The organism is Herbaspirillum sp. NPDC101397 (genome assembly GCF_044767325.1).
Taxonomy (GTDB): Bacteria; Pseudomonadota; Gammaproteobacteria; order Burkholderiales; family Burkholderiaceae_D; genus Herbaspirillum.
On sequence record NZ_JBIWNS010000002.1, the window covers coordinates 226903 to 284573 of the forward strand.

The 57671-nt window shown below is 59.4% G+C and carries 48 protein-coding genes, 2 tRNA genes and 1 riboswitch (2 of these 51 only partly in view); of the genes, 17 read left to right on the forward strand and 33 right to left on the reverse strand.

Annotated features, from left to right (window positions below; all coding sequences use genetic code 11):
• From pheT to ACIROW_RS05870, 10 genes are all read right to left on the reverse strand, one after another.
• Nucleotides 1-840, reverse strand: partial view of a phenylalanine--tRNA ligase subunit beta gene (gene pheT / locus ACIROW_RS05825; RefSeq protein WP_402272950.1) — the beginning only. Its footprint begins 1587 nt before the window's first position; only the first 840 of its 2427 coding nucleotides appear in the window; the start codon lies at nucleotides 838-840; its stop codon lies beyond the left edge, outside the window.
• A 113-nt stretch (nucleotides 841-953) separates the two neighbouring features.
• Nucleotides 954-1970 (reverse strand): phenylalanine--tRNA ligase subunit alpha, encoded by a 1017-nt coding sequence (gene pheS, locus ACIROW_RS05830; RefSeq protein ID WP_402272952.1) that lies wholly within the window; start codon nucleotides 1968-1970, stop codon nucleotides 954-956.
• Between the two features lie 262 nt (nucleotides 1971-2232).
• Nucleotides 2233-2592 carry a 50S ribosomal protein L20 gene (rplT, locus tag ACIROW_RS05835; RefSeq protein WP_007882754.1) on the reverse strand — a complete coding sequence of 120 codons (360 nt, stop codon included), beginning with the start codon at nucleotides 2590-2592 and terminating at the stop codon, nucleotides 2233-2235.
• A 25-nt stretch (nucleotides 2593-2617) separates the two neighbouring features.
• Nucleotides 2618-2815, reverse strand: a complete 198-nt coding sequence (rpmI, locus tag ACIROW_RS05840; protein ID WP_083830894.1) for a 50S ribosomal protein L35 — start codon at nucleotides 2813-2815, stop codon at nucleotides 2618-2620.
• A gap of 267 nt (nucleotides 2816-3082) precedes the next feature.
• Nucleotides 3083-3604, reverse strand: a complete 522-nt coding sequence (infC, locus tag ACIROW_RS05845) for a translation initiation factor IF-3 (protein ID WP_083457935.1) — start codon at nucleotides 3602-3604, stop codon at nucleotides 3083-3085.
• 65 nt (nucleotides 3605-3669) lie between these two features.
• Entirely contained in the window at nucleotides 3670-5577 is a 1908-nt protein-coding gene (thrS, locus tag ACIROW_RS05850; RefSeq protein ID WP_402272956.1) for a threonine--tRNA ligase, read from the reverse strand.
• 1005 nt (nucleotides 5578-6582) lie between these two features.
• On the reverse strand, nucleotides 6583-9588 hold the full coding sequence (locus ACIROW_RS05855; RefSeq protein ID WP_402272958.1) for an FAD-binding and (Fe-S)-binding domain-containing protein: 3006 nt from the start codon (nucleotides 9586-9588) through the stop codon (nucleotides 6583-6585).
• A gap of 45 nt (nucleotides 9589-9633) precedes the next feature.
• The gene (locus ACIROW_RS05860; RefSeq protein WP_402272961.1) at nucleotides 9634-10398 is read right to left on the reverse strand and encodes a 2-keto-4-pentenoate hydratase; all 765 of its coding nucleotides are present in this window, start codon (nucleotides 10396-10398) and stop codon (nucleotides 9634-9636) included.
• 68 nt (nucleotides 10399-10466) lie between these two features.
• Nucleotides 10467-11750, reverse strand: coding sequence for an MFS transporter (locus ACIROW_RS05865; protein ID WP_402272965.1), 1284 nt, complete (start codon nucleotides 11748-11750; stop codon nucleotides 10467-10469).
• Nucleotides 11751-11939: 189 nt separating this feature from the next.
• On the reverse strand, nucleotides 11940-13157 hold the full coding sequence (locus ACIROW_RS05870; protein ID WP_402272968.1) for a pyridoxal-phosphate-dependent aminotransferase family protein: 1218 nt from the start codon (nucleotides 13155-13157) through the stop codon (nucleotides 11940-11942).
• Between the two features lie 305 nt (nucleotides 13158-13462).
• Here ACIROW_RS05870 and ACIROW_RS05875 point away from each other — a divergent pair, with 305 nt between their 5' ends.
• The gene (locus ACIROW_RS05875) at nucleotides 13463-14221 is read left to right on the forward strand and encodes a GntR family transcriptional regulator (protein WP_402272970.1); all 759 of its coding nucleotides are present in this window, start codon (nucleotides 13463-13465) and stop codon (nucleotides 14219-14221) included.
• A gap of 231 nt (nucleotides 14222-14452) precedes the next feature.
• Here the strand turns inward: ACIROW_RS05875 and ACIROW_RS05880 are convergent.
• The 4 genes from ACIROW_RS05880 to ACIROW_RS05895 form a co-directional block, all read right to left on the reverse strand.
• Nucleotides 14453-14529: transfer RNA gene (locus ACIROW_RS05880), tRNA-Val, on the reverse strand.
• A gap of 114 nt (nucleotides 14530-14643) precedes the next feature.
• Entirely contained in the window at nucleotides 14644-16902 is a 2259-nt protein-coding gene (locus ACIROW_RS05885) for a RelA/SpoT family protein (RefSeq protein ID WP_402272973.1), read from the reverse strand.
• Nucleotides 16903-16960: 58 nt separating this feature from the next.
• Entirely contained in the window at nucleotides 16961-17311 is a 351-nt protein-coding gene (locus ACIROW_RS05890; RefSeq protein ID WP_402272976.1) for a RidA family protein, read from the reverse strand.
• Nucleotides 17312-17352: 41 nt separating this feature from the next.
• Nucleotides 17353-18219 (reverse strand): alpha/beta fold hydrolase, encoded by an 867-nt coding sequence (locus ACIROW_RS05895; RefSeq protein ID WP_402272978.1) that lies wholly within the window; start codon nucleotides 18217-18219, stop codon nucleotides 17353-17355.
• 235 nt (nucleotides 18220-18454) lie between these two features.
• Here ACIROW_RS05895 and ACIROW_RS05900 point away from each other — a divergent pair.
• Nucleotides 18455-18547: transfer RNA gene (locus ACIROW_RS05900), tRNA-Leu, on the forward strand.
• A 123-nt stretch (nucleotides 18548-18670) separates the two neighbouring features.
• Here the strand turns inward: ACIROW_RS05900 and ACIROW_RS05905 are convergent.
• The 4 genes from ACIROW_RS05905 to ACIROW_RS05920 all read right to left on the reverse strand — a co-directional run bounded on the left by ACIROW_RS05905 (nucleotide 18671) and on the right by ACIROW_RS05920 (nucleotide 24559).
• Nucleotides 18671-19606 (reverse strand): alpha/beta fold hydrolase, encoded by a 936-nt coding sequence (locus ACIROW_RS05905; protein WP_402272980.1) that lies wholly within the window; start codon nucleotides 19604-19606, stop codon nucleotides 18671-18673.
• Nucleotides 19607-19755: 149 nt separating this feature from the next.
• Nucleotides 19756-21318, reverse strand: a complete 1563-nt coding sequence (locus ACIROW_RS05910) for an MFS transporter (protein WP_402272983.1) — start codon at nucleotides 21316-21318, stop codon at nucleotides 19756-19758.
• Between the two features lie 313 nt (nucleotides 21319-21631).
• On the reverse strand, nucleotides 21632-23764 hold the full coding sequence (locus tag ACIROW_RS05915; RefSeq protein WP_402272985.1) for an ATP-binding protein: 2133 nt from the start codon (nucleotides 23762-23764) through the stop codon (nucleotides 21632-21634).
• 207 nt (nucleotides 23765-23971) lie between these two features.
• Nucleotides 23972-24559: a flavin reductase family protein gene (locus ACIROW_RS05920; RefSeq protein ID WP_402272987.1), complete on the reverse strand. Its 588-nt coding sequence runs from the start codon at nucleotides 24557-24559 to the stop codon at nucleotides 23972-23974.
• A 184-nt stretch (nucleotides 24560-24743) separates the two neighbouring features.
• Here ACIROW_RS05920 and ACIROW_RS05925 point away from each other — a divergent pair, with 184 nt between their 5' ends.
• Nucleotides 24744-26261: a PLP-dependent aminotransferase family protein gene (locus ACIROW_RS05925; protein ID WP_402272989.1), complete on the forward strand. Its 1518-nt coding sequence runs from the start codon at nucleotides 24744-24746 to the stop codon at nucleotides 26259-26261.
• On the opposite strand, the gene ACIROW_RS05930 is transcribed toward ACIROW_RS05925, so the two are convergent.
• The gene (locus ACIROW_RS05930; RefSeq protein WP_402272991.1) at nucleotides 26231-28981 is read right to left on the reverse strand and encodes an EAL domain-containing protein; all 2751 of its coding nucleotides are present in this window, start codon (nucleotides 28979-28981) and stop codon (nucleotides 26231-26233) included. The two genes, ACIROW_RS05925 and ACIROW_RS05930, sit on opposite strands and share 31 nt — an antisense overlap.
• Before the next feature lie 450 nt (nucleotides 28982-29431).
• On the opposite strand from ACIROW_RS05930, the gene ACIROW_RS05935 reads away from it, so the two are divergent.
• The gene (locus tag ACIROW_RS05935) at nucleotides 29432-29668 is read left to right on the forward strand and encodes a hypothetical protein (protein WP_402272994.1); all 237 of its coding nucleotides are present in this window, start codon (nucleotides 29432-29434) and stop codon (nucleotides 29666-29668) included.
• A 92-nt stretch (nucleotides 29669-29760) separates the two neighbouring features.
• Here the strand turns inward: ACIROW_RS05935 and ACIROW_RS05940 are convergent, their stop codons facing one another.
• Together ACIROW_RS05940 and ACIROW_RS05945 are read right to left on the reverse strand one after the other, a co-directional pair.
• Nucleotides 29761-31149 (reverse strand): MFS transporter, encoded by a 1389-nt coding sequence (locus ACIROW_RS05940; RefSeq protein ID WP_402272996.1) that lies wholly within the window; start codon nucleotides 31147-31149, stop codon nucleotides 29761-29763.
• 53 nt (nucleotides 31150-31202) lie between these two features.
• Complete coding sequence (locus ACIROW_RS05945; protein WP_402272999.1) at nucleotides 31203-32597, reverse strand: dihydroorotase family protein; 1395 nt, start codon at nucleotides 32595-32597, stop codon at nucleotides 31203-31205.
• Nucleotides 32598-32719: 122 nt separating this feature from the next.
• Between ACIROW_RS05945 and ACIROW_RS05950 the strand changes: the two genes are divergently transcribed.
• Genes ACIROW_RS05950 through ACIROW_RS05960 form a run of 3 tightly spaced genes read left to right on the forward strand, consistent with a single transcriptional unit; the run spans nucleotide 32720 to nucleotide 34816 of the window.
• Nucleotides 32720-33481 carry a GntR family transcriptional regulator gene (locus tag ACIROW_RS05950; protein ID WP_402273002.1) on the forward strand — a complete coding sequence of 254 codons (762 nt, stop codon included), beginning with the start codon at nucleotides 32720-32722 and terminating at the stop codon, nucleotides 33479-33481.
• 13 nt (nucleotides 33482-33494) lie between these two features.
• Nucleotides 33495-33818 (forward strand): hypothetical protein, encoded by a 324-nt coding sequence (locus tag ACIROW_RS05955; protein ID WP_402273005.1) that lies wholly within the window; start codon nucleotides 33495-33497, stop codon nucleotides 33816-33818.
• Complete coding sequence (locus ACIROW_RS05960; RefSeq protein ID WP_402273007.1) at nucleotides 33815-34816, forward strand: CobW family GTP-binding protein; 1002 nt, start codon at nucleotides 33815-33817, stop codon at nucleotides 34814-34816. Before ACIROW_RS05955 ends, ACIROW_RS05960 begins: the two co-directional genes overlap by 4 nt.
• Before the next feature lie 61 nt (nucleotides 34817-34877).
• Here the strand turns inward: ACIROW_RS05960 and ACIROW_RS05965 are convergent, their stop codons facing one another.
• The gene (locus tag ACIROW_RS05965; RefSeq protein WP_402273828.1) at nucleotides 34878-36794 is read right to left on the reverse strand and encodes a sigma-54-dependent Fis family transcriptional regulator; all 1917 of its coding nucleotides are present in this window, start codon (nucleotides 36792-36794) and stop codon (nucleotides 34878-34880) included.
• A gap of 297 nt (nucleotides 36795-37091) precedes the next feature.
• On the opposite strand from ACIROW_RS05965, the gene adh reads away from it, so the two are divergent.
• Together adh and ACIROW_RS05975 are read left to right on the forward strand one after the other, a co-directional pair.
• On the forward strand, nucleotides 37092-38612 hold the full coding sequence (adh, locus tag ACIROW_RS05970) for an aldehyde dehydrogenase (protein WP_402273010.1): 1521 nt from the start codon (nucleotides 37092-37094) through the stop codon (nucleotides 38610-38612).
• Nucleotides 38613-38718: 106 nt separating this feature from the next.
• Nucleotides 38719-39093: a DUF779 domain-containing protein gene (locus ACIROW_RS05975; RefSeq protein WP_402273013.1), complete on the forward strand. Its 375-nt coding sequence runs from the start codon at nucleotides 38719-38721 to the stop codon at nucleotides 39091-39093.
• Between the two features lie 2 nt (nucleotides 39094-39095).
• Here ACIROW_RS05975 and yddG read toward each other — a convergent pair whose 3' ends face one another.
• A complete protein-coding gene (gene yddG, locus ACIROW_RS05980) occupies nucleotides 39096-40019 on the reverse strand; it encodes an aromatic amino acid DMT transporter YddG (protein ID WP_402273016.1) in 924 nt (307 codons plus the stop codon).
• 321 nt (nucleotides 40020-40340) lie between these two features.
• On the opposite strand from yddG, the gene ACIROW_RS05985 reads away from it, so the two are divergent.
• Nucleotides 40341-42137, forward strand: a complete 1797-nt coding sequence (locus ACIROW_RS05985) for a methyl-accepting chemotaxis protein (RefSeq protein WP_402273830.1) — start codon at nucleotides 40341-40343, stop codon at nucleotides 42135-42137.
• Here ACIROW_RS05985 and ACIROW_RS05990 read toward each other — a convergent pair.
• On the reverse strand, nucleotides 42134-43027 hold the full coding sequence (locus ACIROW_RS05990) for a LysR family transcriptional regulator (RefSeq protein ID WP_402273019.1): 894 nt from the start codon (nucleotides 43025-43027) through the stop codon (nucleotides 42134-42136). The two genes, ACIROW_RS05985 and ACIROW_RS05990, sit on opposite strands and share 4 nt — an antisense overlap.
• 95 nt (nucleotides 43028-43122) lie before the next feature.
• Between ACIROW_RS05990 and ACIROW_RS05995 the strand changes: the two genes are divergently transcribed.
• The 6 genes from ACIROW_RS05995 (at nucleotide 43123) to ACIROW_RS06020 (ending at nucleotide 49742) form a co-directional block, all read left to right on the forward strand.
• A complete protein-coding gene (locus ACIROW_RS05995) occupies nucleotides 43123-43905 on the forward strand; it encodes an NAD(P)H-dependent oxidoreductase (protein WP_402273022.1) in 783 nt (260 codons plus the stop codon).
• Between the two features lie 183 nt (nucleotides 43906-44088).
• On the forward strand, nucleotides 44089-46248 hold the full coding sequence (locus tag ACIROW_RS06000; protein WP_402273024.1) for a VTT domain-containing protein: 2160 nt from the start codon (nucleotides 44089-44091) through the stop codon (nucleotides 46246-46248).
• Nucleotides 46245-46991, forward strand: a complete 747-nt coding sequence (locus ACIROW_RS06005) for an endonuclease/exonuclease/phosphatase family protein (protein ID WP_402273027.1) — start codon at nucleotides 46245-46247, stop codon at nucleotides 46989-46991. The genes ACIROW_RS06000 and ACIROW_RS06005 overlap by 4 nt, the downstream gene beginning before the upstream one ends.
• Nucleotides 46992-47021: 30 nt before the next feature.
• Nucleotides 47022-48581 (forward strand): FAD-dependent monooxygenase, encoded by a 1560-nt coding sequence (locus ACIROW_RS06010; RefSeq protein WP_402273029.1) that lies wholly within the window; start codon nucleotides 47022-47024, stop codon nucleotides 48579-48581.
• A gap of 150 nt (nucleotides 48582-48731) precedes the next feature.
• A complete protein-coding gene (locus ACIROW_RS06015; RefSeq protein ID WP_402273032.1) occupies nucleotides 48732-49052 on the forward strand; it encodes a hypothetical protein in 321 nt (106 codons plus the stop codon).
• Nucleotides 49053-49556: 504 nt separating this feature from the next.
• Entirely contained in the window at nucleotides 49557-49742 is a 186-nt protein-coding gene (locus tag ACIROW_RS06020; protein WP_402273035.1) for a hypothetical protein, read from the forward strand.
• Nucleotides 49743-49810: 68 nt separating this feature from the next.
• Here ACIROW_RS06020 and ACIROW_RS06025 read toward each other — a convergent pair whose 3' ends face one another.
• From ACIROW_RS06025 to ACIROW_RS06035, 3 genes are all read right to left on the reverse strand, one after another.
• Nucleotides 49811-50212, reverse strand: coding sequence for a response regulator (locus tag ACIROW_RS06025; RefSeq protein ID WP_016833583.1), 402 nt, complete (start codon nucleotides 50210-50212; stop codon nucleotides 49811-49813).
• Nucleotides 50213-50568: 356 nt separating this feature from the next.
• Nucleotides 50569-50790, reverse strand: a complete 222-nt coding sequence (locus ACIROW_RS06030; RefSeq protein ID WP_029363300.1) for a hypothetical protein — start codon at nucleotides 50788-50790, stop codon at nucleotides 50569-50571.
• Between the two features lie 287 nt (nucleotides 50791-51077).
• Nucleotides 51078-52121: an NAD(P)H-dependent flavin oxidoreductase gene (locus ACIROW_RS06035; protein WP_402273038.1), complete on the reverse strand. Its 1044-nt coding sequence runs from the start codon at nucleotides 52119-52121 to the stop codon at nucleotides 51078-51080.
• 297 nt (nucleotides 52122-52418) lie between these two features.
• On the opposite strand from ACIROW_RS06035, the gene ACIROW_RS06040 reads away from it, so the two are divergent.
• Nucleotides 52419-53033 (forward strand): DUF2242 domain-containing protein, encoded by a 615-nt coding sequence (locus ACIROW_RS06040; RefSeq protein ID WP_402273040.1) that lies wholly within the window; start codon nucleotides 52419-52421, stop codon nucleotides 53031-53033.
• Nucleotides 53034-53183: 150 nt separating this feature from the next.
• On the opposite strand, the gene ACIROW_RS06045 is transcribed toward ACIROW_RS06040, so the two are convergent.
• The 6 genes from ACIROW_RS06045 to ACIROW_RS06070 all read right to left on the reverse strand — a co-directional run.
• A complete protein-coding gene (locus ACIROW_RS06045) occupies nucleotides 53184-53534 on the reverse strand; it encodes a hypothetical protein (RefSeq protein ID WP_402273042.1) in 351 nt (116 codons plus the stop codon).
• A 217-nt stretch (nucleotides 53535-53751) separates the two neighbouring features.
• On the reverse strand, nucleotides 53752-54261 hold the full coding sequence (locus ACIROW_RS06050; protein WP_402273044.1) for a 6,7-dimethyl-8-ribityllumazine synthase: 510 nt from the start codon (nucleotides 54259-54261) through the stop codon (nucleotides 53752-53754).
• Nucleotides 54262-54345: 84 nt separating this feature from the next.
• Nucleotides 54346-54519, reverse strand: a riboswitch (FMN riboswitch).
• A 92-nt stretch (nucleotides 54520-54611) separates the two neighbouring features.
• On the reverse strand, nucleotides 54612-55496 hold the full coding sequence (gene htpX / locus ACIROW_RS06055) for a protease HtpX (protein ID WP_402273046.1): 885 nt from the start codon (nucleotides 55494-55496) through the stop codon (nucleotides 54612-54614).
• Nucleotides 55497-55607: 111 nt separating this feature from the next.
• Nucleotides 55608-56051 (reverse strand): hypothetical protein, encoded by a 444-nt coding sequence (locus ACIROW_RS06060; RefSeq protein WP_402273049.1) that lies wholly within the window; start codon nucleotides 56049-56051, stop codon nucleotides 55608-55610.
• 121 nt (nucleotides 56052-56172) lie between these two features.
• Entirely contained in the window at nucleotides 56173-57132 is a 960-nt protein-coding gene (locus ACIROW_RS06065) for a diguanylate cyclase domain-containing protein (RefSeq protein WP_402273052.1), read from the reverse strand.
• Between the two features lie 10 nt (nucleotides 57133-57142).
• A protein-coding gene (locus ACIROW_RS06070) for a chemotaxis protein CheX (protein ID WP_402273054.1) crosses the window boundary here: on the reverse strand, nucleotides 57143-57671 show its 3' portion. The gene runs 104 nt beyond the window's last position; 529 of the gene's 633 nt are visible here — the last part of the coding sequence; the start codon falls outside the window, past its right edge; the stop codon is at nucleotides 57143-57145.

A 57671-nucleotide genomic window follows, 5' to 3' on the forward strand; every position in this document is an offset into this window, starting at 1 on the left:
GCTGCCGTGGATCTTGTCCAGGTCGAACACGTGCGACGGACGACCGAGTTCCAGCATGACGTAGTTGGAGATGTCGACCAGCGCCGAGATCGGGCGCTGACCGCTGCGCTCGAGGCGCTGCTTCATCCATTGCGGGGTTGCCGCCTTGGCGTTCAGGCCGCGGATCACGCGACCGGCAAAGCGGCCACACAGATCCGGCGCGGAAATCTTGACCGGCAGTTTTTCATCGAGGTTGACGGCAACCGTCTGGAACGTCGGCTGCTTCAGCGGGGTATCGGTCAGGGCCGACACTTCGCGCGCCACACCAAGCACGGACAGGCAATCGGCCTTGTTCGGGGTCAGCTTGATGGTGAACTTGAGGTCGTTGAGCAGGAAGTAATCGCGGAAATTCTGGCCGACCGGTGCATCATCCGGCAACTCGAGCAGGCCGCCGTGATCTTCCGACAGCTTCAGTTCGCGCGCGGAGCACAGCATGCCTTGCGACTCGACGCCGCGCAGCTGGCCGACCTTGATCTCGAACGGCTTGCCGTCGGCGCCCGGGGGCAACACGGCGCCTGCCATCGCGCAAGGCACCTTCATGCCGACGCGAACATTCGGCGCGCCGCAGACGATGTTGAGGATGGTGCCGGTCTTGACATCCACCTGGCAGACGTTGAGGCGATCGGCGTTCGGATGCTTGGCGACTTCCAGCACTTCGCCGACCACCACGTTGGAGAACGGCGGTGCGACCGCTTCGACTTCTTCCACTTCCAGGCCCGACATCGTCAGCATGTGCGACAACTCATCCGAAGTCATCTTCGGATTGACCATGGTGCGCAACCAGTTTTCAGAGAATTGCATGATGAATACTTTCAGCTATCGTCCGCTTGCGTGCGCGCGGACATTCAGACAGTTCGCGGGGCGGCGCCATGGATCTCGGCGCCGGTCCTGCCTCGGCATTGTTCAGTTGAGCGTCAGTTGAATTGCTTCAGGAAACGCAGATCGCCTTCATAGAACAGGCGCAAGTCGTTGATGCCATAGCGCAGCATGGTCAGGCGCTCAAGGCCGGAGCCGAACGCGAAGCCGATGTATTGCTCGGGATCGAGACCCATGTTGCGCACCACGCTCGGATGCACCTGACCGGCGCCGGAGACTTCCAGCCAGCGGCCCTTCAGGGGACCGCTGCCGAAGGCGATGTCGATTTCCGCCGACGGCTCGGTGAATGGGAAATACGAAGGACGGAAGCGCACCTGCAGGTCGTCGGTCTCGAAGAAGGCCTTGACGAAGTTGAGGTACACACCCTTGAGGTCGGCGAAACTGATGTCTTCGGCAATCCACAGGCCTTCGACCTGGTGGAACATCGGCGAGTGGGTTGCATCGCTGTCGACGCGATAAGTGCGGCCCGGGGCGATGACCTTGATCGGCGGCTTGTTCATGCGCGCATAGCGAACCTGCATCGGGCTGGTATGCGTACGCAGCAGCAGCGGTTTGCCTTGCGTGTCGTTGCCTTCGATGTAGAAGGTGTCCTGCATCGAACGCGCCGGATGATTTTCCGGGCTGTTCAGTGCGGAGAAATTGGTCCAGTCGGTTTCGATTTCCGGACCATCGGCGACATCGAAGCCGATCGAGCGGAAGATTTCTTCAACGCGTTCCCACGAGCGCATCACCGGATGGATGCCACCCTTGGCGCGGCCGCGGCCCGGCAAGGTGACGTCGATCGCTTCGGCGTTCAGGCGCTCCTGCATCTGGGCGTTGGCAAGAGCGTCGCGGCGCGCGGTCAGCGCGTTCTCGATCTGCTCCTTGGCGGCGTTGATGACGGCGCCCTGCACTTTGCGCTCTTCCGGCGCCAGCTTGCCCAAGCCCTTCATCTGCTCGGTGATCTGGCCGGTCTTGCCAAGATATTTGGCTTTGGCGTTTTCCAGGGCGGCGGCGTCAGGTGCGCCGGCGAAATCGGCCTGGGCCTGTGCAACGAGTTGTTCTAGGGAATTCATGCGGTAAGTCTCGCTCCATTCAGATGGAAGTCTGAGTAATCCAAAAGCCGTTCGGCTTTGACGACGAAGTCGAAAAAATGAAATCGAAAGTGAAATCGAAATGAAAACAGCTGCTTCAAAAACCGCTGCAAATTTCAGTGTGAAATCGCCATGTAAAAGCGACTGTCTGAAACGACTGCGGGGCACAGGTATTTCACCTCTGCCCCGCAGGATTTTTGCAGTGCCGTCCGGCACCGGACGACGACTGCAGCAACACGGCTAATTACTTAGCGATGTTGGCCTTCACCTGATTGACAATCGCAGCGAACGCTGGCTTGTCAGTCACGGCCATGTCGGCCAGAACCTTACGGTCCAGTTCGATCGAAGCACGCTTCAGGCCGTTCATGAACACGCTGTATGTCACGCCATGCTCACGAGCAGCAGCGTTGATACGAGCGATCCACAGTGCACGGAAAACGCGCTTCTTGTTGCGGCGGTCACGGTATGCGTATTGACCAGCGCGCATGACTGCTTGCTTGGCGATACGATAGACGGTGCTGCGGCGACCACGGTAACCCTTGGCTTGCGCCAGGACTTTTTTATGACGGGCACGTGCTGTTACCCCACGTTTAACTCTAGGCATAGTAGCTCCTTAGTAATGAGTGAGGTTAGGCGTTCGGCATCATGCGCATGACTGATACGACGTCTGCAGCATTGACATTGGTAATACCGCGCAACTGGCGTTTAACTTTTGTGGTTTTCTTGGTCAAGATGTGGCGCTTGAAAGCGTGACCACATTTGATCGTTCCACCTGGACGTACACGGAAGCGCTTTTTGGCGCTGCTTTTCGTCTTCATTTTTGGCATGACACTATCTGTCCTTTTTTGGACAGCTCCATTTTTTGATGATTGCAGGTGGCAGCAATGCGCTGCTCTTTGATGCCTGCTCTCACTTATTGGCAGCAGTTTTCACTGCTGCTTTTGCGAGAAACAAAAGAACTGCTTCCCGACAAAATCTTCGGCTTCGCTACAGCTATCGCTTGCGGACCGGGATACGCATCGCAAAGACTTATCCTGCGATGCGCGAAGAAGCATGGCTGCTTCTTCTTGCTTTATGGAAGAAACAAGTTTTGCTTACTTCTTCTTTTTTGGCGCCAGGACCATGATCATCTGGCGTCCTTCCATCTTCGGAAACTGCTCGACCTGGCCAAACGGCTCCAGATCAACCTTCAGGCGCTCCAACACGCGCATGCCGATTTCCTGGTGAGCCATCTCACGGCCGCGGAAACGCAGCGTGATCTTGGTCTTGTCACCCTCTTCCAGGAACTTGGTCAGGTTACGCACCTTGATGTTGTAATCGCCGTCATCCGTGCCAGGGCGGAATTTGACTTCCTTGACCTGAATGACTTTCTGCTTCAGCTTGGCTTCATGAGCTTTCTTCTGCTCCTGATATTTGAACTTGCCATAATCCATCAGGCGCGCAACAGGAGGTTGTGCGGTCGGTGCGATTTCCACCAGATCCACATTAGCCTCTTCCGCCAGACGGAAAGCTTCAGCCAAATTGACGATGCCAAGCGGCTCGTTATTGACCCCGGATAAACGCAATTCCGGTGCTGTAATTTCACCGTTGATGCGATGCGACTTGTCAGTAGCTATTGCAGTTTCCTTTTAACGTCCAATAAATTAAGCCGTGCTCTTGCGCTGGAAGGAGCTTGGCTCCTTTAGGCTTTGGTTTCCACCTCGGTTTTGAGGCGTTCCACCAAGACATCGATAGGCATGACACCCAGATCGACATTGCCCCGCGCACGCACGGCCACTGTGTTTGTATCGCGCTCTTTATCGCCGACCACCAAAATATAGGGCGGCTTCTGTAAAGAATGCTGCCGTATTTTATAGGTAATCTTCTCGTTACGCAAATCGGTCACGACTCTAAACCCTTGTTTTTTCAGCGTTTGAGCAACGTTTTTGACGTATTCGGCTTGCGCATCGGAAATATTCAGGATTACAACTTGCTCGGGAGCAAGCCACAGCGGCATGGCGCCGGCGTGATTTTCGATCAGAATCGCGATGAAACGCTCCAGCGAGCCGACAATCGCACGGTGCAGCATGACCGGAACCTTGCGGTCGTTGTCTTCCGTGACATATTCCGCACCCAGGCGCGCCGGCATCGAGAAATCGACCTGCATGGTGCCGCACTGCCAGGAACGGCCGATCGAATCCTTCAGGTGGTATTCGATCTTCGGACCGTAGAAGGCGCCCTCGCCCGGCAACTCTTCCCACTCAGTGCCGGAGGCACGGATGGCTTCGCGCAAGGCGTTTTCAGCCTTGTCCCACACGGCTTCTTCACCGATGCGCTTTTCCGGACGCAGCGCCAGCTTCACGGCGACGTCGGTAAAGCCGAAGTTGTCATAAACCTCGCGCACCACCTTGTTGAAGGCGGCGACTTCGTCCTGAATCTGGTCTTCGGTACAGAAGATGTGACCGTCATCCTGGGTAAAGCCGCGCACGCGCATCATGCCGTGCAAGGCACCGGACGGCTCGTTGCGATGGCATTGGCCGAATTCGCCGTAGCGCAGCGGCAGGTCGCGGTAGCTGTGCAGACCGGAGTTGTAGATCTGGATGTGGCCAGGGCAATTCATCGGCTTCAGCGCGTAAGCGCGATTTTCCGACTCGGTCGTGAACATGTTTTCACGATAGTTTTCCCAGTGGCCGGTCTTTTCCCACAGCGAGCGATCGAGGATTTGCGGCGCCTTGACTTCCTGGTAGCCGCTGTCCTGGTACACGCGACGCATGTATTGCTCGACCTGCTGCCAGATCGACCAGCCCTTCGGATGCCAAAAAATCAAACCCGGCGCTTCGTCCTGGAAGTGGAAGAAGTCCAGCGCGCGGCCCAGCTTGCGGTGATCGCGCTTCTCCGCCTCTTCCAGCATGTGGAGGTAGCTTTCCTGGTCTTCCTTCTTGGCCCAGGCGGTGCCGTAGACACGCTGCAGCATCTCGTTGTTGGAGTCGCCGCGCCAGTAGGCGCCGGCCAGCTTCATCAGCTTGAAGACCTTCAGCTTGCCGGTGGATGGCACGTGCGGGCCGCGGCACAAGTCGGTGAAGCTGCCTTCGGTGTAAAGCGACACATCCTGGTCTTGCGGAATGGATTCGATGATTTCGGCCTTGTAGGCTTCGCCGATGGACTTGAAGTAAGCCACCGCCTCGTCGCGCGGCAATACCTTGCGGGTGACGGGCTCGTCCTTCTTGGCCAGCTCGGCCATTTTCTTTTCGATCGCGACCAAGTCTTCCGGGGTAAACGGACGCTTGTAGGCAAAGTCGTAATAGAAGCCGTTGTCGATCACCGGACCGATGGTCACCTGGGCATCCGGGAACAGCTCTTTCACCGCGTACGCCAGCAAGTGGGCGGTCGAGTGACGAATCACTTCCAGGCCATCCGCATCCTTGTCGGTGACGATGGCCAGGTCGGAATCCTTTTCGATCAGGAAAGACGTATCGACCAGCTTGCCGTCGACCTTGCCGGCCAGCGCCGCTTTGGCCAGGCCGGCGCCGATGTTGGCGGCGACTTGCGCCACGGTGACGGGCGCATCGAATTGACGTTGCGAACCATCGGGGAGACGAACTGAGACCATTTTGAACTCCATCCCGGCAAATTTTGCCGAAGCTTGATTTATAGAATGCGGAAAATGCGGACGAAAAAAAACGCGGACCAGCCGCGCTTTTTCAGAAGACGAAAAAGAACCCGACTAGCGTCGCGTAGTGACCTTGGTGGTAGTTCGCGGTGTCATAACCGGTTTGCCTTTCTCGCTCTTACAGATGTTGGGGTGGTGCTGAATAGTTCGATATTGCAGGACATGGCAAAAACAACCATGAAGCAGGCAAGGATTATAGCAACAATCAAAAAATGTCGCATCCCATACGTGGAAATACCGATACAAGAACAGACTCCCAAGGCCCAGCCCTATCTGGAAAGTGGCCTCAAGAGGAACCTGCTCTTGTATCGGTACGGCAAGCGAAGACGCGCGGCAATTGGAATAGAGTACCGATACAAGAGAAGATTCACGCCACCCAGTCCTATCTGGAAAGTGGCGGCGCGAAAGGTGAATCTACTCTGGTATCGGCACAGGAAATTGCAATGCACTGCTTGGAGTGCCGATACAAGAGAAGATTCCGGCCACCCAGTCCTATCTGGAAAGTGGTGGCGCGAAAGGTGAATCTACTCTGGTATCGACACGGCAACCGACAATGTACAGATGTGCACGCGCAATGCGGATACAAGAGTAGATTCCCGTCGCCCAGTCCTATCTGGAAAGTGGCAACGACGAAAGGTGAATCTGCTCTGATATCGGCACGAACGCCGAAAACTGAACATGCGCAAGAAAGCCGCGTGCGAAAAACAACTTGTGTATCGAGGAAGATTTACAGATGAATTGCTGCTACAGACATGACCGGGAACCGGTCAAAAATGAAGAAGTAATGCGGAGTAACCTTCACCAGCTGACCGAACACTTTTTATTGATTTTCGGCCTGCCGCCCGGTTGTGAACCGAGGAACAACGAACAATATAGCACATAATTTGATTATGTCAAAGCCGCAGGCGCAAATAAATTACGCGCCTGCGGCACACCATGCATTAACTAGGCGTTCAGCGCGGCCGCCAGCACGCGCGCAACGTGGACGGCCTCCCTCCCCGCGCCGTCGTGGATCTGGTGACGGCAACTGGTTCCATCGGCCACCACGATCGCATCCGCCGCCGCCTTGCGCACCGCGGGCAACAGCGACAGTTCGCCCATCGCCATCGACGCTTCGTAATGTTCCTCTTCATAGCCGAAGCTGCCGGCCATGCCGCAGCACGACGATTCCACCACGGACACTTCCGCCTGCGGAATCCATTGCAGCACCGTCGGTACAGGGCGGAAGGCGTCGAAGGCTTTTTGATGGCAGTGACCGTGCAGCACGATCTTGCCGGACGCCAGCGGCTTCAGGTCGAGCTTCAGCTTGCCTGCCTTGTGTTCCTGCACGAGGAATTCTTCAAACAGGAAAGCCGACTTCGCCAGTTGTTTCGCTTCGTCGCCATAACCGTAATTGAGGAATTCGTCGCGCAAAGAGAGCAGACAGGATGGCTCCAGCCCGACCACCGCCACGCCCCTGCGCACGTACGGCATCAGCGCATCCAGCGTGCGGCGCGCTTCCGCCTTGGCCTGATCGACGAGCCCGGCGGCCAGGTACGTGCGGCCGCAACACAAGGGCCGTTGCCCGGGCAAGGTATTGAAATGCACCTTGTAACCGGCGGCCTCCAGCACCTGCTGCGCGGCACGAGCGTTCTCCGGCTCGATGTTGTTGTTGAAGGTATCGACGAAAAGCAGGGCTTCCTTGCCGGTATTCGGCTCCGCTGTACTGCTTGCGTTACTCAAAAACGATTTTCGGAAACGCGGCAATGACCGCTGCGGCGCCAGCCCCATCAACCCTTTCACCCATCCCGAAATCAGCGGGATCTTTTCCGCCAGCGCCAATGCACCGCCGACACTACCGGCATAGGATGCGTAAGCCGGCATGTAGGCGATCAGCTTGTCGCGCAGACGGGTACCGTTTTTGGCGGCCCATGCTGCGCGTGCTTCGATCTTCACCTTGGCCATGTCGACGCCGGTCGGACAATCGCGCTTGCAGCCTTTACAGGAGACACACAGGTCCAGCACTTCCTTGACCTCGGGACTGGCCAGCCCGTCACTGCCCAGCTGCCCCGACAAGGCCAGCCGCACGGTGTTGGCGCGGCCGCGCGTGACGTGTTTTTCGTCGTGCGTGACGCGATAGCTCGGACACATGGTGCCGGCGTCGAACTTGCGGCAGTGGCCGTTGTTGTTGCACATCTCGACCAGCTTGGCGAGGCCGCCGCTGCGGTCGCCGCCGCTGCCGGGCGCGCTTTCCTTGCCGGTCAGGGGATCGCGCTTGACGTTCCATTGCGACCAGTCCAGCGCCGGGCTGTACGGCAATTCGCGGTAACCTGGAGCGAAGCGGAAGTTGACCGCATCGTCCATCTTCGGCGGCCGCACGATCTTGTCCGGGTTAAAGCGATTGTCCGGATCGAACAAGTCCTTGATCTCGCTGAAGGCGGCATTGAGTTTCGGTCCGTACTGCCACGCCACCCACTCGCCCCGGCACAGGCCGTCGCCGTGTTCGCCGGAATACGCGCCCTTGTATTTGCGCACCAGCACGGCGGCGGCTTCCGCGATCTCACGCATGTCCTTGGCGCCGCCGCGGCGCATGTCGAGGATAGGCCGCACATGCAAGGTGCCGACGCTGGCGTGGGCGTACCAGGTACCCTCGGTACCGTATTTGTGGAAGACTTCGGTGAGCTGACGCGTGTACTCGGCCAGATGCTCCAGCGGCACGGCGCAGTCTTCGATGAAAGACACCGGCTTGCCGTCGCCCTTCATGCTCATCATGATGTTCAGCCCGGCCTTGCGCACATCCCACAGCGCCTTCTGCTCGTTGGCGACCGGCATGTCGACGACGGAGCCGGGCAATCCGAGGTCCCCCATCAGCTCGCTCAACAGTTTCAGTTTTTCAAGCTGTTGGTCGAGATTCTCGCCGGCAAATTCCACCAGCAGGATTGCTTCGGGCCGTCCGACCAGCGCCTTTTCGATTACCGGTTTGAAGGCCGGATTGCTGATCGCCAGGTCGATCATGGTGCGGTCGACCAGCTCGACCGCGGTCGGTCCCAGTTTGACGATGTGCTGGGTCATGTCCATCGACTGGTAAAACGTCGGGAAGTTGACCACGCCCAGCACCTTGTGCGCCGGCAACGGCATGAGCGCCAGCGTGATTTGGCGACTATGGGCCAGCGTACCTTCCGAACCGATCAGAATGTGCGCCAGGTTGGCGACGCCGTCATCGGTGTAGGCGCGCGGATTCTGGCAATCGAAGATGTCGATGTTGTAGCCGGCCACGCGCCGCAGGACCTTGGGCACGCGCTCGACGATTTCGCCGCGTTCACGCTGCGCGATGGTTTGCAAGCCGCGTACGATGTCGCCAATGCGGCCGCTGCCCGGCATCTCGGGCAAACGACCGAAGCGGCCTTCGGTACCGTCGGCCAGCACCGCATCAATGGCCAGCACGTTGTGCACCATGTTGCCGTATTCGATCGAGCGTGAACCGCAGGAGTTGTTGCCCGACATGCCGCCTATCGTGCATTGCGCCGCCGTCGACACGTCGACCGGGAACCACAGGCCGTGCGGCTTGAGCCAGGCGTTGAGATGATCGAGCACCATGCCCGGTTCAACCGTAATCGTCCGCGCAACCGGATCGAAATCAACCACCTGATTGAGGTATTTGCTGTTGTCGATGACCAGCGCCTCGCCCACGGTCTGGCCGCACTGGCTGGTGCCCGCGCCCCGCGCCAGCACCGGCAGGCGATGCTGGCGCGCGATGTCGAGCGCCAGCTTCAGGTCGGCCTGATCGCGCGGCACCACCACGCCCAGCGGCATGATCTGATAGATGGACGCATCGGTGGCATAACGGCCGCAGTCAGCCTTGCCGAACATGACGTCGCCGCGCATCTCGCGCTGCAATTGCATGGCGAATGGCGTAGCGGCTGCAGAGTTCCGCCCGCTTGGCGGAACCAGATGGATGGGCTTGACCAGCATGAAGTAGTCCTGTCAAAAACAAAGATAAGAGCCGGCTGAATATGCTCAGCTCAATTCAAAATGAATCGGCGGCAAGCCGGCGACCTGTCCAATCACCATGCCCGGCTCTTGCGGGAAAAACATGCCGGTGTACGAACCGGCGGTCATCACCGTGCCGCCCGGAATCGCAATGCCGCGCGCGCTGCAATGATTGACCAGCCAGCTCAGCAAGCGACGCGGATCGCCGGCCGGATTGACACCCTGCCCCTTGAACACGTCGGCGCCGTTGAAGGTCAGATGCACGTCGGGACGGCGGAAATTGAAATCGTCGCGATAGTCGGCAAGCTCGCCGATCACCAGTGCGCCGTGATTTTGCAAATCGGCCAGTTGATTCAGCCTGGGTACATCGGGCCAGCCGGCTAGGCGACTGGAGACGATTTCGATGGAAGCGCCCATCGACGAAATGCACTCCATCACTTCGGCATCCGACACCGGCGCATTGCGCGGCTTGAAATCGCAGTCGAAGCAAAACATGATTTCCAGCTCCAGCCCGAGCACCGCAAACGCACTGCGCCGAATCACCGAGGAAGCCGGGTGAATGCCGCCCAGCGGCAACGGCGCGCCCTGGATCGGTCCGGACTCGGACTTGGCGCCGATCTTCCAGCCGCCGATGGTGGCGTGGCTGCGCCGCAGGAAAGCCTGTTGCGCCAGATAGGCGTCGTCGCTGTCTGCCGGCTCCAGCTCAGGCGGCACGATGGCCGTCGCCTGCTGTGAATAGGCGTCGCTCAGAAGATGGCCGAGTTCCTCGGCTGCGGAAAGTAAAGTCGTCATGGCTATCCCGATGGAATGTTGCAAGGAGAACGCCGCCGGTCAGGCGCGGCATTCTCACCTGGACGCAATCAGGCGCGGGCCTTGATCGCCTGGCCGCCGGCATCCGGCGTGGTGTTTTCGAACTTGCTGTCCGGCTGCATGCGGAACGCCAGCAGCACACCAAATCCCATCAGCACCATGCTGCCGAGGAACGGCAGTTCCCAGTTGCCGGTCTTGTCGATCAGGTAGCCCGACAGCACCGGCGAAATGATCGCGGCCAGTGCCGAACCGGTATTCATCATGCCGCTGGCGGTGCCCGAATATTCAGGCGCGATATCCATCGGAATCGCCCACATCGGACCGATCGTCATTTCAGCGAAGAAGAAACCTGCGCTCAGGCTGATGATGGACACATACAGGTTGTGCGTGAACATCAGCGGCAGCAGCGACAGCAAGGTCAGCAGCATGCACACCGACACCATGTAGCTGCGGGCGCGCTTGAGGTTGCCGGTGTTTCTCAGGATCTTGTCGCTGACGATGCCGCCCAGTGTGTCGCCCACCACGCCGGCGAAGAACACGCTGGAAGCGAACAGCGCCGATTTCTTGATGTCGAGGTCATAGCTATGCAGGAAGTACTGCGGGATCCAGCTCAGGAACAGCCACAAGGTCCAGCCGTAGCAGAAGTAGACGATCGTCACGGGCATCATGCGCTTGAACAGCGGCCCCCATGGAATCTTCGGGCTCTTCTTTTTGCCGGGTGGCAGGATCGCCAGTTCTTCCGACGTGATGCGCGGATGCTTGGCCGGATCTTCGGTGAACACGAAGGCCCACACAATCACCCACACCAGGCTGAACGCGCCGAAGATGTAGAACGATTCGCGCCAGCCGTGCACCGCCATGATCCATACCACCGCCGCCGGCGCCACCGCATTGCCGATCCGTGCGAAGGCATGCGTGATGCCCTGGGCGAAACCCCGCTTGTCTTTCGCCACCCAGCGCGACATCGCCGTGGTCGCCGCCGGGAAGGTTGCGCCTTCGCCCAGGCCGAGCAGCAAACGCGCCAGCAGCAACGACACCAGGCCTCCCGCGAAACCGGTCAGCACCGTCGCCAGCGCCCACAGCAAGCCGCAGTAAATCAGCGTGCGGCGCGCACCGAACTTGTCGCTGACCCAGCCACCGATGATCTGAAACACTAAATAGGGATAGGCGAAGGCGGAAAAGACCAGACCGATTTCCGTCTTCGAGAGATTGAATTCCTTGGCAAAACCGGCCGCGGCGGTGCTGACGTTGACGCGATCAAGGTAAGTGATGAAATACATCATGCATAACATCAATAGCACGACCGTAGTCGCGCGCAAGCGCAGGTGTCTCATTGCTTTGTCTCCAGTATTGGTGCGCCGGCGCGCCGTAAAACCTGTGGTTTCGATTCCTCTGTGGGATGTTGCAGCACCGGTCTTTCGTTATTGATCCACTTTGCCGGTGCCGTCCTTGCGTAAGGTCTGCACCGGCGTTCTTTCCTCCGTTATTGCTTTTTCTTTTGCCAAACCAGGCCGGTCAGATGATCACGCGACCTTCAGCGCCGGCTTGTTTTTCTTCGCCGTCAGGTTGTCCATCGCGGCCTGTACGCCACTGCCGGCCAGCTTCACGCCCGCCAGCTTCAATCCCATTTCGCAGCCGGCCAACGTCGCCATCAGGGTCAGTTCGTTGGCTTCGCCCAGATGGCCGATGCGGAACATGCCGCCCTTCATCTTGCCCAGGCCGGTGCCGAGCGACATGTTGAAGTTTTCGTAGATCACCTTGCGGATGGCGTCCGCGTCGAAACCGGCCGGCGTCATCACGCCCGTCAGCACCGGCGAATACACGGCCGGATCGGCGCACTGGATCTCCAGGCCCCAGGCCGTGACGGCATCGCGGCAGGCTGCTGCCAGGCGCTCATGGCGTGCGAAGACGTTGTCCAGGCCTTCGCCCAGAATCATTTCCAGCGCTTCGTGCAAGCCGTACAGCAGATTGGTGTTGGGCGTGTACGGCCAGTAGCCGGTGGCGTTCATCTCGATGATTTCGCCCCAGCCCCAGAAGGCTTTCGGCAACTTGGAGGATTTGCTGGCGTCGATGGCCTTCTTCGAGACGGCGTTGAAGCTAATGCCCGGCGGCAGCATCAGGCCCTTTTGCGAACCGGAGACGGTGACGTCAACGCCCCACTCGTCATGGCGATAATCCGCCGACGCCAGGCCGGAGATGGTGTCGACCAGCAGCAGCGCCGGATGGCCGGCGGCGTCGATGGCGCGGCGCACCGATGCGATGTCGGAGGTCACGCCGGTCGAGGTTTCATTGTGCACCACGCACACCGCCTTGATCTGATGGCCTCCGTCCTTGCGCAGGCGCTCTTCGATCAGGTCGGCCTGCACGCCGCGGCGCCAGCCTTCGATACCGGGCAAGCCGAGGAACTCCGGCTTCAGGCCCAGCGCTTCGGCCATCTTCTTCCACAGCGTGGCGAAATGGCCGGTCTCGTACATCAGCACGGTGTCGCCTGCGCTCAAAGTATTTGTCAGCGCCGCCTCCCAGGCGCCGGTGCCGGAGGCCGGGTAGATGATGACCGGCTGCTCTGTCTTGAAAATCTTCTTGATGCCGGCCAGCACCTGCAGACCCAGCGCGCCGAATTCCGGGCCGCGATGGTCGATGGTCGGCAAGCTCATGGCGCGCAGGATGCGATCAGGCACAGGGCTGGGACCAGGGATTTGCAGGAAATGACGGCCGGCGGGATGAAAGTCGAGTTTTAACATTTATTTCTCCTTTGAAATTCGTCTCTGGAAATTGCTCTTTTATCGAATTTTGTATTTTGAATGCAAAATACTTTATCAGCGGGATACGAAGAGGTAAAGGATTTTTTGATCGTTGCAGTCCTGACTCCTGGTACGGAGTCAGGGCGATGATTTTGGTGGAGAACCCCTGTAAATATAGGTACTTGGGATCATTGACGCGCGTTTGACGGTAATATTTTTCATCCATACAACACCGGAAAGCTGGTATTTTTGCAATGAAGCGATGGATGCTAAAATAGCGCCAAGCAGCAAATTAAGGATTTTGAATGCAAAATTCAGCCATTGAATTAGTGAATAAGCCAGACTTGGCCGAGCAACAAACCAGCCCCGCCCTGCCGAAACTGGAGCGTCAGCGTCTGCACGACACCGTCGTCGAGCACCTGCGCAATCTGATCGTGGAAGCGGTGCTGATGCCCGGCACCAAACTGAACGAACGCGAACTGTGCGAGACCCTGGGAATTTCGCGCACGCCGCTGCGTGAAGCGTTGAAGGTATTGGCTGCGGAAGGCCTGATCGAAATCTCGCCCAATCGCGGCGCCTCCGTATCGAAGATGACCGAGACCGAGATCTGGGAAACCTTCGAACTCATGAGCGGCCTGGAAGCCATGTCCGGCGAGCTGGCGTGCGAACGCATCACGCCGGTGGAAGTGGCCGAGATCAAGGCACTGCATTACGCCATGCTGGCCTGCAAGGCGCAGAACGACCTGCCCGGCTATTACAGCCGCAACCAGACCATCCATAACAAGATCAACGAAGCCGCGCGCAACTCGGTGCTGCATCAGACCTATCTCGGCCTGAACCGCCGCCTGCAGGCGCTGCGCTTCAAGTCAAACTTTCGTCCGGAAAAATGGGACAGCGCCGCGCACGATCACGACGAAATGGTCAAGGCGCTGGAAGCGCGCGACGGCAAGCGCCTGGCGGCGATCCTGCGCCAGCATCTGCTGGACAAGCGCGACGCGGTATTGAACGTGCCGGTGCCGCCGGTCGCGACCGAAGCGCCTGCGGAAAAAACGAATAATCAATAAAAACAGTTGGGAAGTTGTCGCTGAAGGCCATCGCTTGCGGTGGCTTTTTTTTGGCTGCAAGAAAAATCGAGCGCGGAAGAGAAGAAAAGAAAATCCGAAGAGAAAATCCGGAAGACAAAAAGCAAAAATGGAAGCCGGGACTGCGCTTCCATTCTAATTTTGCTTTTGATGCTGTTTTTACGAAGCCTTGCTGCCTGCTTCGATACCAATATTCGACAACATCAAGAATATTGGTAGGCACGATTGGACTCGAACCAACGACCCCTACCATGTCAAGGTAGTGCTCTAACCAGCTGAGCTACGCGCCTAGTGAAGAAGCGAGATTATAGGGGCATTTTTTATTTTTGGCTAGTCTTGGCGAAAAGTTTTTAAAAATATCTTCTCGGACAGCTTTTCAAAAATCAGGCAGCCGCCCGCAACCCCTACTGCCGCCTGGCTTCCAGCACACCCTTCACTTCGCGGATCACGGTCAGCGCCTTTTGCAATTGCGCAGTCGAACCGATCTCGGCGGTGAAGCCCATGCGCGCCTGTCCTTTCATGCTTTGCGTGCTGACGCCGATGACGTTGATCTTTTCGCGCAGGAAGATTTCCGAAATATCGCGCAGCAAACCCTGGCGATCGCCCGCCAGCACAAAGATATCGACCGGGTAGACCGTGTCCTTGCCGGAAGCGCCCCATTCGGTCTGGATCACGCGTTCAGGCGCCTTGCTGCTCATCTCGGTGAAATTCTTGCAGGTCAGCCGATGAATCGACACGCCCTTGCCGCGCGTGACGAAGCCCACGATGGTATCCGGTGGCGCCGGCTTGCAGCAACGCGCCAGCTGCGTCATCAGGCCTTCAGTACCGACCACCAGCACGCCGGACTTTGCCCCCTGCACCACGCTTGAGGCGCGGCTCTTGCGCGTGATGGAGGCCTCATCGGGCTCGGTGTGCTTATTTTCCTTGCCTTCCTCGCCTTCATGCAGCATCTGCTCGATCTGGCGCGGGCTGAATTCATCCTTGCCCAGCGACAGGCACAGATCATCGACCTTGCCGAAGCCGAGCTTGTGCGCCAGCTCTTCCAGGTTGACGGCGGTCTTGCCTTCGCGCTGCAGCGTTTTTTCCAGCACGGTGCGGCCGTGCGCCAGCGTCTCTTCCTGTTCGATGGCGTTGAACCAGGCGCGCACCTTGGAGCGCGTGCGCGAACTGGCGGCATAACCGGTGCTCAGCCAGTCGCGCGAGGGGCCGACGCCGGGGCCGCTCTTGACGGTGATGATGTCGACGGTCTGACCGTTCTTCAACGGCGTATTGAGCGGCACCATGACGCCGTCGACGCGCGCACCGCGGCAGCGATGGCCGACGTCGCTGTGCAGGTGATAGGCGAAGTCGATCGGCGTGGCGCCGTTCGGCAGTTCGATAACGCGCGCTTGCGGGGTCAGGACATAGATGCGCTCGTCGAGCGTGGTCGACTTGAGCTTCTCGACCCAGTCGCGGCGCACTTCTTCCTGCTCCACGACAGCGTCCGACACTTCGCTCTTCCATGCCAGCAGCTGACGCAGCCAGGCAATCTTTTCGTCGTACTTCTGCGCGGCGAAATTGGAACCGCCACTTTCCTTGTAGCGCCAGTGCGCCGCCACGCCGTATTCGGCGAAATGGTGCATCTCACGCGTGCGGATCTGCACTTCCAGCGGACGGCCGTCTTCGGCCACCACGACAGTGTGCAGCGACTGGTAGCCGTTCTGCTTGGGACGCGAAATGTAATCGTCGAATTCCTTGGGAATCGGCACCCAGATGTTGTGGATGATGCCGAGCACCGTGTAGCAATCCTTGACGTCGTCGACGATGACGCGGAAGGCGCGCACGTCGTACAGCTCGGAGAAGTCGATGGACTTGCCGCGCATCTTGTTCCAGATGCTGTAGATGTGCTTGGGACGCCCCGAGACTTCCGCCTTGATCTCGGCGGTAGTCAATTCGGTGCGCAGGCGCTCGATGGCGGTGGCGACAAACTCCGCGCGCTCGATGCGCTTCTCTTCCAGCATCTTGGCGATGCGCTTGTACGTGACCGGCTCGATGAAACGGAAGGACAGATCCTCCAGCTCCCATTTGAGCTGCCAGATGCCGAGGCGATTGGCCAGCGGCGCATAGAGATCGAAAGTCTCGCGCGCATATTGCGCGGTGGTCTCGTTCTCCATCTTGTTCTCGGCGAAGTAGCGCAAGGTCGTCACGCGCGAGGCCAGGCGCACCAGCACCACGCGCATGTCGGTGGCCATTGCCAGCAGCATCTTGCGCAGCGTTTCGATCTGCGCCGCGGCCTGTTGCGCGGCATTCTTGCCGCGCAGGACTTCCTGCGGATGCTGGAAGGTCAGGCCGTGGAAACGCATCAGCTGGCGCACACCGGCGACCAGGTCGCCGATGTCCTTGCCGTAGCGCTCTTCAATTGTCGCCGCCACATCGAGGTCGAGGAGATGCAGCTCGAACAGCAGCCCGGCGATGCGTGTTTCGGCATCGACATTGAGCGCCGTCAGTACGCCGGCCACGCCCTGCACGAATGCCAGCGCGTCCTGTCCCGACGTGATCGGCTTGCCGCGATAGATCGGCTCGACGAAGGCCAGCGCCTCCAGCACGCGTGCGCTGTCTTCCGGACTCAGGCCGGCGACGATGGAGGCGTTGCCCTCCTGCTGAACTGCGACGACAGAAACCATGAAACCTTTGCCTGATTCGATAAACGTTGAAGACTGCCTTGGAACGTGCGCCGGAAGATTATTTTTGAGCGGCGACGATGATGATCTCGACCAGCAATTCCGGACGCGCCAGCTTGGCTTCGACGGTCGCGCGCGGCGGCGTGTTGCCGGTTGCCACCCACGCATCCCAGACCGCGTTCATGCCTTCGAAATCCTTGACGTCGGCGATGTAGATCTGGCACGACAGGATATGTTCCTTGCTGCTGCCGGCTTCAGCGAGCAGGCGATCGATGTGGCCCAGCACTTCGCGCGTCTGGCCTTCGATGTTCTGGGTGGTGTCTTCGGCGATCTGGCCCGCCAGATAGACTGTGCCGTTATGGATGGCGGCCTCGGAAAGACGCTTGCCGACGTGCAGACGTTGAACTGTCATGATGTTTCCTCTCAATCAATAAGAGCCCGGTCAGGATGAAATCAACCGAGCAAAAAGTCCTTGGCGACCTGGATTTGCTGAGCATGCATGAAGGTCGGCGCATGGCCGACACCCTCCAGCTCCACCAGTTTCGCCTTGGGACCGCGTTGTGTCATGGCCTGCGCCACCTCGGGCAGCAACAGGTCGGATTGCGCGCCGCGCACCAGCAGCGTCGGACAGCGGATCGCATCGTAGGCGGCCCACAGCATGGCTTCGCCGATGCTGGCCGCTTCCGGCGTCATGGTCTTGAACGGTTCGGCCAGGCGCAGGTCGTAATGACGCTTCCACTTGCCCTCTTCGTCCTGGCGCAGCACGTCGCTTGCCAGCTTGTGCCACTCCTCATCGGTATGCGGACCGAAGCTCGCCGAAATCGTGCGGATGTACAGCGCCGCTTCGTCGAACGTGTCGAAGCGCACATCCTGCCCGATGTATTCACCGATGCGCGCCAGAGCCGCGCCGTTGATGGACGGGCCGATATCGTTGAGCACCAGGCGGCGAATTGGATTGTCCCGCAAGGATGCCAGCCCCATGCCGATCAGGCCGCCCATCGAGGTGCCGAACCAGTCGACGCTGTCGGCATCGAGCCGCGCCAGCAGCGTGACCATGTCGCTGACGTATTGCGGAATCGCGTAATGCTGCGGATTGCCCAGGCGACCGGAACGCCCCCGTCCGACCACGTCGGGACACACCACCCGATAGGTGTCGCACAAATCGCGCGCCATCACGTCAAAATCATCACTCACGCGCGTGACGCCGTGGACGCAGACCAGCACATTCGGATTGTGCGCGTCGCCCCACTCTTTGTAAGCCATGGAATGCAAACCGGCAGGCGAAATACATTGAACTGTCTTCAATACAGCTTGTGTCATGGTCTCAACCGATTTGAATTGGAATAGCCCACATTTTACTACCTGCGTGGATGTTACAGACTGGAAATGCCAGGCGACGGCAATCCGCGCCGGCGGAAGCGAATGTGCGTTGACATGCGTTACATCGACAAAAACCGCGAAATGCATGACGCAGCGGAAACATTCGCGCAAATCCGGCCAAAGTCGCTGCTATAATGCGTTCCTTTTCCGGCCTCCTGCGCCGGAAACACCCAAGGCCTGAGTGGTGAAATTGGTAGACACAGCGGACTTAAAATCCGCCGCTTACCTGGAAAGGGGCGTGCCGGTTCAAGTCCGGCCTCAGGCACCAAGAAACATGGCAGGATCGTACGCAGAAGTCGTGAAAAAGCCGCTCAAACGCAAGTTTCAGCGGCTTTCTGTTTTACGGCGATCAGTGTTATTTCAGATCCGACTGCCGATGCGCTTCACGCCGTCAGGGAAAGTAGCGCCGGATCTCGCCGGCGATATCGACGCCATTCTCTTCCAGCGCGAAATGTCCGGTGTTGTAGTAATGGACACCGGCAGCCGGAATCAGGGCCTTGATCACGTCGCCGCCAGTGGGCGAGAAAATCGGATCGTTGCGTCCCCATACGACAAGCGTGCGCGGCTGCCGGGATCGCAGGTAGTCCTGCCAGGCCGGATACAGCGCCAGGCTCGACGGAATATCGAGTTGCAGATCGGTCATGATGCGACGCTTTTCCGGGTCGTTCAATGCATAGGCGTCGACCGCCCAGGAATCCGGATTGAGTTGTTCGGGATGCGCGGCGCCGAACTGGTGCAGCAGATTTGAAGTCGCCTGCACGACGCGCGCCGCCGCCGCCGCGCGCTTCTCGGGCGTCATCGGACCGACGGCGCCGGCCTGGATTGCAGCAAGCCTCTTGCCGTCCCAGCCGTCCAGTGAGACCGGTGAGTTCTGGATGATCAATCCGTCCACACGTTCCGGATTGCGCACCGCCATGCGCATGCCGACCGGCCCGCCGAAATCCTGCATGTACAGAATGTAGTTGGACAGATTGAGCTTGACTGCGAAATCTGCCATCACGGTCGCCAGGTTGTCGAAGGTCGGCTTGAATTTTTCAGCTGCGGGTGCTTCGCTGGCGCCCATGCCCGGATAGTCCGGCGCCACCACATGAAAACGGTCCGCCAGCAATGGCATCAGATCGCGGAACATTGCCGATGACGAAGGAAAGCCGTGCAGCAAGAGCAAGGTCGGCGCGCGCGGATTGCCTGCTTCCCGATAAAAAATGTCGATGTTGTCGACGACGGCATGACGATAGCTGACCGTCGGCGCGTCTGCCGCCTTCGCTGCAATCGGTGCGGCAGCGATTGCAGCCAATATCAGGGCTGCCAATGGTGGGCCGATTTTCATTCATTGATCTCCGATAGATTTACTGCGATTGCCAATTACCTGCCGCAGTTGTCCGACAGCAGAATGCGCACCTGTCTTCTCATGGCACCGGGAGGTCCGCGATGCCAAGACCTGGAACATACCTGCGAGATGAAAATGCAAGACGCTGTTTACTCTCCCGGCACGACAACGGAATTCAGATCGTTCCGTGCGCTTGCCGGCAAGTCCTTCTCCCTCGGCATGATCAGATACATCAGCACCAGGCAAACCGCCGCAATCAACGCAGCGCCAATGCTGGTGGAGGCAAAACCGGCATCAAACGCATGGCGCAGGGCATCCTGGTAGCGCGAGAAATCCACTCCGCCGGCATGCGCTTGCGCCGCTTCACCTGCAACGAAATGCTTTGCCAGTTCCCGCGCGGCGTCAGGAGAAAGTCCCAGGCTCGCCGCACGATCCGAAAACAATCTGCTGGTTGTCGCGGCCAGCACGGCGCCCAGCGCTGCGACGCTGAGCAACAAACCGGTAAAGCGGACGGTAGCGCTGACGCCCGACGCCATGCCGGCGCGCTCTGCCGGAATCGCGCCTTGCAAGGCTTTTGCCGTTTCGCTGTTGAGCAATCCGGCGCCGACGCCTGCCCAGATCATCACCGCAGCGAAGACGCCATAACTCATGTCCGACACGCTCACCAGCGCCATCAACAGATTGGCGGACGCCGTGATCGCCAGCGCCATGCCGAGGATGGTCTTTGACGAAATCATGGCCGACAGGCGTGCGCCCACCTTGGGAATCAGGAACATCGGCAGCGCAAACGGCAACATCGCCAGGCCGGCTGCTGCGGGCTCGTAGCCGTAGGCTTTCTGAAGATAGACCGGAAGATAGAAGATCATCACCTGCGCACCGCCGGCATAACCGATCATCGCCAGTGCGCTGCCAGTAAAGCGCGATGTCGTCAGCAGCGAAAAGTCGACCATCGGATCTTGCTGCCGCCCTTCCACGACAACAAACAGCAGCAGCAACACGATACCGCCGACAAGCCGCAAGGAAATGGCGGCGCTGCTCCAGCCGAGCGCATTGCCGTCGATGACTGCCCAAGTAAGCAGGAACAGGCCGACGCTGAAGGTAGCCACGCCGGCGTAGTCCAACTTCTTGGCCACCGGTGATTTCGATTCGGGAATGATCTTTTGCGTGGCGAACATCAGCACGGCACAAATCGGGACATTGATCAGGAACACCCAGTTCCAGCCCCAGTAGTTCGAGATCACGCCGCCGATGATGGGACCGCATGTGATGGCAATGCCCAGGCAAGATCCCCAGAACGCATAGGCGCGGGCGCGTTCCTTGCCCTGGAATTCGTTGTTAATGATGGCCAGCGCAGCCGTCAGCAACAGGCTCGCGCCGATGCCCTGCACGGCCCGCGCCAGGTTCAGCAGCAGCGGCGACGTGGCGATCCCGCACAACAGCGACGCCAGTGCGAAGATGAACTGCCCCAGCAAGATGGCTTTCTTGCGGCCGTAGATGTCCGCCCATGATCCGGCCGCAAGCAGCAACGCAGCGAAAGGAAGGACGTAAGCGGTAATGACCCACTGCAAGGCGGAAAAATCCGCCCCGATGGAACGCGCGATCGTCGGCAGCGCAACCGCCACCACATTGGAATCGAGCATCACCAGCGACGAAACGATGGCGGCAATGTAAAGGATGCGGTTTGCCTCGGCCGGGTTACGGGCAGCATTCATTTTGTTTCCATCTCCACACGTCGGATCAGTCAGAAAGAGGTGTAACTATCATTTAGATAGTAATATTACTATCATTATGAAAGTAATTCATCATTTAATTGAATGATCAATCGAAGTGTCGCCAAAACATCTGCCCGAAGGCGCGCGCTTACCTTGGCATTGCGGGAATACAGCGGGGGGGGGGGGGGGGGAGTATTGGTTTGGCGGAACAGACGCCCACAAAAAACAGCGTTGGCCGTGCGCCGGCCAACGCATTGAAGGCAATCAGACAGCAGACACGGAGAAGCCGAAAAACCCTCCTGAAGTCCATCTTCTAGCCTAGCGGCCTGCCATCGAGTTGCAAATGCTGATTGATGCTTTCCAGCGAGAACGGTTTCGACACCACCTTGAAGCCGCTCTTCATCGCCGACTGCAGGTCTTCGGCATAGCCGCTGATCAGGATCACCGGCAATGCCGGGTGAGACAGCTGGAGTTTCTTCGCCAGCGCGATGCCGGTGATGCCTCCCGGCATGTGGATATCGGAGATCACCAGTTCGACCTGGTTGCTCAGCAGGAACTGCTCCGCATCCATTGCGTTCTTCATGTGCGTGACCTTGTGTCCTGCAGTCTGCAGCAAAGTAATGATGCCATCGGCTACGTCGAGGTTATCTTCGACCAGCAACAGTGTCAGCGGCTTGACTGCGGCGGGCACTACGGCCTGCTCCAATGCCTGCGGGGCGCCGTCGGCGGCGGGCAGGAAAATGGACACGGTGGTGCCGACGCCGAGCGTGCTGTCCAGTTCGACATGGCCGCCGGCTGCGCGCGCAAAATTCTGCACCTGCGACAATCCCAGCCCGGTTCCCTTGCCCGCTTCCTTGGTCGTGAACAAAGGATCGAATGCTTGCCGGCGCGCGCTCTCGGACATACCGATGCCATGATCGATGATGGCAAGGCGCACAAAATAATCGTGTGTCTGCGCCTCGTTGCGCTTGAGGACGTTGCCGATCTGCAGCATGATTCTGCCTTCCTGCGGGCTGGCGTCGCGCGCGTTCATGAGCACGTTGATCAGCGCCAGTTGCAGTTCGATCGGATCAACGCAAACCGGCCAGGTGTCGGGCTCCACCGCGACCGTACAGCGCTCCGCGCCGATGGGATTGAGCAGCAGCACCTCCCATTCAGGAATGCGGACTTGCAGAGAAAAAATCTCCGGTTTGAGCGGCTGGCGCCGGCTCACGCCGAGCAATTGCCGCGTCAGTTGCTGGCCGCCGTTGACGGCACGTTCGATGGCGTCGATCTGCTTCTCGACGCCGGCGATACGCTTGAGGCGAATGATCTGGATGCCGGTGGTCACCACCATCAGGCAGTTGTTGAAATCGTGCGCGACGCGGCCGAGCAGCTTGCCGAGCGCTTCGAATTTCTGTGATTCGCGCAGCGTGGATTCGGCCGTGTGGCGCAGGCTGAATTCGCGTCTCCAATGGCTCCAGGCGACGCGCTGGTCGCGCACTTTACGAATCGCGAACAGGATGATCCCGCACAGCAGCCCGCACGGCACCAGCAGCAAGGCCGCCGCCAACGCCATGTAGGATAGCCAGGCGTTTCGCACGCTTGTCAGCGAGCCGGCCGACACCACATACAGGTCGTGATTGGCGACGCGCCGATACGCGAGGATTTTCTTGTCGCCGTCGATGGGAGAAATACCGACCAACGCGCCCGACTCCGAGTTCGCCTGGATGCCACGGAAGAACGGCGACCCCGGCGGCACGGTCGAGAATTCGCCCAGCAGGCGTGGATAACGGACCAGGAGCGCGCCGTCCTCGCGCACCAGCGACAACGACTGATGCATGTCGCCGGGCAGCATTTCCTCATAGAAGGACAAGAAGTAATTTGGATCGAGCGACACCAGGATGATGCCGAGGAATTCACCGCTCTCCGAGCGCCGCGCCACGCCATCGGTAAACACCGGCTGCAACGCGCGCCGGCCGATCACGACGGGCGACACCGACTCCAGCTTGCCTTCCTTGAGTGTCTTGAAGTAATCCCGATCCGACACGATCGTCCCCGGCGACGGATACTCGCGGCTGTGCACCAGCAGCTCGCCGTCCTTGCCGATGATGCCGACTGACACGACCTGCGGCAGGCCGGCGATCATGCGGCGCAATTTGGTGTGGATGTTTTTTTCGTCGGCGTGGATCGCGCTCTCGCTCATCCCGCCGAGCAAGTCTTCAATACGTCCTTTGAGCGCGGCGTTGAGTTCGAACACCTTGTCCGCGTGTTCCTTGGCCACCACGGTGGCGCGCGCCGCAGACAATTCGGCTTGCTCATGCAAGGTATGCCACTGGACGAAGCCGAGCACGCTCAGCAGTGTGAAAGAAATCAGCACGCACAGCGCCAGCAAGGCGATCAGAAGGCGTCGCTGCAAGTCGAATCCCACGCGCGGTGCGCTGAGATCCGCTGCGTCTGTCGCCATTGGTTGATTATTGTTGGTGTCCAAGAGCTGTTCCCGATGAATGTTTGCCGCTCCCCCGCTGACGTCACAGGTTGCCATAGCACATGTACTGATGACAACAATGTTCCTTCCGGCGCTGAGGAGTATCTCCAATGCCGCCGCAAAAGAGCAGGTCGAGAAACACTGATTACCGTGTAGGACAAAGAGAAGTGATCGGCGCGGGCGTGGTTACGCCGCTTCGCCTCCGGCGGCACGCAGAGGTTCGCCGATGGCGTAGTAATTCCCGCCGGCAATGTAGTGCAGGCTGCGCCATTCCGGACCGGCGTCTTCGAAGCGCCAGTGTCCGTCGCGGAAAACCCGCGTGTCGGCCCAGGCGCCGACGACTTCGCCGATGAACAGATCGTAGGTATTCTGGTTGTGCGGCTCCGGGATCAGGCGGCATGCCAGCCACGCCGAGCAGCCGGCCACCAGCGGCTGGTCGTGACCTTCCGCCCGGAACAACTCCACACCGCAGCAGCTGAGCTTGTCCGGTACTTCCGACAGGCTGGTGCTGCCGACCGCCTGGGTCAGTTCCAGCTGGGCGGCGTTGGGCACCTGCAACACGAAGAACCCGCTCTGCTCCACCAGCGCGCGCGTGGCAGTGGCCTTGTCCAGCACCACCGTCACCTTGGGCGGGGCGAAATCGAGCGCGCAAGCCCAGGCCGCCGCCATGACGTTGACGGTGCCGCCATGTTCGGCCGACACCAGCACCGTCGGACCGTGATTCAACAATCGGTAGGCCTTGCCAAGTTCAACTGCGGATATATGTTCGCTCATGTCATTTACTTGAAGGTGGATTTCGGAAAATCTGTATTATCGTCTGATCCGGAAAAGCGGACAGGGGCGGCATTTCCGGCCGGAAATACAATAAGACGCGCTCATACTCTCGTATGATTGGCGGACGGCAGTCGGCGACATAACATGGAAAAAGGGTGCAATGAAGCACCTCGGGGAAAACACCATGAAGCTATACGAAACGCTCGCGGAAACCATCGGAGAACAGATTGCCCGCGGCGTTATGCGCGAGGGCGAAAAGATCCCATCGGTCCGGCGCACCAGCCAGCAGCACAATCTCAGCATCTCCACCGTAATCCGCGCCTACCTGTTGCTGGAAAGCCGCGGCGTGATCGAGAGCCGGCCGCAGTCGGGCTACTTCGTTCGCGCCGGCCAAAAGGACGCCGCATCCTCGACAGCGTCCTCGCGCCCGCCGGCGATACAGCCGACGGTGGAAAACCTGTCGTCGTACGCACTGGTGCTGTCCAACCTGCGCATGATCAATTGCCAGAATTCGGTACCGCTCGGCTCACCCTACCCCGACCCGTCACTGTTTCCCGAGGCCAGGATCAGCCAGCTCGCACGCGGCCTCTACAAACGCCGCGAACGCCAGGAACTGATCGGCGCGCTGCCGCCCGGCCATCCCGAACTGATCCGGCAAATCGCCCGCCGCCATCTCGAAACCGGGCTGGCCATCGACGCCGCCGAAATCATCATCACCGAAGGCGCCACCGAAGCCATTAACCTGTGCCTGCAAGCGGTCGCCAGGAGCGGCGACGCCATCGCCGTGGAGGCGCCGGCCTACTACGCCGTGCTGCATGCCATCGCCCGGATGGGTATGCGCGCCGTGCCGATCGCCACCGATCCCGAGACCGGCATCGATATCGACGCCCTGGAAGAAGCCATCGCCGCTGAGGGCATCGTGGCTTGCATCGTCATGCCGAACTTCCAGAATCCACTTGGCTTCGTCATGCCCGAGCGGCGCAAGAAAATGCTGGTGGAGATGATGCGCAGGCATGATCTTCCCCTCATCGAAAACGATGTCTACGGCGAATTGCATTTCGACGAGCAGCGTCCGAAATCGCTGAAGGCCTTCGACCGCGCCGGACTGGTGCTGTACTGCAGCTCTTTCTCGAAAAGCCTGACGGCCGAACCGCGCATCGGCTGGACCTTGCCGGGGCGCTATCGAGAGAGTATCGAAGGTCTCAAATTCCTGAACACGGTGACGACGCCGTCGACGCCGCAAATGGCAATCGCCGACTACCTCAAGAACGAAGGTTTCGATTACCACCTGCGCCGCCTGCGCAAGACCTATGCGCAACAGGTTCGCATCATGAGCGCGGCGGTGCTGCGCTTCTTCCCGCCCGGCACCAGCGTATCGCGCCCGGCCGGCGGCTATCTGCTGTGGGTCGTCATGCCCGCGCACATCGATGCCCTGGAACTGTATTCGCGCGGCCACAGCGACGGCATCAGCATCGCGCCCGGCACCATGTTCAGCCTTGACGAACAGTTCCGCAATTGCCTGCGCCTGAACTGCAGCTTTCCCTGGAGTCCGAAACTGGAAGTCGCAGTGCAAACGCTCGGCGGCATTGCCACACAATTGAATGCAGTAAGGTCCATTGCCACAATACCCCCTGCTGCCCTGCCGAAAGCCTCCCGGCCGCGTGCAGCTGTTCAGGGAACCGGATTGACCAAACTCAGGTGAGACGAACGCACGCTCGACGCTGTATCGTCCACGGCGGCGAACCAATGCCGCAGGTCACCGATCGTGCCGGGACGGGCAAACAAATAACCCTGGAAGTTGCCGCAGCCGATCTTCTTCAGCGCCGCCCATTGCTCCGCCGTCTCCACCCCCTCCGCCACCACCTCCAGCCCCATGCTCTGCGCCAGATTGACGATAGTCCTGACAATCGATGATGCGTGTGGCGTCAACAGCATGTCCTGGACGAACGAGCGATCGATTTTCAACTGGTCAATCGGCAGCTTCTTCAGATAGCTCAGCGACGAATAACCGGTACCGAAATCGTCCAGCGAGAAGCCGACGCCGTGCGTCTTCAGCATGCTCATCTTGCGGATCAGGTCTTCGACGTCGGTCAACAGCATGCTCTCGGTCAATTCCAGCTTGAGGCGGCGCGGATTGGCGCCGGTGCGCTCGATGATCTGCAGGATGCGCTGGGTGAATTCCGGCTGGCGGAACTGGCGCGCGCTGACATTGACCGCAATGGTCAGATGCGCAGTGTCGCGATGCGCCGACCATTGCACCAGTTGCTCGCAGGCGGTTTCCAGCGCCCATTCGCCGAACTCGACGATGATGCCGGACTTTTCGGCCTGGGTGATGAAGGTGCCGGGAAATACCAGCCCGCGCTGCGGATGGCGCCAGCGCATCAGCGCCTCGACGCCGCTCAGGCGGCCGTCGTGGTCGACGATGGGCTGGTAGTGCAACAGCAGTTCCTTGCGCGCCAGTGCGTGTCGCAGGTCGGTTTCCAGCATGGCGATTTCGTCGAGCGCTTCTTGCATGCGCGGATCGAAAAAACGGAAAGTATTGCGCCCTGCCGCCTTGGCTTCGTACATCGCCATGTCGGCCTGCCGCAGCAAGTCGTTGACGGTGTGTTCGCCGCCTCCGAACATCACCACGCCAATGCTGGGCGTGCTGCGCAATTCATAGGCGCCGAGTGCATAGCCGGCGTTGAGCGCGGCCAGCACCTTGCGGCAAACGAACTCGGCGTTGTTGCCTGCCTCCTCGGGGGAAGCGCCAAGGTCATCCAGCAGGATCACGAATTCGTCACCGCCCAGGCGCGCCACGGTATCCACTTCACGCGTCACCTGCGTGAGCCGGCGCGCCACCAGGCCCAGCAACTGGTCACCCATGTCGTGGCCCATGGTGTCATTGAGTGATTTGAAATTGTCGAGATCGACGAAAATCACCGCTCCGTGATAACCGCCGCGTTCACTGCGCGCCACTGCATGCGCCAGGCGTTCCAGCAGCAGGCGCCGGTTGGGAAGATTGGTCAGGCCGTCGTAGAACGCCAGGTGCGCGATGTCGGCCTCGGCCTGCTTGCGCGCGCTGATATCCATGCGCGTGCCGACCATGCGCACCGCCCGCCCCTGCGCGTCGCGCCCCACCACGCGGCCGCGGCACTGGATCCAGACCCAGCGGCCTTCGCGATGCCACATCTGATATTCGGCTTCGAACGAATGGCTGCTGTCGTGCAGATGCTGCCGCAGCACCCGGTCGAGTTCGTCGCGATGCTCAGGATTGACCAGGCTGCGCCATTCGCCGGGCGTATTGTGCTGGCGCTCGGCCGGATAGCCTAGCATGGCGTTGGCGCGCGCGTCGACGGTGCGGCTGTCGTTGGGGATATCCCAATCCCACAGACCAAGGTTGGCGCCGCTCAGCGCCAGTTCGATGCGTTCGGCGGTTTCGGCCTGATGCGCCTCGTGCACACGCACAAGATGTTGTGCAATGCGCTGGCGCCGTTGCACCAGCGCCAGCGCCAGTGAGCCGATCATGGCGAAGACGCACCACGCCAGCAGGTAGGACATCGCCAGGTCGTGCCAACCGGCATGCAGTTTGTCGACGCTGCGCGTGAGGCTGATGACCAAGGTCTTGTCCAGCCCGAGGTCGCCCGGCGCCACGCTTCTTTGCACCACCATGCGCTTCTCGCCGTCGCCGCCCAGCCCAACCAGTACGCTGGTGGCATTGCCGGCGCGCAAATGGCGTAGCAGGAAGTCGTCCTCGCCTGCGCCAAGCGAGCGCATCGCTGCCGTATTGGCCGGTACGAACAGCACGCGGCGGCCGTCTTCCTGAGTGATGGCGCTGTTCATGTCTTCCGCGTACAGCGCTGAACGCATGACGGCGTCGAAGTATTCCGGATTGAGGATGGCGCTGATGGCGCCGACGTTGTGCGCGCCGGCATCGAGAATCGGCACCGACAACTTGATGTTGAACACGCCCGGCGTGTTTTCAAACGGCTGCGACAGATACATCAGCTTGCGTGAGTACATCTGTGAAATCTGCGACAGGAAATCGCGGTCGTCCAGATGGCGGTCGCCCATGTCGTCGGCCGACATGCGGATCTTGCCCTCGGCGTCGAGCACCACCAGCGCGCGCACGCCCGGCATGGCGCGCTTGAGCGAATGCAGCAGCAGGTTCTGGCAGTCACCACCGCAGCGCGTCGGGTCGCTGATCGCTTCACGCGCACTGTCGAGCGCATTGCGCACACCCTGGAACTGATGCGACAGATTTTCTTCAATGATCCTGGCTTGCGTCTGCATGCGCGAGGTTTCCGAGGCCGTGATCAAGCGCCGTTCGGCCCAGATGAAGTTGGCGATCAGCAAGGCGGTGAACACCAGCACGGCGCAGAAAGTACACCACTCAAGGACGGTGCGGCTGAAGCCGACGTGATCGAAAAGATGTCTGCGCATATCGCCTCCCGCGATGGTGTTCACGCGACACAGATGGCGCGATGATCCATGGCCGGCCTGATCCGTATGGAAAGATTTCCGAGTGTCATCTGATGCCCTCGCTGTGCCTGAACGAACTGCGACACCTGCGCCGGATTGGCGCCGCTTGTCGCTATTCGAGCTGTTGCAGCAAGTGTAGAAGCAAGTGCATCGGTGCTGGACGCACACATGAGGCAACGTGCGAGGAACACAGTTGCGCTGGAATGAGAACGACTGGCATCGCACGCAAACCTTTGCGGGCAAGGGATTGCGCTATGAAGGAGTACCGCCGGAACACGGTCGGAAAAAGGCGATGATTAAACCAAGGTATGAGCACAGCCACACCTTGGTCGGATGGCGGCGGCCGCAGCGCGCACCTAAGCTCGACGTTCCAAACAATGCGCACACGCAACCACACCCAACGGAGAACGCATGCTGATTGAAGTCATCGGTCAATATGAAATTGTGCTCGAGGCCTACCCCGACCTGTCGGCGTCGGCATGGACGCCTTACCTGACCATCTATCGCGGCCGCGCCGCCTCCTATCGCAGCATCCGCGTTCTGGAGCGCCAGCCGGTCGCGTCAGAACAGCCGGCGCAAAGCCGCGAGCAGGCCATTGATCTTGCGCGCGTGCACGCGGCGCGCAAGATTGCAATCGGGAATTTCTAGCCTTCAGCGTTCGCGGAACATCCCGGGTATGAAAAAGACCCGCTCTAAGCGGGTCTTTAGCTGGAGATCCCTGCGTCGGCAGACGCATTCGCTTAGCTCGAAACATCTTCCAGAGACTGTCCTTTTGTCGACGGACCAAATCTTGCGATGGCGATCGCCGCCACGAACAACACCACGTCGCTGATGAGAAAGACGAACAACTTTCCTTTCAGTACAGCGAATACGCCGAATACCAGGAGCAGGATAATGGCGCCGGCTCTTCCCCAAGCGGAGGCGATACCCATGCCGGTGGCGCGGATTTCAGTAGGATACAGTTCAGGCGTATAGCTGTAGATCGCCGTCGATCCGAGGGCCAGGCAAAACGCCGTCAACCCGCCGAATGCCATCAGCATGGTTGATGTCGTTGCCAGGCCGAAGAGCGTGCCGAAAATTGCCGTTCCGATGAAAGCGAGAATCGCAGTCGGCTTGCGGTCGAGCCAGTCGACGATATAGCCGCCAAATATGTAGCCGGGAATGACCGATGCATAGATGGCGATCGAGAACTGAAACGACTTGACGATGCCAAACCCTTCCATGGCCAGCAAGGTCGGCACAAAAGTCATGAACGTGTAGAGCACCCCATACTCTGCGAACCAGGCCAGCCACAGCATGATGGTGGTCTTGCGGAATTTCGGACTGAGCAGATCCCGCGCTCGATATTTCTTGACTGGTACGGCGTCACTCGGCTTCACCTGAACGGCGATATCGGGCAAGATGCGACCAACCCGAGTCTCAATCCATGACAACGCTTCCTCCGCCTCGGCGGCGCGTCCCCTGCTCAGCAACCAGCGCGGCGACTCCGGCAGTCCGGATCGCATCAGGCCGACCACGATTGCGAAAGGCAAGGTCAGGAACAGTGCCGCGCGCCATCCCCATTGCGGAATGATGTTCAATGCCCAGATCGGCGAAAAGGCGATGCCCAGTGCGAAGAATCCCATCATCCAGCCGCCGAGCTTTCCGCGCACACGTGTGGGCCAGAGTTCGGCCAGGTAAGCCGGCACGATCGAACTTTCCGCGCCGACGAACAGCCAGGTAAAGAAATTCAATGCAGCAAACCCCCAGACGTCGTTGACCAGTCCGCGCGAGGCGGAGAATATCGAGTACATGACCAGGGTCAGCATGATCATTTTCTTGCGCCCGTATTTATCGGCGGCGAAACCTGCACAGGCGGAACCGACCAGATAACCGGACAAACCAATGGCGGAGATGATGCCGATCATCGCTGCGTCAAATCCCCAGATCGGTTTTAGCGCAGCCAACACGAAGCCGGTAATGACGGTATCGAGTGTGTCAAAGAACAAAGACATTGCTGCCACCACCAGCACGGTGATGTGAAATCTCGAAACCGGCAGACGGTCCAGGCGCGCAGCAATCTCCTGCTGCGTCAGTGGCGAAACGTTCCCTAGCGTGTTCATGTTTGACTCCCTTTGTATTGCCGGCATTTTCCGACAGTATGCTTTTATGAAGCAGATAACTGCTTTTTATGTGTGATTGCTCAGGCTGCGGCGATGCCGGGATGAAATTGTCCATGGCCTGGTACGCCGACAATCTTGCCGTGGTCCATTACGGTCACTCCCCGCACGATCGTGAACACGGGCATTCCTTTGGTGCCGATCCCTTCCCACGCGGTATAGCCGGCCTTGGTATGCATGTCGCCGACGGTGAAGGTCTGCTTTTTCTGCATGTCGACAATGGTGAAATCGGCATCGGCGCCAACCTGAATCCGGCCCTTCTTGGGGAATTGACCGAATCGCTTGGCCGGCGCTTCTGCGCATAATCGTGCGACATCGTTCAACCCGAGTTTCCCGTCGTTGACTGCGTTGAGCACCAGCGGAATGAATTCCTGGGCGCCGGTGATGCCGAGCGGTACAGAAAAATTGTCGAGCCAGCCCGGAGAAATTTCTTCCAGCGTGTGTGGTGCATGTTCGCCGACCAGCATGTCGGCGGTGCCGTTGCGCACGGCTTCCCAATGCGCTTCGGGTGCATACGCCCAGGCGTACGCGCCAGGCCCTACTTTTTCTGCCTGCTCCCGCGTCATGAACAGCGTCGCCGCCTCCATCTCACAGGAAATATCCAGGCCCTGACTCTTGGCGTTACGCACCAGTTCATTTGCTGCGGGCGGCATGACGCCCATGTGCAGCACGTGCAGCCTGACCTTGGTCAGTTGAGCGTAATAGATGGATGCCGCCAGTCCCGCCGCCATTCCGTGTCCATACATGTAGCCGCGTTCATAGGCTTCCATGTAGTCACGGTTGGTGGTCTTTCCGGGATTGATGTAATCACGGAAGGTCAGGCGTTTGCACCACTCGCTGTCGTCATGATGCACAGCGCAAAGCAGGCCGGTATCGGCAATCGCTTCGTAGAGTTCATGCAGGATGCCGTGATCGACCACCCCGAGTTCCGAAATATAGGGATAGACCTCCTTGACATGGCGCGTGTTGAAGATCTTGATGCCGATGGCGCCAGCTTTGGCTAGCGCCTCTACAGTCTTGGGATACAAGCCGCCTCCATACAGGGCGTAGTCAACCAAGGCTTTGGCGGCGATTTTCTCGCGCTTCAATTCAAATGTCTCCAGAGTGGTCGGATGCGGATCGTTGTTCGTCATGTCAATACAGAACGTGATGCCGCCGGCCGCCGCCGCCGTGGTGCCGGAGGTGAAGTCTTCTTTATAGGTATGCCCCGGTTCGCGGAAGTGGCAATGCACATGCCACAAGCCGGGCAGGACATCCAGCCCGCCGGCATCAATAGTTCGCTTCGCCGGCGGCGTATTGGCCTCGTCTACCAAGCCCACAATCTTTTCGCCTTTGACGCAGATATTGACGATCGACCACCCCTCCGAAGTATGTACCCGCCCATTCCTGATCACCAGATCAGCCGTCGCTTCAGTCATTTTGGATCCCTCATTTAAATATACACAATAAATACACAGCTTATTTTTATTGTATAAACATCTTGTGTCAAGGGATTATTTTCACTAAACTTCTCTCAACACCACACTTTTGCAGAGAAGCAATGCCTAAAAAGAACGAAGTGAAACAAGATGACGTCACCAAAAATGCCAAAGGATCCGGCGCGACCAAGGCTTATCACCTGCTGCGCGAACGCATCGTGTCATTGGCGATGCGTCCCGGTGACGATATCGATGAACAGGCGCTCGTGGATGAGTTCGGCATTTCGCGAACACCGCTGAGAGAAGCGATGATCCGTCTTGCAGCCGAAGGTCTTATCTCGCTGCTGCCGAACCGCGGCGCGCGGGTGGCGTCCATGGATATCCCGCAATTACAGGAGCATCTGGAAGCCTTCGAACTGGCGCAACGCGCGACGACCCGGCTGGCGGCGTTACGGCGCACACCGGCGGATCTGCTTAAGATTGAAGCGCTGGTGGTCGCGTTTGAACACGCGCATGAACAGGGCGACGTCAACGGCATGATCGATGGCAACTGGGATCTGCATCTGGCCATCGGCAACGCCTGCGGCAACCGCGTGCTGGCGAAAATCTACGCCAATCTGCTGACGGAAAACCTTCGGGTGGCGCGTCTGGCGATGAGCTACGAGACTTTTCCGACCGAAGAGCAACGAGAAGGCCATCTCGGAAGAATATTGGACGAGCATCGGGAAATTCTGAAAGCCCTGGTCGAGCAAGACGCCGACCGCGCCGAGAACCTCGCCGCTTCGCATACCAACCTGGCGCGCAAGCGGGTCACGGAATATATCTCGCTGAGCGCCATCGGCGGCATGTCGGTCGGCATGTCGGCATTTCCGTCTTCACTGTAAGGAGCGCATTGCGATGTGTGAAGTATGTGCCGTCTTTGGCGTAGGCCAGCACTGGACCGACGCAGGTGACCCGATGGGGCAGCATTCTGTCGCCAAGGGTATTTTGGAGAATCGTGCAGAACGCACGCGGCGACTGCAACTGATCAAACGCATCCTGAGGCCGCGCGGCCTGGATGCCGGCGATTGGGATGGCGAGTCGTATTACGTCGAGAACGCCTCCGGTCGTCGCCAGGTCGCCGCTGACTTGTCGTCGTTATGGCGTATCGCGGAACAGCTCGGACATACTTTGCTGGACCCCCTTGAACCTGACTTTATTCAAGCGGAGAAGGCATCATGAGACTCGTCCCTCGCCTTGAACTGAATATCGTCACGGGATTTCTCGGCAGCGGGAAGACGACGCTGCTCAAGCGCTTTCTTGAAACAAGCTCTCCCGAATCGACGCTGGTCATCATCAATGAATATGGTCGTGAATCAATCGACGACCGTCTGACGCTGCATCTGAAGTCTGAAATCAAAACGATTGCCGATGGGTGCCTTTGCTGCACCGTGCTGGAACATCTGCGCACGACGCTGCTGACCATATTGAAACGCCGGGCCGGTGGAGAATTGCCGCATCTCCAGCGCATCATCATCGAAACCAGCGGCCTGGCCGACCCCGGCCCGATTCTCGGGACCATCCTCTCGGACGAGAATCTCGACGAATATATCCATGTGGGTCCCTGCATCACCACCTTCGACGCCCTGGAAGGAACCGAGTCGCTCAAGCGCTTTCCCGAAGCCGCCGCCCAGCTGGCGGCGGCAGACCGCGTCGTGCTCACCAAGACGGATCTGGTGTCCGATGAGGCTGCACAGGCCTTGCTGAGCGTGGTGCGCGCCGTTAATCCGGCTTGCACGATCATGTTCAGCGACGTGCCGGAACATGCATTTGCTCCGACGGAGATGGGCGTAGCTGTTAGGGAATTGCCGCCGATACAGGCAATCAGCCATGCACATACTTTGTCGGTGCAAAGTTTTTCGGCGGCTCTCGACGTGGCTCTTGACTGGGCGACATTTTCCGTCTGGCTCACCGCCCTCCTGAATCGCCACGGAGATCGGATCCTGCGCTTCAAATCAGTACTGTCGGTAAGATCCAGCCCGGGCAAGCTCGTCGTGCAAGGCGTCCGGCATCGCGTCTATCCGCCGACGCATCTTCCTGTTCAGGAGGCTGCGGATGATACTTCTCGCCTCGTGTTCATCACCGACGGCCTCACCAGTGAACGTATCCTCGCTTCGTTGCATCAGCTCGTTGAACATCGGCTGATTGACGGACGATTCGCCGAAATGGCGCTGCGCTGACCTTGACTGATCCGCTCTAAACTCCGCTCCGGAGAGCGCCGTAGTCGAATCAATCGTCGAATCAATCCTGCATTTTTCGATACAGCGTCTGCCGGCTGATGCCCAGCGTGCGGGCCGCCAACGAGACGTTGCCATCGCTCTTTTCGAGGGCCTGCCGGATGGCGTTGTGCGACAGCGCCCGCAGATTCTGCGGCGCTTCTTCCGAGACGGCGGTCGCCTGTTTTCGCGCCGCCAATAAATCTTCCGCAATGTCGTCCGGCAGATGCTTCCAGTCGATGCAGTTCTCATCATCGTCGAGCATGGCGACGGCGGTACGCAAGACGCTGCTCAACTGACGCAAATTGCCCGGCCAGGCGAAACGCTGCATCTGCTCCAACAGGGCGGGCGCCACATAGAGCTCGCGTCCGGCGTGCTGGCCAGCCAGGATTTTGCCTGCCAGACTGCAAAAATCGCTGCGTTCGCGCAGTGCCGGAAGCTGTACCGTCAGACCATTGAGGCGATAGTACAGATCGCTGCGGAACGCCCCCTTTTCCGCCTCTTCACGCAACTTGCAATGCGTCGCGCAGAGCAGGGAAAAATCAACCGCGACCGCCGCGCCGCCACCCAAGGGCGTGACGCAGCGCTCCTGCAACACTCTCAACAGCCGCGTCTGCATCGTCAACGGCATGTCGCCTATCTCGTCGAGAAAGAGCGTGCCGCCCTGCGCCTCCTGCAAACGGCCGGGGCTGCCTCCTTTCCTGGCGCCTGTAAAAGCGCCTGGTGCGTAGCCGAACAATTCGGCTTCAATGAGGTTTTCCGGAATGGCGGCACAATTGATCGCCACAAAAGGGCCGTTGCGACGCAGGCTGCTCTCGTGCGCTGCGCGCGCCAGGTATTCCTTGCCCGTTCCCGATTCGCCCTGGATCAGAATGGGAATGGATTTGTCCAGCACCCGACGCACCTTGTCCGCCGCGCTACGCCAATTGAGATCCCCGTTGTCGAGCACCGCCAGCGCATCGGCAGGAGGCGCAGCGCTGGCCGGACTGGCGGAAGGCATGGCAACCGCCGCAACGTAATCAGTCTGCAACTGGGCAAACAGCAGCACGCCGTTGTGCAAGTGCACCGGGGTCAGTTGATCCGGCCTGCGCCGATGCTGCGCCAGCAAGCTATCTAGGTTGACGTCGATCACCATGTTCAGATGCAACGCGCCGACCTGCAGCGAATTCATCCGAAACAACGCCATCGCGACACGATTGGCGCCGATGATCCTGCCGTCGCCGGACAACATCAGGATACCTTCCGCCAGCGTACCAATGCCTTCCGGCTGGGCATGAAAATGGATGCGCAGGTGCCGCTTGCGACGGCAGTCGGCCACCAGCAAGCGGTTCTCGATCATGCGTGCAGCGGTCTTGACCAGGCCCAGCGTATGCGACTGTCCGGTGTGCTGTTCGCCGGACACATCCAGAATGCCAAGCAGTTGGCCGCACGACGACATGATCGGCGCTGCGGCGCAGGTCAGGAAACCGTTACGTTCCAGGAAATGTTCGGGGCCATGGATTTCAATGGCACATTTTTCGGCCAGGGCCGTGCCGATTGCATTGGTGCCACGTTGTTCTTCACGCCAGGACGCACCTGCGGACAAGGCGACACGTTCGGACTTGCTCATGAAGTTGGGATCGCCCAGCGTGTGCATCAAGGTGCCACGGTTGTCCGCCAGCACCACCACGCTTTGCGAGGGGTGTACTTGCTCGAACAGGTACTCCATCACGGGACGGGAATAGGCGAGCAATTCGTGATTTCGCACCAGTACATGGCGCAAGGCGTCGCGCTCCGAAAATTCGACGGCGGGAAGCCGCCCCACGGGCAGCAGCCCAGCCGCTATGCTGCGTTCCCAGGAACGCGCCAGCCGTTCGTTCACGACTCCGGCGGGCATGTTGCCATGCTCGATCAGATGCTGTCGCGCGTGGCGCAACGCCAGTACAGCGCTTGAATTGGCCATGCTGTCTCCTCGGTAGCGGTGTCGTTCCGCTTGTTGTTCCAGCAGTATAGAAATAGTTCGAGCGTCTGCGCAATGCTCTTGCCGGCGATATGCGCCGATTGTCACGTTTTGGAACAGTTGTCACGTTCCGGAACGTTGCACCTCTTCTGCCGACCGGCTCCGCAACACGCGTGGTCCGACAGCAAAAGAATCAAATCAACGACTTAGCGAACACGGGATGCCGTGGCACAAGACTTGATAGAGAGGGATACCCGCGAGGGATATTTTCACCATCATGACAACATTCAGGAGACAACAATGCTCTACGCATTCCCCGGCGCTGTCGGCGCCAAAATCACTTATCAGACGCACTACGACAACTTCATCGGCGGTAAATGGGTCGCACCGGTGGCGGGACAATATTTCGACGCCATCACCCCAATCAGCGGCAAGCCTTATACAAAAGTGGCGCGCTCCACTGCGCAAGACGTGGAACTGGCGCTTGATGCCGCCCACGCCGCAGCCGACAGCTGGGGCCGCACGCCTGCCGCCGAACGCGCCAACATTCTTCTCCGCATAGCCGATCGGCTCGAAGCCAACCTGGAATTGCTGGCCTACGCTGAAACCGTCGACAACGGCAAGCCGATCCGCGAAACGCTCAATGCCGACATTCCGCTGGCGATCGACCATTTCCGTTATTTCGCCGGTTGCCTGCGCGCACAGGAAGGTGCATTGAGCAATATCGACGAAAACACCGTGGCCTACCATTTCCAGGAGCCACTGGGCGTCGTCGGACAGATCATCCCCTGGAATTTCCCGATCCTGATGGCCGCCTGGAAACTGGCTCCCGCCATCGGCGCCGGCAATTGCGTGGTGCTCAAACCGGCGGAATCAACGCCTGTCAGCATCCTTATCCTGGCCGGGCTGATTGCCGACCTGCTGCCGCCGGGCGTACTCAACATCGTCAACGGCTATGGCCGTGAAGCCGGTTTGCCGCTGGCTACCAGCAAACGCATCGCCAAGATTGCGTTTACCGGTTCCACCACCACCGGCCGCGTGATTGCCCAGGCCGCGGCCAACAACCTGATTCCCGCCACGCTGGAGTTGGGAGGAAAATCGCCGAACATCTTTTTTGCCGATGTCATGGACAAGGACGACGGCTTCCTCGACAAGGCAATTGAAGGACTGGTGCTGTTTGCATTCAATCAGGGTGAAGTCTGCACCTGCCCGTCTCGCGCCCTGATTCAAGAATCGATCTACGACAAGTTCATGGAACGGGTGCTCAAGCGGGTTGCCTCCATCAAACAGGAAAACCCGCTGGACACCGACACCATGATGGGCGCGCAGGCATCGCGCGAGCAGCTGACCAAGATCCTGTCGTATCTCGATCTTGGCAAACAGGAAGGTGCACAATTGCTGGCCGGCGGTGCGCAAACCCAGCTCGGCGGGGAACTGGCCGATGGTTACTATGTCCAGCCGACGCTGTTCAAGGGACATAACAAGATGCGCATTTTCCAGGAAGAGATATTTGGACCAGTCCTGGCCATAACCACCTTCAAGGATGAAGCCGAGGCGCTCGAAATTGCCAACGATACCCTCTACGGACTGGGAGCGGGGGTCTGGAGCCGTAACGGCAATGTCGCCTATCGCATGGGTCGCGCCATCAAGGCGGGCCGGGTCTGGACCAACTGCTATCACGCCTATCCGGCGCATGCCGCGTTCGGTGGCTACAAAGAGTCCGGCATCGGTCGCGAGACGCACAAGGTGATGCTCGATCACTACCAGCAAACGAAAAATCTGCTGGTGAGTTACAGCGAGCAAAAGCTGGGCTTCTTTTAAACATCAAGAGAAAAACACTGCCGCGAGGGAGACGGCCACCTGTCTCCCTCCGCACGACAGGCAGATCTGACGTCCGAGGCGCCATTTCAACAATGGAGACAACAGCATGGTAGACAAAGTAATTGCTACGCCAGCCGCGCTGGAACTTGTGGAGTTCCTGAAGAAGAAACACGGGGATCTGATGTTTCACCAATCCGGAGGGTGCTGCGACAACAGCGCGGCAAATTGTTACCTGCCCGGAGAGATCACGATGGGCGCCGGCGACGTCTATCTCGGCCACATAGGAGGATGTCCGTTTTACATCGGGCGGGCTCAGTATGCATACTGGAAGCACACGCAATTGATCATCGATGTGATCGAAGGGCATGGCGGCACCTTCTCACTGGAAGGCCCTGAGGGCAAAGCATTTCATACCCGCTCGCGGGTTTTTACCGAAGAAGAGATGCAAGAAATTCTGCGAGAAGAGAATCAGGAGGCATGAGTTCAGGTCCGCTCTGCGCCGACGCCTTCCGGCCCCGCTGAAGATTTCCCGGCGCCGGTTGCACGCCAGCACAATATCGATCCGGCACACACCAGAGACGCCCCGATCCAAAACGATCCCGGCAACGGAGCCCGGAGCAGGATCGCAGACAGCGCCGACGAGAAAACGGGAATGAAGTACGACGATCCTGCCAGAACGGTGACATTGCCGTGCAGGATGCCGACATTCCATGCCGCATACCCGAAGCCCATCGCTGCTGCCGCCAGGAGCAGATAGACCACGGCCGGTGTGCTGAAAGAGATCGGACGGTAATCCTGCAGAAAGAATTTCACCCAAAGCGCCAATGAGACAAGAATGAAGAACAGCGTCACGCCGTTTTTCCCCTGCGCGACATTGGTCGTGACGGTGCAATATGCAGCCCACACAACAGCCCCCGCCAGAGCCAGGCCGTAGCTGAGCGGATTGGCTCTGACATTGGCAAGCATGCTGAAGACATCCAGTCCCTGATCGCCACCCACTACCCAAGCAATACCGACAATGGAGCAAGCCACGCCGGGAACCACCAGCAAGGTCGCCCTTTGCCTGCTGAACGTCATTGCGGAGATGAGCGTGAATGTCGGCCACAAATAGTTGACCATTCCCACCTCAATTGCCTGTCTGCCCGAGTCGGCATACCCGATCGACAGGGAAAGACAAAGCTCATAAGTAACGAACAGAAGGCTTCCCCACAGTAGATATTTCCTGGGGAAGGAATCGAGCTTCGGCATGCCGACCGAGCAGAACAAAAACAAAGAGGCAACGCTGTAAATCATGGCCGCGCCCGCAGTGGCGCCGAAATACTCGCTCACGCTGCGGATCAGTCCAACGATGGAACTCCAGAGGAGCACTGAGGTAAGTCCTATGAGGGTGGCTTTCTTGCTATTCATCAAATTCCAACAAGTACGGGGTGAAAAAGGATAGCGCGAAGTCTAGCCGAACGAGGGGCTTGGCACTGCCCTTTCAGCGCCACAGATCAACTCGGCAGAACTTGACAGCTTTATTTATACAAGTAGTATACACCGTGTATTAATAATGCAAAACGACTCCCGTTGTTGCTTCGCTTCTGGAAGAACCATCGACTGCGGGGCGTTCTGACGACGGAATTGATCGGCCAGGCGACATGCCTGCAGACAGTTCTCATAACAAACCCGGGGATTGCGGACTGGCTTCGCATTCACGCCTTACTTATTCGAGGCTTCACCATGTCATTGTTCCGCTCAATCCGGACGAGAATTCTCATCGCCAGTCTGTCCATCCTCGCTGCGGCACTCCTTGCGAACGCAGCGCTTAACTATTTCGTGGCGAACATATTCAGCAAACAGTCGATCGTTTCGAATCTGGACTCCGTCTCCGCAGGCCACGTCGCCGGCATTGACGACTGGGTTGCGACGCGCGCACAGATGATCATTTCGCTGAGAACCGCGGCGAGCGAGCCTGATCCACTCTCGACGTTCATCGATGTTCAGAACGCAGGCGGTTTCACCGCCGTGTTCATGGGTCGCGCGGACAAGACTTTTGTATCCACCGCAAAAACCAATCTCCCTTCGGACTTCAATCCCGTCGAGCGCCCCTGGTACAAACAAGCGACGGCTTCGGGCAAGCCGATTGTCACGACGCCCTATATCGATATCACTTCCGGCAAATACGTCGTGGCCTTCGCCGCGCCGGCAGAAGGGCCGAACGGGATCAAGGAAGTTGTGGGAGGCAACGTCAGCATGGCGACCGTGCTGGCGAACGTCGATGCGATTCATCCGACGCCAAGCAGCCTGGGCATCCTGTTTGCAGGAAACGGAAATATCATTGCGTTCTCCGATGCAAAAATGATCGGCAAACCGATCTCCACGCTGATTCCGGATCTATCGATCAGTGCTTTGACGTCGGCGACGCAGCCCCTTCCGGTCAAGATCAACGGCACGACGAAATTGCTGAAAGTAACGCCGATCAAGGGGACCGACTGGCACGTGGTAGTCGCGCTGGATGAGGCGGAAGCCACGGCAGGCATGCGTTCGCAATTGTCCGCCGCGATCCTGGTGCTTGTCGCGATCATGATCGTGGCAGCGCTGGTGATGTACGCGGTGACGACGATATTGCTCAGGCGCCTCGATACGATCAAAGACGCAATGATCGCGATTTCTTCTGGCTCGGGCGACCTGACTAAACGCTTGCCGGCCGCAGGCGAAGACGAACTGGCGCAGCTCTCCACGGCGTTCAATCGCTTTGCGGAAAAGCTGCTGATCGTTACGCGCCAGGTACGCGTCATCAGCGAAGCGGTCCGGGAGGCAGCGAACCAGATTGCAAGCGGAAACGAGGAATTATCCGGAAGAACGGAAGCGGCTGCCGCCAGCCTGGAACAGACGGCAACGTCGATTGAGGAAATCACTTCTACCGTCAGCCTGTCGGCAAGTGCGGCCAAGGACGCCAACTCTAAATCGACTGACGCCTCGACGATCGCCGCACGTGGCGGCGAAGTGATCACGGGCGTGATTGCCTATATGCAGGAAATCGAAGTGGCTGCGGGCAGAATCCGCAGCATTATCAGTGCCATCGACGGGATTGCTTTCCAGACCAACATCCTTGCCTTAAATGCCGCAGTCGAGGCCGCACGTGCCGGGGAACAGGGACGAGGATTCGCAGTCGTCTCCAGTGAGGTCCGCAGCCTCGCGCAACGAAGCGCGCAAGCCGCCAAGGAAATCAAGGGACTGATTGAAGCCACCATCGACAGCATCGCTTCAGGATCCTCGCGTGTCGCCGTGGCTGGACAGACCATGCAGGAAATCGTGGCGTCGGTCAACGACGTCAAAACAATGATGGGACAAGTTTCCGAAGCCGCGGATGAGCAGACGCTGGGCATCCACGAAGTCAATCGCGCCATGGGCCAGCTCGAGGCCATGGTTCAGCAAAACAGTGTCCTTGTGCAGGAATCGACTGCGACGGCATCGACCCTTTTGCTTCAAGCAAACGAACTTGCCGTGACGGTGAGTCAGTTCAAGACCGACAGTGACTAGACCAAATTCACCAGATAATCGCGCAACCATTGATGCGCCGGATCGCGATGCGAGCGTTCATGCCATAGCATCGCCATGTCGTAGCCGGGGACGTCGACGGGAGGCTCGACCACCTGCAGCGCGGCGGATCCGCGCATCAGGCGCGACGGCAGCATCGCCACCATGTCGGTGTTGGCCAGCACCGACATCATGAACAGGAAGTGCGGCACCGACAATGCCACGCGGCGCTGCAACCCCGCGGCCGCCAGCGCGTCGTCGGTAACGCCGCGAAAGCCGCCGCCATCCGGCGATACGATCACGTGCTCCAGCGCGCAGAACTGCGCCGGCGTCGGCTTGCGCCGGAGCTTGGGATGCCCACTGCGCCCCACCAGGACATAGCGCTCGCGGAACAGCACGCGCTGCCGCAGGCCCGGTGGCGCATCATGGCTGGTATGAAAGGCCAGATCGATCTCGCCCTGCTCCGCCTGCCGCGCAATGCGCGTCGGCGCCAGTTCAACCACCGCCAGGCGCGTACCGGGTGCGGCGGCGCGCAATCCCGGCAAGGCCGGCAGCAACACTGCCGTTTCGGTGGCGTCGGTAGCGGCGATGCGCCAGGTATTGTCCGCCGTGGCGGGATCGAATCCTTCACCCGGCGCCACCGCACGCTCGAGCGCCTGCAAGGCTTCACGCAAGGGTTCCCGCAATTCTTCGGCGCGTGCGGTCGGCTGCATGCCGCGCGGTCCCGGCAACAGCAACGGGTCGCCGAAGATTTCACGCAGCTTGGCCAGATGCACGCTGACCGACGGCTGCGAGAAGTTGAGTCGCTGCGCCGCACGTGTGACATTGTGCTCAGACAGCAGCACGTCCAGCGTCACCAGAAGATTGAGATCGAGTTGCCGCAGCTTGTTCATGATCAGCTTTCGTAATACCTGTCATTGTAGAAATTCATTTCCAATATACCTGACACAGACCTAAGCTGGGCGCTTCCTTCTTTTGAAAGCCCGCCATGAATGTCCTGATTGTCTACGCCCATCCCGAACCGCAATCGCTGAACGGTTCCCTCAAGGATTTCTCGGTTGCGCGCCTGGAGGCGGCCGGCCACGCCGTACAAGTGTCGGATCTGTATGCCATGAACTGGAAAGCGCCGATCGATGCCAACGACAGCCTGGCGCCGCGCAACGGCGAACGCTTCGATGCATCGCTGGCATCGATGCATGCCTTTGAGAACGGCCTGCAAAGTGCAGATATCGCGCGCGAACAGGACAAGCTGCGCTGGGCCGATATGGTGATTTTGCAATTTCCGCTGTGGTGGTATTCCATGCCGGCCATCATGAAGGGCTGGGTGGAACGCGTGTACGCTTACGGCTTTGCCTATGGCGTCGGTGAACATTCCGATACCCACTGGGGCGACCGTTTTGGAGAAGGCACGCTGGCAGGGAAACGCGCGATGGTAATCACCACCACCGGCGGCTGGGAGTCGCACTATGCAGCGCGCGGCATCAACGGCCCGATCAACGACCTGCTGTTCCCTATCCACCATGGCATCCTGTATTACCCCGGCTTCGCGGTGCTGCCGCCGTTCGTCGTGTACCGCACCGGCAAGACCGATGCTGCGCGCTACGCCGACATCTGCGCAGCGCTCGGTGAGCGCCTCGACACGCTCGCCAGCACCACGCCGATTGCGTTCCGTCCGCAAAACGCCGGCGACTACGCCATCCCGGCGTTGACGCTGCGTGAGGAGATTGCGCCGGGGGTGTCGGGCTTTGCGGCGCACCTGCGGGATTTATGAATTCATTGGAATGATTCCAAAATCGCAACATTTCCCACATTGCGCTTGTTGCGCCCCTTCAACTTCCTTTTTGTCTGACTTTGGAAAAAGGCATTTGCCGATACCCGCGCCGGACTGTCCTGTTTACGCTGGAATCCCTTATTGCGCCTGCACCGCAGGCATTACCGAAAGGTCAGCGGATCCATGCATACCGAGCCAGCGCCATCCCGAACTCGCCTGCTCGAGCCCGGCAAGAATTGCTGGCGCATTGCGCCGGCTCATCGCTTCAAACTGCTGATCGACGCTGACGCCTATTTCAGCGCTGTGCGTGCCGCTGTGCGAAAGGCGCAGCGCAGCGTGTTCATCCTGGGCTGGGACATCGACAGCCGCATGCGACTGATGCCGGGAGGCGCCGACGACGGCTATCCGGAGGCGCTGGGCGACTTCCTCAACGCACTGATTGAGGAACGTCCGCAACTGCACGTCTATATCCTGAACTGGGATTTTGCGATGCTGTATGCCTTGGAGCGCGAATGGCCGCCTGCCTACAAGCACGGTTGGCGCAAGCGCAGCCGGCTCTACTTCCATATGGACGCCAGCCATCCGGTCGGCGCTTCGCATCATCAGAAAATCGTCGTGGTGGACGACAAGCTGGCCTTCGCGGGCGGCATCGATTTGACGCGCAATCGCTGGGACACGCCGGAACATGCGCCGGATCAACCGTTGCGCCGCGACATTGATGACAAATCCTACGGTCCTTTCCATGACGTGCAGGCCATGGTCGACGGCGAGGCCGCTGAAGCACTGGGCGAATTGGCGCGCATGCGCTGGTCGCGTGCCGGCTGCAGACCTGCGCTGGCGCTGAACAAGGCTGGAGGTGGCGACGACCTGTGGCCGGCCGGTGTGGAAGCCGACCTGTGCGAGGTCGAGATCGGCATCGCACGCACCGAACCGGAACGTGACGGCATCGACGGCGTCGGCGAAATCCGTCAGCTCTACCTCGACGCCATCGCAACGGCACGGCATTCCTTGTTCTTCGAAAATCAGTACTTCACCTCCAATGTGCTGCACGACGCGCTGGCGGCACGCCTGGCTGAAGACGACGCGCCGGAAGTCGCCGTGGTGTCGCCGCAGAACCAGAGCGGCTGGCTGGAGCAAGCCACCATGGGCCACCTGCGCGCACGCATTCATCAGCGCCTGAAAACCGCCGACCGTCGCGACCGCTATCGCATGTACTGCCCGCAACTGGCCGGCGAGCAGGACGGCTGCCTCAATGTCCACAGCAAGGTGTTCGCGGTCGACGATCACCTGTTCTGCGTCGGCTCGGCCAACATGAGCAACCGGTCAATGGCGTATGACACCGAATGCAATCTCGTGATCGAAGCCCATGGTGACGAGACCCAACAGGCGCGTATGCGTGCGGCGATCGCCGATATGCGCAACCGCTTGCTGGCAGAACATCTCGACGTCAATGTAGAAACCGTCCGGTTGGAAATCGACAAGGGCGCCGGCCTGCATGCCGCGATCGCCTCACTGCAGAGCGAGGGCCGGTCGATGGTCACGCTCGATCCGGAGCTGCTGCCGCAGATCGAGGCACTCATGCCCGACAAGGTGATGTTCGATCCGGAAACGCCGATCAATCCCGACGAACTGATTGCCCAGTTCGTGCCCGGTCATGCACGCAAGCCGGTGCCGCGCCGTCTGATCGGCCTTGGCGTGTTCGGTATCCTGCTGTTGGCGTTGACTCTGGCGTGGCGCTTCACGCCGCTGCGCGAGTGGCTCAATCTGAGTTCGCTGATCGCCCTGGCGCGCGGCCTTGAGGCATTGCCATTCACGCCGCTGGCGGTGATGGCGGTGTATCTGGTGGCGGGTATGCTGATGTTCCCGGTGACCTTGCTGATCGCGGTGACGGGCATCGTGTTTGGGCCGTTCTACGGCGCCCTGTATGCGCTGGCGGGATCGTTGCTGAGTGCGCTGGCCGGTTTCGGCTTTGGCGTCTGGCTCGGACGCGAGACGCTGCAACAGCTGCTGGGCCGCCGCGTCAACAGCCTGAGCCGGCGCTTCGCCAAGCGCGGCATCCCTGCCATGGTGGTGATCAGGCTGCTGCCGGTGGCGCCGTTCACGATCGCCAATGTGGTGGCCGGCGTGTCGCACCTGAGCCTGCGCGATTATCTGATCGGCACCTTCCTCGGCATGGCGCCCGGCATTATCCTCACGGTCGCATTTGCGCATAACCTGGCCGAAGCGATTCGCCATCCCAGCCTGGCGACAATGGCCTTGCTGGCAGGTATGGCGGCGCTGCTGATCGGCATGGCGCTGGGCTTGCAGAAATTGTTTTCACCGCAACAGCGGAGCGTGCGATGAACGACATCGCCGCCATCCTGGCGCCCCCCGCGCAAGCGGTACCGGTCAGCCCCACTCCCTGGCCGCTCACCGTCGCCACCTACAATATCCATAGTGCGATCGGCATTGACGGCCGCTTCGCGCCCGAACGCATCGCACGTGTCCTGCTCGATATCGGCGCCGATGTGATCGCGTTGCAAGAGGTGCCGCTGGGCGGTTCCCGGAATGCAGATGTGCTGAAAGTATTGCAGGAAGCGACCGGCTTCCACGCTGTCGAAGGTCCGACTGAAGACTCTCCGCAGCGCCGCTACGGCAATGCGGTGCTGAGCCGCTATCCGGTGCGGGCGACGCGCGCCATCGACTTGTCGTTTGGCAGCCGCGAAGCACGCGGTGCGCTGGACGCCGATCTCGACTGCCACGGCCAGCCGCTGCGCGTGGTGGCGACGCACCTGGGCCTGCGCCCGGCCGAACGGCGCGATCAGATCAGGCGTCTGTTGCAGACCTTCGATACCGACCGCATGCCGGTGATCCTGATGGGCGACGTCAACGAATGGTTTGTCTGGGGGCGGCCGTTGCGCTGGCTGGTGTCGCACTTCGATGCGGTCCCGGCTCCCCGCACGTTCCCGGCGCGCTGGCCGCTGTTTTCGCTCGACCGCATCTGGATCAGCCCGCGCCGCCGGTTGTTGCGGGTGCACGTGCACGCGAGCCCGTTGGCGCGCCTTGCGTCAGACCATTTGCCGCTGGTGGCGCATATCGATGCCTAGTGGTTCGGCCCTCATTGAAAGGAACATACAATGGAACAGCATGAAGTCCTGATCGTCGGCGCCGGCCCTACCGGCATGGTGCTCGCGTTGTGGCTCAACAAATTCGGCGTGCGCGTGCGCATCCTCGACAAGGCGGCTGCGCCGGGCACGGCGTCGCGCGCGCTGGTGGTGCAGGCGCGGACGCTGGAACTGTATCGCCAGCTCGACCTGACCGAGGCCGTATTGGCAGACGGGCATCGGGCCCAGGCTTTCAACCTGTGGGCCGAAGGCGAGCACAAAGCGCACGTGCAGCTCGGCGCGATCGGCGAAGGGCTCACTCCCTACCCGTTCCTGCAGATCTTCCCGCAAGATCGTCATGAAAAACTGCTGGCCGAACGGTTGCAGGCGGCCGGTGTTGTGATCGAACGCGGCATCGAGTTCATCGACTACAGCGACGCCGGCCCGCACATCAGTGCGCGTTATCTCGACGCTGACGGCCGCGCACAGAACTGCGAGGCGCGCTATATCGTCGGCTGCGATGGCGCCCATTCGATGGTGCGCAAAAGCCTGGGGGCGGATTTTTCCGGCGGTACCTATCGCCAGCTGTTCTACGTCGCCGATATCGAAGGCAGCGGGCCTGCGCTCAACGGCGAGGTGCATGTGGATCTCAGCGAGGCAGACTTCGTCGCGGTGTTCGGTATGAATGCGGGCGGCCGCGCGCGTCTGGTCGGCACCATCCGCGAAGATCGGGTGAATGGTTTGGGCGGCAACGGACAAGCGGCAGCGCTGAATTTTGAAGATGTCTCCGAACGCGCCCTGCGCGAGATGAAGATCAAGGTCGACAAGGTCAACTGGTTCTCCAGCTATCACGTGCATCATCGCGTGGCGGACCGTTTCCGCTCCGGTCGCGCCTTCATCGCCGGCGATGCCGGACACGTGCACAGTCCGGTCGGCGGCCAGGGCATGAACACCGGCATCGGCGACGCCATCAACCTGGCGTGGAAACTGGCTGCGGTCTTGCAGGGCCAAGCCGGCGACAGTCTGCTGGACAGTTATGAAGCGGAACGTCTGACTTTCGCGCGACGCCTGGTGCAGACCACCGACCGCGCCTTCACGCTGGTGACTTCGCCGGGGAATCTGGCGAAGGTGGTGCGTACGCGCCTGGCGCCGGCGTTGCTGCCACGCGCAGTGCGTCTGCCGATGGCGCGCGAGTTCCTGTTTCGCACGGTGTCGCAAACCACCATCAGTTATCGCCACGGCCCGCTCGGTGCAGGACAGGCGGGCGCTATCCGTGGCGGTGATCGCCTGCCTTGGGCGCCGACGCATGGCGGCGACAATTTCGCCAGCCTGGCGACGCCTGCATGGCAAGTTCACGTCTATGGCGAAGCGCGCGCGGAATTATCCGAGTGGGCCGCTGCGCGCGGCATCGCTCTGCATGTCTTCGCCTGGGCCGCGCAGCACGACCATGCAGGCCTGGCCCGCAACGCGGCCTATCTGCTGCGGCCCGACTCTTACATCGCGTGCGCCGATCCGGCGGGCGGCGTGCAGACGTTTGACGACTATTTGCAGCAGCGTGGCTTGCAGATCGGCGGAGGCGCAAGAGCCGCATAGCCATCGGCAAAGACTTCAAACCACTACAAGCCGTCCGTCCTACTCTGACATCGTGTAGCGGTACTTGCCGACTTTCAATGGCGTCATTCTTCTTTAGCATGGTTCAACACGCCGCGCGTCTGCCCGACGTCCACATCCAAGGAGATCATCATGCATTCCAAACTCATTGCAGTTCTCGTCGCCGCGACCTTCAGCGCGGGCGCGTATGCCCAGGCCAGCACCGGTACCGCCGGCACCAGCACCACCAATGATTCGGCACAAACCGTGAACAACGACATGTCGAAGTCAAAAACCAAATCAACCAAGAAGAGCTCACGCCAACCGAAGGACAGCAACGCCGCACCCAAGCCTCCTGGTGGCGGCAACAGCGGTAGCGGAAATAGCGGCGGCGGTTCCGGCGGTGCAGGCGCCGGAGGCGCTGGTGCTGGTGCCGGCGGCGCAGGCGGTGCTGGCAGCGGCAGCGGCGGCTAATCCATTCGCGCCGTCAAACCGATCCGGCTTGCCCAGCGACTCTCTGTCGTAGCGGCAAGGCGGATCTCCTCAAGCGCTCAGTTCCTGCTTCGCCACCATCCAGATTGCGCCGGCGCATACTCCGGCCGCAGCCACGGCCAAAACGTGCAAGAGCCAGTCGAAACTCATTCCATTTCCTCTCGGCGTTCAATTTCCCCTGCACTCTCACAAGGCATGCGTCCAGTATAGGAAACAGCGCCGGGGAAGTTCGTTCGCGCCCGGTAAAACGCCGCAAAGTTTTGCAAAGACGGATAACCGCTGCCGCCTTGTCGAGGGTAGTGAAAAACAGGAATGATCGCGATGACAATCAAATGTGCAGTTTCATTTACATAACTGCACATTTTCTGCCCCAAGCTTTGACAAAGCGACAAGCACGAGAAAAGATTTCACCTGTTTTACACAAAACGTCCCGCGAAAAGCGAAAGGTTCATGCTAGGATTTTGCCATTCAAGGGAGAAACGAAGAATGCCTGACGGTCACCAATGTATCGAACTGCCGACCATCATCAACAATGTTGAGTATGTTTTGCAAAGCCGCACGATCGCAGCTGCGGATGGAACACAGCAGCCCGAGTACCGGGTGCTGCTGGAAGGTGTGGTGATCAAATCCTGGACTGCCGGCGATATACGCGCTTACTTCGCCATCGGCTGACGGCACGGCAGCCCGAGCAGCCGAACCAGTCGCCTGATGCGGCCCCGGCCCGCATATTTCACAGATCCTTACGTCGCCATGTTGGCGCGACGATGAATGATCTTTTCGATCTTATCTTTCAGCGTTGCCGCATTGAAGGGCTTGACGATATAACCGTCAGCGCCGGCTTGCGCCGCTTCGACGATATTCTCCTTCTTCGCTTCCGCAGTAATCATCAGGACCGGCAGATGCGCCAGGGACGGTGTCGCACGGATTTTTTTCAGCAAGGCCAGGCCATCCATCACCGGCATATTCCAGTCGGTCAGCACGAAGGTGATGGGAGCTGCGCCGCCTTCCAGCACTTTCATCGCCGCGGCGCCGTCTTCGGCCTCTGCCATCTTGGTGAACTCAAGTTCTTTGAGCAAACCGGTTACGATGCGCCTCATGGTAGAAAAGTCGTCTACCACCAGGAAATATTGATCATCTGCCATGTTGGGTAATGTGATTCTTGCGAGTTAGTGAGAGCGAGGGACTATCTAGATTTTTATCTGGATTTTTTACTGTTGCCAGTTTAAAACATTTCTGGAAACTTCAATACTCTACGGTACGAATATTGTAATAATCCATGAAAAATCAAGTTATCTATTTATCAATAAACAATATTTTTACGAGATCGTATTGTAAGGACATTTCCGGCGAGGCCACGTTCAATATCGGTAGAAACCCGATCTAACCGTGCGTCGATCCTTGGATTGGCAAAGCAAACTTGCGGAAAATACGCTACCTCTTTCCAGAGCAGGAAACAGACCAGGGTGGATGCCAGGAGCGATGATCCCGCCTTGCGACCCTATTTCTTGAGCAGTTCAATGGCGTCTTCGGCGACGCTGCGCAAATTGGTGATCGTCGCATTGAGATCGGCAAGTTCCCTTGCCGTCGGCGGCTCATCCATCCCACCCTTGACCAGCGACGCCTTGACGATCGTCGCCGCCATATGCCAGGCAGCGCGATTGTGCGCATTGATCAACTCTCTACGGATCCGCTCCAGTTCCGTTTTCTTTGTTTTATCCATCGCTTGTTTTTAGCTCGTCGGTTATTCGAATCTGACGGTTGACGCAGCCCCCACAACACTTCCGGTTGGAAAGATATTGTGAGACCCCCACCACCATACTATGCATCAATTCTTTCAAGCCCGTGACTCGCATTCACTTCGGTATCTTGATTGCAACTTGGCATTGCGAAATAGACATTACACCGAATTTCTATATCGAAACAATAAATCTTCTGACTTTCTATGCCAATTTTTATTGAGACATGATCCTGATCAACTTATTGCCGGCACACAGCCGCTCTCCAACCTTAAGCCCACCCGGCGGCCAACTCACGGGTCAGGTCAGCTGAAGGAATTTCCTTGCAACCACGGGCATTCTGTCCCGACCACAGCGGAGAAAAATCGCCGCTGCCCTGGGCTTCCGCCTTGGCGCGCAACGGCGCAATCGCGGCGGTGGCGAGCGGAAAAACTTGCGCGGCGCTGCTCAACGGCCCCAGCTCGCGCATGACGCGATTGACGATGCCGCGCGCCGGACCGCCTGTAAACAAGGTCGTCAGCGCAGTGTGTTCGGCGGCGGGCCCCTTGAGCGCAGCGCGATGCGGCGCGCTGGTAAGGGCTTCCGGTGTCAGCATGTACGCGGTGCCGATCTGCACGCCGGCTGCTCCCAGCAGCTTGGCGGCAGCCACGCCGGCCGCGTCGGCAATTCCGCCGGAGGCAATCACCGGGACTTTGACGGCACGGACAATTTGCGGCAGCAAGGCAAAAGTACCGATTTGCGTCGACAGGTCGTGCGTGAGGAAGAAGCCGCGATGACCGCCTGCTTCGAGACCTTGCGCAATAATGGCGTCGACACCCTGCTCTTCCAGCCAGCGCGCTTCCGCCACGGTGGTGGCCGAACACAGTACTTTGGCGCCCCACTTGCGTACGCGGTCGATCAATGCTTGGTCGGGCAAGCCGAAATGGAAACTCACCACCGGCGGCTTGAATTCGCTCAGCAGTTCCGCGGCCTCGGCGGAGAAAGGCGCACGGCCGGCCCCTTGCGGAATGAGCTCGGGATCGATGCCGTACTCGCGATAATAAGGCGCGAGCGCGGTGCGCCAGGCAGCTTCACGTGCGGCATCCGGCGTCGGCGGCGTGTGGGCGAAAAAATTGACGTTGTAGGGCTTGGACGTGCCCGCGCGAATCAATTCAAGTTCCTTGCGCAGGGTCTCGGGCGTCAGCATTGCACAGGGCAAAGAGCCCAGCCCGCCAGCATTCGATACCGCGATGGCCATGGCGTGGCCCTGAATCCCCGCCAGGGGCGCCTGAATCAACGGCAGCTCGATGCCGAGCAGTTTCTGTAGTGTGTCCATGACTGTTCTCTGTCCCGATTCTTTTTCTGCGGTTCATGATGCCGTCAAATTGCTGCGAGGCCGAAGCTGCCTCAAATGAAATTTTTACGTCATGACCGGCGAGAAATATTCAACAAGAAATCAACGAAAATTCACATTTAAACCAAAATATTCGTCTTCATCGCCAGTATAACGGGCCGCGTCATTTCGCGTCGGCGGCGACTTCGCTGTTACCACTCCTTACCTTCTGCTTCGACTTGCGGGCTTGCCGATAATTTACAATCGGGGGTATCGAATTACCTTCAGGAGAATCCAGGCATGCGCCGCTCGCTTCCTTTGCCGTTCGCTTATACCGTGCTGCCGCTCGTGGCCGTCGCGCTGCTGGCGGGCTGCTCCACGTCCAAGCCATCGTTTTACCATCAGGAAGATTTCAGCGAAACCGACACCTATTCGCGCAGCTTCGGCGGCAGCGACGCCGCAGTCTGCGAAGCCGCGCGCCGCGCCCTCCTGGGCCAGGGCTACATCATCAGCAAGGCGCAGGCCAATATTGTCGACGGCACCAAGAGCTTCCAGCCGGAAGCCGACCAGCACGTCGAAATCGCCTTCCACATCGTCTGCGCAGGGAACGGCAAGGCCGATCAGAAGGCCTCGGTCTTCGTCAGTGCCACCCAGGATCGCTACGCGCTGAAGAAAACCAACAACTCGGCCAGCCTCGGCGTGGGTGTGCTGGGCTCAGTCTCCATGCCGTTCGGGTCCAGCGATGACTCGCTGGTGCGGGTGGCCAGCGAAACCATCCGCTCGGCACATTTTTACGACCGCTTCTTTGGCGCGGTGGAACGTTACCTGGCGCCGGGCGAGGATGATGCCGCCAAAGCCAGTAAAACCGAGCTTGACGGCCCTTTGCCGCAGCCACAAAAAAAGGAGTCCAAATAGGACTCCCTGCACAGTTTTTCAGCAACTGCCTGATTTTGAGGCGCGCCACAGTATTTCAATAAAATCAGTGACTTGCCAAGGTTGTACAGACTTGCTCACATGGTTACCCACAGTTTCTGTGGGTAACTGTGGACAACCTTGCGAGGCGGTTTAACGGCGATGGCCGTGGCGATCATAATGGCCGTGGCCGTAATAACGCGGGCCATGGCCGTAATAACGCGGGCCATGGCGGTAATAACCGGGGCCGCGATGATAGTAGCCGCGCTCCACATAGACCGGCGCCGGAGCGTAATAGACCGGTGCTGGACGGACATAAACAGGTGGCGGCGGTGCATACACCGGCGCAGGGGCGTAATAGACGGGCGGTGGAGGCGGTGCATACACCGGCACGCCGATGTTGATGCCGACGCCGACATGGGTCGCCATCGCCGGCGTCGCGAACAGGCTCGCGGCGAGCACGCCGACAGAAATGACTGTCACGGAGAGAAGAGATTTTTTCACGATGGCTCCTTGGATGTACCTGAAGGTACTTAAATACTTTGCTAAATATAAAACGTTGAATCCTTAGCTGTATTTAAATCCAATTCGAGGCCGAGGACCAGTCAGTTGATGGTAAGCCTTGTAACAAGATGCTACAAATTCCTGACGTAGTTTGACACCTGCAATAAAAAACGGGCCTCGATACCAGCAAGGCCCGTTTTGTTTTCCGCCACGTGCTTCAGGCGGCGTTCAGCACCGCCACATTGCCCTGCCCCGCTTCAATACGCGCAACCTTGGCCACGGTATCGGCGCAAGCGCGCGCCACTTCCTGGCCCTTGACCACGAAGTGCTCATGGAAGAATTGCTGATGCTCGCCGTGCGAATGGAAATGATGCGGTGTCAGCACGGCCGAGAAGACCGGTACTTCGGTCTCAAGCTGTACGCTCATCAGCGACGTGATCACCGCTTGCGCGACGAAGTCGTGACGATAGATGCCGCCGTCGACCACCAGGCCGGCCGCGACGATGCCGGCGTATTTGCCGGTCTTGGCCAACAGCTTGGCGTGCAGCGGGATTTCAAACGCGCCGGGCAATTCAAAGAAGTCGATGCTGGATTCGGCGAAGCCGAGTTTGGCGATTTCCGCGGTGAAGGAGACGCGGCACTGATCGACGATCTCCTTGTGCCAGCTGGCCTGGATGAAGGCGATGCGATTCTTGGTGGACGAGGTATTGCTGGATGGGTGTTGCATTTGTTCAGGACTCCTGTTTGTCGAATAAAAAACAGGGCGCATGAAAACCGGCGAACGCATGCAGGCAGCATGCGCGCGGCAGGTTTTCGTTCTCTTTCATCCGGACTGTGACCGTCGGCCCCGGGATCACACCGGGTCTGCTGACCTCAACGGACAGGCGTCCGCCAAGCGCTCGCGGGCTCGCTGCAATGACGTCGAAAACAACGCCGTTACAGCATTACCGCCGGTGGGGATTTCCACCCCGCCCCGAGAACATCGTGGTCGAAAAATATCGCATCGGATGCAAAGTTTTTCGCCACGCAGGAATTTATCACGGCTGAAAAAAACCTGCTGGCGGCCGCTTCATTTCCTCATGCGATCGCACGTCCCTGCAACGAAGCGATGCGCGATTCGATCGGCGGATGGCTGGAGAACAAACCCATCCACGAACCGCGGCCGGCGATGCCGGAAGCCTGCAGGTTTTGCGGCAGGCCGTCGGCTTCCATGCCGCCCAGGCGACGCAAGGCGCCGATCATCGGCGTCGGCGTTCCCATCAGTTTGGCGGCGCCGGAATCCGCGCGATATTCGCGCTGGCGCGAGAAGTACATGACGATAATGCTGGCGAGGATGCCGAAGACGATTTCGCACACCACCACCGTGACCATGTAGCCGATGCCGGGACCGGACGACTGCTCGTTGTTGCGGCGCAGGGCCGAATCGACGAAGTAGCCGACGATGCGCGCGAAGAACATCACAAAGGTGTTCACCACGCCCTGGATCAGCGTCAGCGTGACCATGTCGCCGTTGGCGATGTGCGCGACTTCATGCGCCAGCACGGCTTCCACTTCTTCCTTGGTCATGCCTTGCAGCAGTCCGGTCGAGACCGCCACCAGCGAATTGCTCTTGCTGGCGCCGGTGGCGAAGGCGTTGGGCGGACCGTCGTAGACGGCGACTTCGGGCATCGTCAGGCCGGCGCGCGTGGCGAGACGATTGACCGTGTCGACCAGCCACATTTCAGTGGAATTCTGCGGATGCTCAATGACGCGCGCGCCGGTCGACCATTTGGCAATGGTCTTGGACAGCAGCAGCGAAATGAACGAGCCGCCGAAACCCATCAGCGCACAGAACATCAGCAGCATGCCGAAGTTGAGGCCGTTGGCGGTCATGTAGCGGTTGATGCCGAGGATACTGGCGGTGACGCTCAGCACCAGCATCACTGCCAGATTGGTGACGAGGAAAAGAATGACGCGTTTCATGATGCTTCCTATGCAAAGAGAGCGCGACCGTGCAGTGACGATCGTCGCGAAAAAATCGGATTCGGAAAAAGAATTGTCGCCGCGTCGGACAGAATCGGACGCGGACAGGGATCAGACGACCGGAGGCGGCCGCAGTATATCGATGAACGCGGACTTGCCGCCGCTCACGTGGGGATACAAATGGGGAAAGGATTGCCAGTCCAGCGGCAAGGTGGCCACAGGCACCGGCAGAGTCTGGTCTTCCAGGTCGGCTTGCACCTCCCATGGATCAGGATTGGAGTCGGCTTCATCGCCTGCCGCCTGCACGCTGCTCAATGCGTCTGCATCGACATGATCTGAAGCACGCTGCCGCTCTTCAAAAACAATGAGAATCACGTCCTCCGTCGCCGCCACCGAATTCACCACAGGCTCAAGCGTCCCCGCAAACAATTGCAGGGGAAACAGGAATGCCAGCAACAAAAAGCAGAATCGGCGCATGGGCAAGGCAATAGGGGCCAAGGGAATGACGTTGAAATGGATCGGGACAAAAGGCAATAAGGTCCGCAAGGGCCGCATTATACGCAAAAGCAGCCGGACATTTATCCACAGAAAATGTGGTCAACTCTGTTGATAACTTGTTTATGACCGCGTGTAACCCGCATGCGTTCAAGCTTTCATGCGATTGGACGAAAATTGCTCAGGATGCGCTTTGCACGCAGTTGCGCCCCTGCTTTTTGGCCCGGTACAAGGCGCCGTCGGCGACGTTGAGCAGGGTCTTGCCTTCGCTGGCCTGGTTCGGCGTCATGGTGCAGACGCCGACGCTGATGGTCATGTTCGGCCGCACGGTAGATTTTTCATGCACAATCGCCAGGTCGCTGACGCTGGCGCGCAGCCGCTCGCCGAAACGCTCGGCCTGCTCCGGCGTGAAGCCCGGAATCAGCATGATGAATTCTTCGCCGCCGTAGCGCGCACAGATATCGGTGGGCCTGCGCATCTGCGCGCGCAGGGTGTTGGCCACCAGTTGCAGGGCCTTGTCGCCTTCGACGTGGCCGTAGTGGTCGTTGTACTGCTTGAAGTAGTCGATGTCGATCATGAACAGCGACAGGCTGCTGCGATTACGTTTGGCCGTGCGCAACGCAATCGCATAGCTCTCGTCGAAGAAGCGGCGGTTGTAGATGCCGGTGAGGCCGTCGGTGATGGCTTCGCGTTTCAGGGCATCGGAATGCGAGATCAGCATTTTTTCGCGCTTGATGGACGTGCTCGAATCACTGATCTGGATCAGGCAGCTGGCCGCCTTACCTTCGCTGGCTTGCAGCGGTGTCATGACGATCGACTGGTGCATGCGCAGCGGCTTGTCGCTCTTGTCCTGCTCGAGGAACAAGGGCAGCGGCGAACGGTGCAACGCGCTCGACATCATGGCCGGCAAGCCGTAGCCGATGGCGTTGTTGAGCGTACGCAAAAAACCCGGCGTGAGTTGTTCGCCGAACAGCGCGATGATGTTCTTGCCCAGCGCCTGCTCGCCGGTAATGCGGCTGTGCCTGGCCATCCAGTCGTTCCACAGCAGGATGTTCAGATCGCTGTCCACCACGACCAGTCCCAGGCCGATGCTGTTGACCACTTCTTCCGGAGAAAATCCCAAAGATGCCGCGCTGCTCATGACGTGCCGTTCAGAGAATATTGTTCAAGTATTGCTGGATATGCGAGATCAGCTTGCTCAGCGAGGTCGAGCTGAGCAGGAAGATCAGGTGGCCTTCGGTATGGTGTTTTTCCAGCACCAGGTCGATATGCAGGACCAGGATGTAACTGCTGTCCCCATCTTCTTCGCCCTTGTCCGCCAGCCGCGTGGTGATTTCGTCCGGCGACGACATGGCGTAGGTCGGCAACGAACTGTTCAGGCTGATGCCGAGCATGTCCGCCATGGCCGACAGGCAGGCGTTGAGGATGATGTTGCCGAGCTCGCACATGGCTTCCTGCTCGAATTCGGCGAGGTCCTCGATGCTCATCTGCGAGCCCATCATGTCGCGCACGATTTCGAGCGCGTAGTTCTCGGTAAACAGCAGCACCGCCTCGGCATCGAACGGGCCGGAAAACAGTTGGCTGACGGTGGCGAACTTGTCGTCCTTGAGCGTCAGCACGCGGCTGTTGACATCCTCGGCCTTGAGCACTTCGATGGAGGGTACCGACAGCATGACTTCT

Bases quoted from the DNA above. Each gene is read 5' to 3' on its own strand.
- pheS (WP_402272952.1), bottom strand. From the start codon at position 1,970: ATGAATTCCCTAGAACAACTCGTTGCACAGGCCCAGGCCGATTTCGCC.
- rplT (WP_007882754.1), bottom strand. From the start codon at position 2,592: ATGCCTAGAGTTAAACGTGGGGTAACAGCACGTGCCCGTCATAAAAAA.
- rpmI (WP_083830894.1), bottom strand. From the start codon at position 2,815: ATGCCAAAAATGAAGACGAAAAGCAGCGCCAAAAAGCGCTTCCGTGTA.
- thrS (WP_402272956.1), bottom strand. From the start codon at position 5,577: ATGGTCTCAGTTCGTCTCCCCGATGGTTCGCAACGTCAATTCGATGCG.
- ACIROW_RS05855 (WP_402272958.1), bottom strand. From the start codon at position 9,588: ATGCTGGTCAAGCCCATCCATCTGGTTCCGCCAAGCGGGCGGAACTCT.
- ACIROW_RS05860 (WP_402272961.1), bottom strand. From the start codon at position 10,398: ATGACGACTTTACTTTCCGCAGCCGAGGAACTCGGCCATCTTCTGAGC.
- ACIROW_RS05865 (WP_402272965.1), bottom strand. From the start codon at position 11,750: ATGAGACACCTGCGCTTGCGCGCGACTACGGTCGTGCTATTGATGTTA.
- ACIROW_RS05870 (WP_402272968.1), bottom strand. From the start codon at position 13,157: ATGTTAAAACTCGACTTTCATCCCGCCGGCCGTCATTTCCTGCAAATC.
- ACIROW_RS05875 (WP_402272970.1), top strand. From the start codon at position 13,463: ATGCAAAATTCAGCCATTGAATTAGTGAATAAGCCAGACTTGGCCGAG.
- ACIROW_RS05885 (WP_402272973.1), bottom strand. From the start codon at position 16,902: ATGGTTTCTGTCGTCGCAGTTCAGCAGGAGGGCAACGCCTCCATCGTC.
- ACIROW_RS05890 (WP_402272976.1), bottom strand. From the start codon at position 17,311: ATGACAGTTCAACGTCTGCACGTCGGCAAGCGTCTTTCCGAGGCCGCC.
- ACIROW_RS05895 (WP_402272978.1), bottom strand. From the start codon at position 18,219: ATGACACAAGCTGTATTGAAGACAGTTCAATGTATTTCGCCTGCCGGT.
- ACIROW_RS05905 (WP_402272980.1), bottom strand. From the start codon at position 19,606: ATGAAAATCGGCCCACCATTGGCAGCCCTGATATTGGCTGCAATCGCT.
- ACIROW_RS05910 (WP_402272983.1), bottom strand. From the start codon at position 21,318: ATGAATGCTGCCCGTAACCCGGCCGAGGCAAACCGCATCCTTTACATT.
- ACIROW_RS05915 (WP_402272985.1), bottom strand. From the start codon at position 23,764: ATGGCGACAGACGCAGCGGATCTCAGCGCACCGCGCGTGGGATTCGAC.
- ACIROW_RS05920 (WP_402272987.1), bottom strand. From the start codon at position 24,559: ATGAGCGAACATATATCCGCAGTTGAACTTGGCAAGGCCTACCGATTG.
- ACIROW_RS05925 (WP_402272989.1), top strand. From the start codon at position 24,744: ATGAAGCTATACGAAACGCTCGCGGAAACCATCGGAGAACAGATTGCC.
- ACIROW_RS05930 (WP_402272991.1), bottom strand. From the start codon at position 28,981: ATGCGCAGACATCTTTTCGATCACGTCGGCTTCAGCCGCACCGTCCTT.
- ACIROW_RS05935 (WP_402272994.1), top strand. From the start codon at position 29,432: ATGCTGATTGAAGTCATCGGTCAATATGAAATTGTGCTCGAGGCCTAC.
- ACIROW_RS05940 (WP_402272996.1), bottom strand. From the start codon at position 31,149: ATGCCGGCAATACAAAGGGAGTCAAACATGAACACGCTAGGGAACGTT.
- ACIROW_RS05945 (WP_402272999.1), bottom strand. From the start codon at position 32,597: ATGACTGAAGCGACGGCTGATCTGGTGATCAGGAATGGGCGGGTACAT.
- ACIROW_RS05950 (WP_402273002.1), top strand. From the start codon at position 32,720: ATGCCTAAAAAGAACGAAGTGAAACAAGATGACGTCACCAAAAATGCC.
- ACIROW_RS05955 (WP_402273005.1), top strand. From the start codon at position 33,495: ATGTGTGAAGTATGTGCCGTCTTTGGCGTAGGCCAGCACTGGACCGAC.
- ACIROW_RS05960 (WP_402273007.1), top strand. From the start codon at position 33,815: ATGAGACTCGTCCCTCGCCTTGAACTGAATATCGTCACGGGATTTCTC.
- ACIROW_RS05965 (WP_402273828.1), bottom strand. From the start codon at position 36,794: ATGGCCAATTCAAGCGCTGTACTGGCGTTGCGCCACGCGCGACAGCAT.
- adh (WP_402273010.1), top strand. From the start codon at position 37,092: ATGCTCTACGCATTCCCCGGCGCTGTCGGCGCCAAAATCACTTATCAG.
- ACIROW_RS05975 (WP_402273013.1), top strand. From the start codon at position 38,719: ATGGTAGACAAAGTAATTGCTACGCCAGCCGCGCTGGAACTTGTGGAG.
- yddG (WP_402273016.1), bottom strand. From the start codon at position 40,019: ATGAATAGCAAGAAAGCCACCCTCATAGGACTTACCTCAGTGCTCCTC.
- ACIROW_RS05990 (WP_402273019.1), bottom strand. From the start codon at position 43,027: ATGAACAAGCTGCGGCAACTCGATCTCAATCTTCTGGTGACGCTGGAC.
- ACIROW_RS05995 (WP_402273022.1), top strand. From the start codon at position 43,123: ATGAATGTCCTGATTGTCTACGCCCATCCCGAACCGCAATCGCTGAAC.
- ACIROW_RS06000 (WP_402273024.1), top strand. From the start codon at position 44,089: ATGCATACCGAGCCAGCGCCATCCCGAACTCGCCTGCTCGAGCCCGGC.
- ACIROW_RS06005 (WP_402273027.1), top strand. From the start codon at position 46,245: ATGAACGACATCGCCGCCATCCTGGCGCCCCCCGCGCAAGCGGTACCG.
- ACIROW_RS06010 (WP_402273029.1), top strand. From the start codon at position 47,022: ATGGAACAGCATGAAGTCCTGATCGTCGGCGCCGGCCCTACCGGCATG.
- ACIROW_RS06015 (WP_402273032.1), top strand. From the start codon at position 48,732: ATGCATTCCAAACTCATTGCAGTTCTCGTCGCCGCGACCTTCAGCGCG.
- ACIROW_RS06020 (WP_402273035.1), top strand. From the start codon at position 49,557: ATGCCTGACGGTCACCAATGTATCGAACTGCCGACCATCATCAACAAT.
- ACIROW_RS06025 (WP_016833583.1), bottom strand. From the start codon at position 50,212: ATGGCAGATGATCAATATTTCCTGGTGGTAGACGACTTTTCTACCATG.
- ACIROW_RS06030 (WP_029363300.1), bottom strand. From the start codon at position 50,790: ATGGATAAAACAAAGAAAACGGAACTGGAGCGGATCCGTAGAGAGTTG.
- ACIROW_RS06035 (WP_402273038.1), bottom strand. From the start codon at position 52,121: ATGGACACACTACAGAAACTGCTCGGCATCGAGCTGCCGTTGATTCAG.
- ACIROW_RS06040 (WP_402273040.1), top strand. From the start codon at position 52,419: ATGCGCCGCTCGCTTCCTTTGCCGTTCGCTTATACCGTGCTGCCGCTC.
- ACIROW_RS06050 (WP_402273044.1), bottom strand. From the start codon at position 54,261: ATGCAACACCCATCCAGCAATACCTCGTCCACCAAGAATCGCATCGCC.
- htpX (WP_402273046.1), bottom strand. From the start codon at position 55,496: ATGAAACGCGTCATTCTTTTCCTCGTCACCAATCTGGCAGTGATGCTG.
- ACIROW_RS06060 (WP_402273049.1), bottom strand. From the start codon at position 56,051: ATGCGGCCCTTGCGGACCTTATTGCCTTTTGTCCCGATCCATTTCAAC.
- ACIROW_RS06065 (WP_402273052.1), bottom strand. From the start codon at position 57,132: ATGAGCAGCGCGGCATCTTTGGGATTTTCTCCGGAAGAAGTGGTCAAC.